The 42,091-nt window shown below is 47.9% G+C and carries 33 protein-coding genes, 2 tRNA genes and 3 pseudogenes (1 of these 38 running past the window's edge); 22 read left to right on the top strand and 16 right to left on the bottom strand.

Features of this window, described 5'->3' with window-relative positions:
- Positions 1–517: 517 nt before the first annotated feature.
- The 6 genes and pseudogenes from Q0Z70_RS01060 to Q0Z70_RS01035 all read left to right on the top strand — a co-directional run.
- Positions 518–610, top strand: a pseudogene (locus tag Q0Z70_RS01060) (IS982 family transposase); the annotation flags it as partial.
- Positions 611–801: 191 nt separating this feature from the next.
- Positions 802–4,110 (top strand): TonB-dependent receptor, encoded by a 3,309-nt coding sequence (locus Q0Z70_RS01055; RefSeq protein WP_298071806.1) that lies wholly within the window; start codon positions 802–804, stop codon positions 4,108–4,110.
- Positions 4,111–4,126: 16 nt separating this feature from the next.
- Positions 4,127–6,151, top strand: coding sequence for a RagB/SusD family nutrient uptake outer membrane protein (locus tag Q0Z70_RS01050; RefSeq protein WP_298071794.1), 2,025 nt, complete (start codon positions 4,127–4,129; stop codon positions 6,149–6,151).
- A 151-nt stretch (positions 6,152–6,302) separates the two neighbouring features.
- Positions 6,303–7,388 (top strand): glycoside hydrolase family 43 protein, encoded by a 1,086-nt coding sequence (locus tag Q0Z70_RS01045; RefSeq protein ID WP_298071804.1) that lies wholly within the window; start codon positions 6,303–6,305, stop codon positions 7,386–7,388.
- A gap of 63 nt (positions 7,389–7,451) precedes the next feature.
- Complete coding sequence (locus Q0Z70_RS01040) at positions 7,452–9,374, top strand: family 43 glycosylhydrolase (RefSeq protein WP_298071792.1); 1,923 nt, start codon at positions 7,452–7,454, stop codon at positions 9,372–9,374.
- 35 nt (positions 9,375–9,409) lie between these two features.
- A complete protein-coding gene (locus tag Q0Z70_RS01035) occupies positions 9,410–11,746 on the top strand; it encodes a beta-galactosidase (RefSeq protein ID WP_298071790.1) in 2,337 nt (778 codons plus the stop codon).
- Positions 11,747–11,873: 127 nt separating this feature from the next.
- On the opposite strand, the gene Q0Z70_RS01030 is transcribed toward Q0Z70_RS01035, so the two are convergent.
- The 6 genes from Q0Z70_RS01030 to Q0Z70_RS01005 form a co-directional block, all read right to left on the bottom strand.
- On the bottom strand, positions 11,874–12,533 hold the full coding sequence (locus Q0Z70_RS01030; RefSeq protein ID WP_298071788.1) for a phosphatase PAP2 family protein: 660 nt from the start codon (positions 12,531–12,533) through the stop codon (positions 11,874–11,876).
- An 84-nt stretch (positions 12,534–12,617) separates the two neighbouring features.
- Positions 12,618–14,090, bottom strand: a complete 1,473-nt coding sequence (locus Q0Z70_RS01025) for an ATP-binding cassette domain-containing protein (protein ID WP_298071786.1) — start codon at positions 14,088–14,090, stop codon at positions 12,618–12,620.
- 317 nt (positions 14,091–14,407) lie between these two features.
- A complete protein-coding gene (locus tag Q0Z70_RS01020) occupies positions 14,408–15,667 on the bottom strand; it encodes a peptidoglycan DD-metalloendopeptidase family protein (RefSeq protein ID WP_298071785.1) in 1,260 nt (419 codons plus the stop codon).
- 36 nt (positions 15,668–15,703) lie between these two features.
- Positions 15,704–17,701 carry a type I pullulanase gene (gene pulA / locus Q0Z70_RS01015; RefSeq protein ID WP_298071802.1) on the bottom strand — a complete coding sequence of 666 codons (1,998 nt, stop codon included), beginning with the start codon at positions 17,699–17,701 and terminating at the stop codon, positions 15,704–15,706.
- A gap of 28 nt (positions 17,702–17,729) precedes the next feature.
- Entirely contained in the window at positions 17,730–18,302 is a 573-nt protein-coding gene (gene ruvC, locus Q0Z70_RS01010) for a crossover junction endodeoxyribonuclease RuvC (RefSeq protein ID WP_298071783.1), read from the bottom strand.
- Positions 18,299–18,604: a DUF4286 family protein gene (locus Q0Z70_RS01005; RefSeq protein WP_298071780.1), complete on the bottom strand. Its 306-nt coding sequence runs from the start codon at positions 18,602–18,604 to the stop codon at positions 18,299–18,301. The genes ruvC and Q0Z70_RS01005 overlap by 4 nt, the downstream gene beginning before the upstream one ends.
- A gap of 104 nt (positions 18,605–18,708) precedes the next feature.
- On the opposite strand from Q0Z70_RS01005, the gene Q0Z70_RS01000 reads away from it, so the two are divergent.
- The 11 genes from Q0Z70_RS01000 (at position 18,709) to Q0Z70_RS00950 (ending at position 30,246) form a co-directional block, all read left to right on the top strand.
- Positions 18,709–18,782, top strand: a tRNA-Ala gene (locus Q0Z70_RS01000).
- Positions 18,783–18,918: 136 nt separating this feature from the next.
- Positions 18,919–19,953, top strand: a complete 1,035-nt coding sequence (gene pheS / locus Q0Z70_RS00995; protein ID WP_298071778.1) for a phenylalanine--tRNA ligase subunit alpha — start codon at positions 18,919–18,921, stop codon at positions 19,951–19,953.
- Between the two features lie 15 nt (positions 19,954–19,968).
- Positions 19,969–21,165 carry an MFS transporter gene (locus tag Q0Z70_RS00990; protein ID WP_298071776.1) on the top strand — a complete coding sequence of 399 codons (1,197 nt, stop codon included), beginning with the start codon at positions 19,969–19,971 and terminating at the stop codon, positions 21,163–21,165.
- On the top strand, positions 21,162–21,824 hold the full coding sequence (gene nth / locus Q0Z70_RS00985; protein ID WP_298071774.1) for an endonuclease III: 663 nt from the start codon (positions 21,162–21,164) through the stop codon (positions 21,822–21,824). The genes Q0Z70_RS00990 and nth overlap by 4 nt, the downstream gene beginning before the upstream one ends.
- 140 nt (positions 21,825–21,964) lie before the next feature.
- Entirely contained in the window at positions 21,965–23,224 is a 1,260-nt protein-coding gene (locus Q0Z70_RS00980) for a phosphoglycerate kinase (RefSeq protein ID WP_298071800.1), read from the top strand.
- Positions 23,225–23,289: 65 nt separating this feature from the next.
- Entirely contained in the window at positions 23,290–24,348 is a 1,059-nt protein-coding gene (locus tag Q0Z70_RS00975) for a porin (protein WP_298071772.1), read from the top strand.
- 27 nt (positions 24,349–24,375) lie between these two features.
- A complete protein-coding gene (locus Q0Z70_RS00970; RefSeq protein WP_298071771.1) occupies positions 24,376–25,290 on the top strand; it encodes a glutaminase in 915 nt (304 codons plus the stop codon).
- A gap of 106 nt (positions 25,291–25,396) precedes the next feature.
- Positions 25,397–27,127, top strand: a complete 1,731-nt coding sequence (gene lysS / locus Q0Z70_RS00965) for a lysine--tRNA ligase (protein WP_298071768.1) — start codon at positions 25,397–25,399, stop codon at positions 27,125–27,127.
- Positions 27,128–27,137: 10 nt separating this feature from the next.
- Positions 27,138–28,133 (top strand): NAD(P)H-dependent glycerol-3-phosphate dehydrogenase, encoded by a 996-nt coding sequence (locus Q0Z70_RS00960; protein WP_298071766.1) that lies wholly within the window; start codon positions 27,138–27,140, stop codon positions 28,131–28,133.
- A 20-nt stretch (positions 28,134–28,153) separates the two neighbouring features.
- On the top strand, positions 28,154–29,494 hold the full coding sequence (locus Q0Z70_RS00955; RefSeq protein ID WP_298071764.1) for a glucose-6-phosphate isomerase: 1,341 nt from the start codon (positions 28,154–28,156) through the stop codon (positions 29,492–29,494).
- 5 nt (positions 29,495–29,499) lie between these two features.
- Entirely contained in the window at positions 29,500–30,246 is a 747-nt protein-coding gene (locus Q0Z70_RS00950) for an HAD-IA family hydrolase (RefSeq protein ID WP_298071763.1), read from the top strand.
- Between the two features lie 54 nt (positions 30,247–30,300).
- Here the strand turns inward: Q0Z70_RS00950 and Q0Z70_RS00945 are convergent, their stop codons facing one another.
- Positions 30,301–30,474 (bottom strand): histone H1, encoded by a 174-nt coding sequence (locus Q0Z70_RS00945; RefSeq protein WP_298071760.1) that lies wholly within the window; start codon positions 30,472–30,474, stop codon positions 30,301–30,303.
- A gap of 149 nt (positions 30,475–30,623) precedes the next feature.
- On the opposite strand from Q0Z70_RS00945, the gene Q0Z70_RS00940 reads away from it, so the two are divergent.
- From Q0Z70_RS00940 to Q0Z70_RS00920, 5 genes are all read left to right on the top strand, one after another.
- Entirely contained in the window at positions 30,624–31,268 is a 645-nt protein-coding gene (locus tag Q0Z70_RS00940) for an ATP-binding protein (RefSeq protein ID WP_298071758.1), read from the top strand.
- A gap of 200 nt (positions 31,269–31,468) precedes the next feature.
- The gene (locus Q0Z70_RS00935; RefSeq protein WP_298071757.1) at positions 31,469–32,101 is read left to right on the top strand and encodes a hypothetical protein; all 633 of its coding nucleotides are present in this window, start codon (positions 31,469–31,471) and stop codon (positions 32,099–32,101) included.
- 14 nt (positions 32,102–32,115) lie between these two features.
- A complete protein-coding gene (locus Q0Z70_RS00930; protein ID WP_298071755.1) occupies positions 32,116–32,691 on the top strand; it encodes a uracil-DNA glycosylase family protein in 576 nt (191 codons plus the stop codon).
- A gap of 87 nt (positions 32,692–32,778) precedes the next feature.
- Positions 32,779–32,851: transfer RNA gene (locus tag Q0Z70_RS00925), tRNA-Trp, on the top strand.
- 61 nt (positions 32,852–32,912) lie between these two features.
- Positions 32,913–35,378 (top strand): glycosyl hydrolase, encoded by a 2,466-nt coding sequence (locus Q0Z70_RS00920; protein WP_298071753.1) that lies wholly within the window; start codon positions 32,913–32,915, stop codon positions 35,376–35,378.
- Positions 35,379–35,474: 96 nt separating this feature from the next.
- Here Q0Z70_RS00920 and Q0Z70_RS00915 read toward each other — a convergent pair whose 3' ends face one another.
- The 9 genes and pseudogenes from Q0Z70_RS00915 to fucI all read right to left on the bottom strand — a co-directional run.
- Positions 35,475–36,020: a radical SAM protein gene (locus tag Q0Z70_RS00915; RefSeq protein WP_298071751.1), complete on the bottom strand. Its 546-nt coding sequence runs from the start codon at positions 36,018–36,020 to the stop codon at positions 35,475–35,477.
- The gene (queD, locus tag Q0Z70_RS00910) at positions 36,007–36,339 is read right to left on the bottom strand and encodes a 6-carboxytetrahydropterin synthase QueD (protein ID WP_298071749.1); all 333 of its coding nucleotides are present in this window, start codon (positions 36,337–36,339) and stop codon (positions 36,007–36,009) included. Before queD ends, Q0Z70_RS00915 begins: the two co-directional genes overlap by 14 nt.
- Positions 36,340–37,068: 729 nt before the next feature.
- Positions 37,069–37,716: a porin family protein gene (locus Q0Z70_RS00905; RefSeq protein ID WP_298071747.1), complete on the bottom strand. Its 648-nt coding sequence runs from the start codon at positions 37,714–37,716 to the stop codon at positions 37,069–37,071.
- A 21-nt stretch (positions 37,717–37,737) separates the two neighbouring features.
- Positions 37,738–38,760 carry a hypothetical protein gene (locus Q0Z70_RS00900; RefSeq protein WP_298071746.1) on the bottom strand — a complete coding sequence of 341 codons (1,023 nt, stop codon included), beginning with the start codon at positions 38,758–38,760 and terminating at the stop codon, positions 37,738–37,740.
- A gap of 560 nt (positions 38,761–39,320) precedes the next feature.
- Positions 39,321–39,425, bottom strand: a pseudogene (locus Q0Z70_RS13515) (IS982 family transposase); the annotation flags it as partial.
- Positions 39,426–39,838: 413 nt separating this feature from the next.
- Positions 39,839–39,997 (bottom strand): annotated as a pseudogene (locus Q0Z70_RS00895) (IS66 family transposase); the annotation flags it as partial.
- A 132-nt stretch (positions 39,998–40,129) separates the two neighbouring features.
- Positions 40,130–41,440 (bottom strand): L-fucose:H+ symporter permease, encoded by a 1,311-nt coding sequence (gene fucP, locus Q0Z70_RS00890; protein ID WP_298071744.1) that lies wholly within the window; start codon positions 41,438–41,440, stop codon positions 40,130–40,132.
- A 21-nt stretch (positions 41,441–41,461) separates the two neighbouring features.
- Complete coding sequence (locus tag Q0Z70_RS00885) at positions 41,462–41,851, bottom strand: L-rhamnose mutarotase (RefSeq protein WP_298071741.1); 390 nt, start codon at positions 41,849–41,851, stop codon at positions 41,462–41,464.
- Positions 41,852–41,990: 139 nt separating this feature from the next.
- Positions 41,991–42,091, bottom strand: the 3' portion of a protein-coding gene (fucI, locus tag Q0Z70_RS00880; RefSeq protein ID WP_298071739.1) for an L-fucose isomerase. It continues 1,675 nt past the right edge of the window; the window shows 101 of its 1,776 coding nt (coding positions 1,676–1,776); the start codon falls outside the window, past its right edge; it ends in the stop codon at positions 41,991–41,993.

The raw sequence follows: 42,091 nt of genomic DNA, 5'->3' as shown, positions 1-42,091 counted from the left end.
ACCTTGCTGAACTGTAATAAATAATTTATTTTTGTCCAATAACTGTAACGGTTATTCAGGACTAGTCAATCTTGTCTATGAAAGCTCCCAAATCACTTTGGAAATAAATCGGAGGGGCCCAAAATAGTCCTGTCACATCAAGTGGCAGATTATCAATAAATTAGTGCGACACCTTAGTACCCTTGGTAAACATTTTCGCGAAAAATAAAAAATACCTTGCCTTTAAAGGCAGCCTATTTTTTATTATATTTCAATAAAGTTTGTACAGCTCCTGTCACTGTCGCAGCAACCGGCTGTATATCAGCAAATTGGTGCGACAGGACTGTTTTATTCGTGAAAAAAAACGTTTTTCTTCCTCTTTTTTTCACGGGGCAGATCTTTTCGTCCCGATGCCGTGCTTGCTGACCCTCTGACGAAGTGCTTCGTCTCCTCCCCAGAAAGCACTGCATGACACCCTCACAAAGTACTGCGTCGGGACTTCAGGAAGTGCTGCGTGGCAGCGGAAGGGAATAGACATTTCATTACCGATTCATTGCCGGCTATCGCAGCCGGTTGCCGCATTGAAAAGAAACCCGCCATTGAAGTGAACTTTATCACGGACGGGCAACTGATGGCTTTGATTTTATGTCGGACTTGTACTAAAAATAAATCACACATGATAGAAAAAAACGTCATTTGACATCTATGAATAATTTTTCTACCATTTTTGATTAATTTGTATAATACCTTCTTCTTTTTTATCGTCTACATTTGGCCACGATTTAATACTCATATTATTAATTTAAAAAAATAAAATGAATGATGAAATCTAATTCCTGCAAAAACAATCGACGAGCCATGATGGCTCTGCTTCTTTGCACAGGATTCATTGCCATGCATCCTTTGGCAATGTCAGCTAAAGAAGATGTTTCATCACTGAACGTGGTGCAACAGCAGAAATCCGTGACCGGTGTAATCAAAGATGCAACAGGTGAACCCGTAATCGGAGCCAATGTACGTGAACAGAGCAACCCGACAAACGGAACCATCACCGACTTGGATGGTAAGTTCAGTTTGTCCGTTGCCAAAGCAACCAAACTGGAAATCTCCTTCATCGGCTACAAGACGGTGGTGGTAGATGCCGTACCGGGAAAGCCGGTCGATGTAGTACTGGAAGACGACACCGAAATGCTTCAGGAAGTGGTGGTAGTCGGTTACGGTACAATGCGTAAAAAAGACCTGACCGGTTCGGTTGTACAGATTAATGCTACCAAAGTGGCCGACCAGAACCCGACTTCCGTTCAGGACGTATTGCGCGGAACACCGGGTTTGCAGATCGGTTACGACGCATCCGCGAAAGGAAGCGATGCTTCCATCCAGCTGCGTGGTCAGAACTCTTTGGGAACCAATGCCAGCCCGATGATTGTATTGGACGGTATGGCTTTCTACGGTGAGCTTTCCGAAATCAACCCCGATGACATCGCCCAGATCGACGTATTGAAGGACGCCTCCTCCGCCGCCATCTACGGAGCCAAGGCTGCTGCCGGTGTCATCATCATTACGACCAAGAAGGGTAAAGAAGGCAAGCCTATCATTAATGTAAGCGCCAACCTTTCGGTGGCCAGCAAGTCGGACTACCGCGACTTCTACGATGCTGCCGGATACCTGAAGTTCCATCAGGACTGGCGTAAGATGTTCTATACTTACGCACAGGGCGACGACGGTCTGTACGGGTACTACCGGGCAAAAGACAAGTATGGCAACCTGATGTATCCCGAAGGCTACTACGACGACCCCCGCACTATGTCGGCAGACGACCAGAACGCCTGGATGACCAACGTGGGTTCCAACGGTATCGGCCCCAGCGAAGGAGAAACGGCTCTGCATTTGTTCGCACGCCGCTTGGAATTTAGCAATTCTCCGATGATGATGGAAAACTTCCTGAACGGACGTATGGTAGACTGGAACGACTATACCTTCCGCACCGGTTTCAATCAGGACTACAATGCCAGCATTTCGGGAGCTACCGAGCGTGTGAACTACTACTTCTCATTGGGCTACATCAACAACGAAGGCGCCGTGCAGGGAAATGAATACAACGCCTTCCGTTCCAACATGAAACTCAACGCCAAGATTACCGATTGGTTGGAAGTAGGCGCCAATGTCAACTTCCAGGATCGTTCGGACGGCGATATTCAGGTGGATTTGAGTGGCAACTATTGGAACAACAACATGCTCCGCAACTCGCCCTATGCCTCCATATATGACGAAGAAGGCAAATATGAACAATACCCCATGACCGGTCTGCCTACCAACAGTGGTTACAACTACTACAATGACCGTCAGTACTACGATTTGGAGAAAGGTTACACGGTATTGAACACCATCTTCAATGCCAAGGTTACCCTGCCCGCAGGCTTTACCTACCAGTTCAACATCGCTCCCCGCTACCAGTGGTTCTACGACCGCTACTGGATGTCGGCCGATCTGCCCAATGCTTCCGCCTCCAGCCGAGGCGTAAACCGCGGATGGAGCAAAAACTTCGACTGGAACTTGAATAACACAATCACATGGGATAAAATATTCGGTGAGCATCATTTCACCGCTACGTTGGTACAGGAAGCGGAAGAACACCGTTATTGGAGTGACAACATCAACGCACGCAACATCACGCCGAGCGATGCCCTGGGCTTCCACTACACACAAGGTGCCGACAAGACACAGAGCAGCTTCAGCACCGACGACAGCCACTATACAGCCGCTTCCTACTTAGGCCGTCTGTTCTACAGCTTCAAAGACCGCTACATGCTCACCGGTACGTTCCGCCGCGACGGTTACTCCGGTTTCGGCGCCAACAATCCTTGGGGTAACTTCGGTTCAATCGGCGTCAGCTGGGTATTCTCGGAAGAAGGCTTTATGGCCGGCACCCATGACTGGTTGGATATGGGTAAATTACGTCTGTCCTGGGGTACCAACGGTAACCGTGAATTTGGAAACGTCTACTCCACCCTCGCCAACCTGGCACTGGCAGGCGGTAACATGGTTTACTACCAGAACGGGAACTCCAACGTGGTCAACCCGCTTTACATGAACCGTCTGGCTGCGCCCAACCTCGAATGGGAAAAAACGAAGGCATGGAACGTCGGTCTGGATCTCTCGTTCTTAGAAGGACGACTGACCGCCAACATGGACTACTACTTCAAAAAGACAACAGACATGATTATGAGCAAGCGTCTGCCTAATTTCTCAGGCTTCGGTTCCATCATGGCTAACTTGGGTGAGGTACAGAACCAGGGATTTGAAATTGCCCTGAACTCCACCAACATCCAGAACAAGGACTTCACGTGGAATACCTCTGCCGGCTTCTCCATCAACAAGAACAAGATCAACCACATCTATTATGACTACGACGAAGACGGCGTAGAAAGAGACGACACTTCCAACGGGTGGTTCATCGGCCAGCCTATCGGTACCATCTGGTACTACGAGACAGACGGTGTCTGGCAGAACACGCCCGAAGACATCAAGGCTGCTGCGCTGGTAGGCCAAGAGCCGGGCGATCCGAAAGTAGTGAACCGCTATACCGAAGACGACCAAATACAAGCCGATGGTACCCGCATCCCTGTCTACAACGACAACGATAAGGTTTATCAGGGTACGACCGCTCCTCCCATCTACTGGAACCTGCGCAACGACTTCACGCTGTGGAAAGACCTGACGCTCTCCATCTCGTTCTACTCGTACATGGGCCACAAGAGCAGAGCCGGCTACTGGCTGAATCAGGAAAACGGCGGTTCGGTGGTGAGCAACGGCTTCAATGTAGCTGCCCGCGAATACTGGACTCCCGACAATCCGACCAATGACTACTGCCGTCTCGAGTCCGTAGGTCCCAATACAGGTCTGGCCGGTGGCGTGGACAAAGTGTACAACCGCAGCTTCGTTCGTTTAGACGACATCACCATCGGTTACAACCTGCCCCAGAAGTGGACCAAGAAATTTATGATAGACCGTATCCGCCTCACAGCAAGCTGCAAGAACGTTTGTACTTTCGACAGTTGGGAATATGGTGACCCCGAAACCGGCGGATTAGCCACACGCACCTTTAACTTTGGTATCAACGTAACACTCTAAATACTGAAAAAACATTATGAAAACAAGAAATACACTATTTGCAAAAGGATGTATGGTGCTGGCTTCGGCTGCCCTGCTGACCACCGGCTGCTCGGACGACTTCCTGAAGCAAGACCCGCTGTCGTTCTACAACCCACTAAACACCTATACCACCGAATCGGGTCTGAAATCGGCCTTGGCCATGTGCGACTACGGACTGAAGGAAATGCTGATGGACGGGAACAGCAATTGTCTCCCGATGGCTTCCCTCTACTTTATGACCGATATCGGCCTGTATGCCAAGACCGATGCCAACCCTATACAGGCAGACTTTGCCAACCTCATCACTCCGACTTCCGGTATGGCGGATGGCGGTGATTGGAACGCCATGAAGCGCTTCTGGAACCGTACATGGAACAGCGTCACCTTTGCCAACACCATCATCTCCAACGTAGATAAGGTGGAAGGCTTGGAGCAGACCCTGCACGACGAATACTTGGGCCGTGCCTACTTCCACCGCGCATACGCCTACTATCACGGCGTACTGCTGTTCGGCGACATCCCTTTGATTTCCAAACTGACTGAGGTGCCCAAGCAGAACTATAAATCGACCAGCAAGGAAGCCATCTTCCAGATGCTGGTACACGACCTGGAATTTGCGGTAGAACATGTTCCGCCCCAAAGTCAAATCGGCTACATCGGTACGGTCAACCAGGAAGCCTGCATGCAGCTGCTCATCAAATGCTACCTTGTAACAGGCGAATACAAGAAAGCCGAAGATATGGCAACCGACCTGATTAACAATCACGGTTTGCAATTGATGCAGAATCCTTTCGGAACCAACGTACCTTCAGGCAATCCCGAAACCTGGCCGGTAGAACGCAACGTGATGTGGGATTTGCATCGGGGCGTAAACGTCACCGACGCTTCCAATACAGAAATGATTATGCCCATCTTGAATTACTATTCGGAAGGCTTCATTCAGTATCCGCAGATGCGAGCCATGTGCGTACATTGGAGCAACGGCGACATCGTAGATCCGCATAACATCGGTTCTCCGACCTACAACTATGCCCGCAATGATGGCAAGTACAATCCAAAGTTAGACTGGGTACGTGCCTTGGGTCGCGGTATCGGTTGCTTCCGTACTTCCTACCACTACAACCAGACCATCTGGAATTACGACGGTGAGACAGACTGGCAAGACCTGCGCCACAGCCGTGAAAAAGGGAACTGGGTAGAAATGACTGACCTGGTATATAACAACCCTGCTTCAGACTTTTATGGCCAGCACATGATGCTCTATGCACCGGAAGACTATGGATGGGATGAAACAAAAAATGAGCCTCTCATCAAAAAAGGAGGATTGCTTTGTAAAGATACCATCCGCAGCTGGTACCCAATTCCTTTATACAAGGTTTACATCCTCGACCAAAGTGCAGAAGAAAGCATGGGTGCCAACCAATTTAACGGTGCCACTAAAGGTAATGCCGTATCCAACGGCAACCTGTATCTGTTCCGTCTGGCTGAGACCTACCTGCTCCGTGCCGAAGCCAAATTCTATCAAGGCAATGCAACCGGTGCAGCCGAGGACGTCAATGTAATCCGTCGTCGTGCCAATGCCAAAAAGATGTTCACGACCGTCACTATCGGTGATATTGCCGACGAACGTGCCCGCGAACTGTACTTGGAAGAATGGCGTCAGCCTGAGTTAGCCCGTATTTCCTGGTGTCTGGCCAAGAGCGGCAAGCCTGATGAATGGGGCGAGACCTATGACCTGAACACGTGGGACAAACAAAGCGGCACAGACTTGAACGGCGGCAGCTACTGGTACAAACGCTGCACACGCTACAGCTTGTTCAATCACGGGCCTATCTCATCCAAAGAGACCATCAACTATCAAGTTGACAAACGCAACTTGTTCTGGCCGATTCCCAACGATGCCATTACGGCGAACATCGGTGCCCAGCTTCGCCAGAACTATGGATACGACGGTTATGATGCCAACGTATTCATGTTCGATAATTGGGAAGAAGCTGCTGCTGACGAGGAAGCAAACTAATAAAGAGAATTATTTTTAGAATTGATTGTAGCACGAAAAAGGGGGTGAGGCAATAAGTACTTCACTCCCTTTTCTTCTAAAGCCATTCATCATGAAACGATGCCATGAATTACTAAGTCTATGCCTGCTTCTGCTCTGCGCCGTTTCCTGCATGCAGAAAGAGACGGTCAAGCCTATCCGCTCCGGTGAAATCTGGCCCGACAATCAAGGGGTGCATATCAATGCACATGGAGGAGGAATGCTCTACTACAAAGGAACCTATTACTGGTATGGAGAAAACAAATCGGACTCGACCAGCAAGGCGATGGTAGGCATCATGTGCTATTCCTCCCAGAACCTCACCGACTGGAAAAACGAAGGTACCGTATTGCCTGTGGAACTGAATGACACGACCAGCGACATCATACAGGGCTGCGTCATGGAGCGCCCGAAAGTCCTCTACAACGCAAAGACAAGGAAATTCGTCATGTGGTTTCATCTGGAGCTGAAAGGCAAAGGATATGCAGCCGCCCGTTCGGCGGTGGCTGTAAGCGACTCACCGACCGGGCCGTTCCAATATCTTCGTTCGGGCCGCATCAATCCGGGAATACTGCCCTTCGACATGACAGCCGGCCAACGCAGCATCCTTGACACGCTTCAGCCGGAACACTTCAGGGAATGGTGGACACCGGACTGGTACAAAGCCGTAACCGAAGGCCTTTTCCTGAAACGCGACTTACAGGGAGGACAGATGGCACGCGACATGCAGCTCTTCGTGGACGACGACGGGAAAGCATATCACATCTATTCTTCGGAAGACAACCTGACCCTGCAAATAGCCGAACTCAGCGAAGACTACCTGAGCCATACAGGCAAGTATGCGCGCATGGCACCCGCCGGACACAACGAAGCTCCCGCCATCTTTAAGAAAGACGGCATCTACTGGATGATTACTTCGGGATGCACAGGCTGGGCTCCCAACGAGGCGCGCATGTTCTCGGCACCCGGCATCTGGGGGCCTTGGACTCAACATCCCAATCCCTGTATCGGGCCGAATGCCGAACTGACCTTCGGCGGACAAAGCACATTTGTACTGAAGGTTCCCGGCAAGGACAATGCCTATCTGTTCATGGCCGACATCTGGAGACCGAAAAAGCCGAGCGACGCACGCTACATCTGGCTGCCCATACAGTTCAAAAACGGAATACCTTACATTGAGTGGATGGACAGCTGGACACTCGATTCTTTTTTTGAATGACTGCTGACCTTACATCGCTGTTTATTTGTAAATTTGCGCAAACTAAAAAAGACAGACAGAATCATGAAAAACAGAATTATTGCATTCATCCTACTGTTATCTGCTTTTACTCCTTCCTTTGCAGAAAAAACAGAAGAAAAAGATTTAACGGCCTATCTCTTCGTCTACTTCACCGGCAATCATATCAGCCAGGAAGCCGTATGTTATGCGGTCAGCATGGACGGATATACTTATTGGGCTCTTCATAACAACCAACCGGTCATCGACTCGAAAGTCATCAGCTCTACCGGGGGTGTACGCGACCCGCACATTCTGCGTTGTGAAGACGGAAAGACATTCTATATGGTGGTGACGGATATGGTATCGGGCAACGGATGGGATTCCAACCGTGCTATGGTGCTGCTGAAATCGACCGACCTGATACACTGGTCACACTCGGTCGTCAACATGCAGAAGCGTTATGAAGGCCAGGAAAAGCTGAAACGGGTATGGGCTCCGCAAACTATTTATGACCCTGAAGCGCGGAAATACATGGTCTACTGGTCTATGAAATACGGCGACGGCCCCGACGTCATCTATTACGCCTACGCCAATCCCGACTTCACCGACCTTGAAGGCGAACCCAAGCCGCTGTTCGTTCCCGCCGACAAAAAATCGTGCATCGACGGTGACATTGTTTATAAAGACGGTACCTATTACCTCTTCTATAAAACAGAAGGAAACGGGAACGGCATCCGTGTAGCGACGACATCCGGCTCTCTGACTTCCGGCTTGTGGAAGGAAAACAGGGAATACAAGCAACAGACGAAAGAGGCTGTGGAAGGGGCAGGCACTTTCAAACTCATCGGACAGGATAAATACATCCTGATGTATGACGTCTATATGAAAGGGGCGTATCAGTTTACGGAAACGCCCGATCTGGAGCACTTCAAAGCCATCGACGAGGAGGTAAACATGGACTTCCATCCCCGTCACGGTACCATCATCCCCATTACCCGAAGCGAACTGAAACGCATTACCGACAAATGGGGCAAACCGGCCCGGCTGGGTGAGCTTCCGAATAATCCCGTTCTCCCCGGCTTCCATGCCGACCCTGAGATTGTCTATTCCAATCTGACCGGGAAATACTACATTTACTCGACAACCGACGGACATCCCGGATGGGGAGGATGGTATTATACCGCCTATTCTTCCAGTGACTTGAAGGACTGGGTCGATGAAGGCATTGTGCTCGACCTGAAATCCGATCAGGTACTCTGGGCCGACGGTAACGCATGGGCGCCTGCCATTGAAGAGAAAAAGACTCCAAACGGTTACCGCTACTACCTGTACTTCAGCGGCAACCCTAAAAACGGAGGAGGCAAGCAAATCGGTGTCGCCACAGCGGACTCTCCTACCGGCCCTTTCACCGACTCAGGACATCCGATGATTGCCGAATCACCGACAGGAAGAGGCCAGCAGATCGACGTGGATGTATTTACCGATCCCGTTTCGGGCAAGTCCTACCTCTACTGGGGCAACGGATACATGGCCGGTGCCGAGCTGAACAAGGATATGGTTTCCATTAAGAAAAAGACATTGAAGGTGCTGACTCCTCAAGGAGGCACGTTACAGGACTATGCCTACCGCGAAGCTCCCTACGTATTTTATAGAAAGGGCTTATATTACTTCATGTGGTCAGTAGACGATACCGGCTCACCCAACTACCACGTGGCATACGGAACTTCCCAATCTCCATTAGGACCTATCCGGGTAGCAGACGACCCCATTGTGACCATTCAAAATCCTGAAAAGGAGATTTACGGTCCGGCACATAACTCCGTCATCTGTAAACCGGGTACGGACGAATGGTATATTGTCTATCATCGCATCAACAAAAACTACCTTGACAAAAGCCTTTCACCCGGCACACACAGAGAAGTGTGCATTGACCGTCTGGAATTCAATGAGGACGGTACCATCAAACGGGTAGAATTGACAAAATAAGTCTTAATTATCAATTTCAATTAAGTAAAAATACCATGAGAAAAGCAGTAAGCATCGCTCTCTTCCTACTTCTGGCTATCGGTGTGGCAGACGGCCTTTCGTCTTGTTCGCAGGCAACAGGCACGTTTGAAGCAGGAAAAGGCACATTTCTCCTGAATGGAGAGCCTATGGTGGTGAAAGCCGCCGAAATCCACTATCCGCGCATTCCCGAACCGTACTGGGAGCAGCGCATCGAATCGTGCAAGGCATTAGGCATGAATACCATCTGCCTCTACGTATTCTGGAACCTGCACGAACAAAAAGAAGGCATGTTCGACTTCACGGGCAACAAGAATATTGCCAAGTTCTGCCGCTTAGCGCAAAAGCACGGTATGTATGTCATTGTACGTCCCGGCCCCTACGTATGCGCCGAATGGGAGATGGGCGGCCTGCCCTGGTGGCTCCTGAAGAAACAGGATGTACAACTCCGCTCGCTCGATCCCTACTACATGGAGCGCGTAGGCATCTTTATGAAAGAAGTGGGCAAACAACTGGCCGACTTGCAGATTACCCGAGGCGGAAACATCATCATGGTGCAGGTGGAGAATGAATTCGGTTCCTACGGCACCGACAAGCCATACGTATCGGCCATCCGCGACTTGGTACGCGAAGCCGGCTTTACGGACGTACCTCTCTTCCAATGCGACTGGAGCTCGAACTTCACCAACAACGCTTTGGATGACCTGCTTTGGACGGTAAACTTCGGTACCGGTGCCAACATCGAACAACAATTCAAGAAGCTGAAGAAACTTCGCCCTGAAACACCGCTCATGTGCAGTGAGTTCTGGAGCGGATGGTTCGATCACTGGGGACGCAAGCACGAGACGCGCGACGCCGCCACTATGGTGAGCGGTATCAAGGACATGCTCGACCGCAACATCTCCTTCAGCCTCTACATGACTCACGGAGGCACGACTTACGGCTGGTGGGGCGGCGCCAACAATCCGGCCTACTCGGCCATGTGCAGCTCCTACGACTATGACGCACCCATCAGCGAAGCCGGCTGGCTTACGCCGAAGTACTACCAGCTGCGCGACCTGTTGCAACAATACCTGCCGGCCGGACAGACCCTGCCCGAACCGCCCGAAGCCTTCCCCGTCATCGAGATACCGGCCATCACCGAATGGGAAATAGCTCCCCTGTTCGACAACCTGCCCGAACCCAAACAGACGGAGAGCGTCAAACCGATGGAACAATTCGACCAGGGCTGGGGAAGCATCCTCTACCGCACGATGCTGAAGGAAGACATCGCAGGCACACTCCACTTGGACGAGATGCACGACTGGGCACAAGTCTTTGCCGACGGACAGCTGCTGGGACGCCTCGACCGTCGTCAGGGTGAGTTTACCCTTCCGCTGAAGTCGCCTCTGAAGAAGGGCACCCGGCTGGACATCCTCGTAGAAGCTATGGGCCGTGTGAACTTCGACAAGTCTATCCACGACCGCAAGGGCATCACCAAGAAGGTGGAAGTCATTGCCGACGGACAGGCTACCGAACTGAAAGACTGGTCGGTCTACAACCTGCCTCCTTTCTACGAATTTGTCAGCGACAAGAACTATCAGCAGGGACAAGCCGTAGACGAACCCGCCTACTATCGTGCCACTTTCCGCTTGGACAAGACGGGCGATACCTTCCTCGACATGCAGACATGGGGCAAGGGCATGGTTTGGGTCAACGGACACGCTATGGGACGTTTCTGGGAAATCGGACCCCAGCAGACGCTCTACATGCCCGGATGCTGGCTTAAGGAAGGTGAGAACGAAATCATCGTCCTCGACCTGAAAGGCCCTGCCGAGACAAAGGTGACCGGCCTCGAAAATCCCATCCTCGACATGCTCCGCACAAAGGCTCCCGAAACACACCGCAAGGACGGACAGACCCTGAAGCTCCACGCCGAAAAGCCCGTCCACAAGGGTGCCTTCAAGCCGGGCAACGGCTGGCAGGAAGTGAAGTTTGCCGCTCCCGCCCAGGGACGCTACTTCTGCCTGAACGCCACGTCCAACTACGACGGAAACAACATCGCCTCCATCGCCGAGTTCGACGTACTAGATGCCAACGGCAGGCCCGTGCCGCGCGAAAACTGGAAGATTGTCTATGCCGACAGCGAAGAAACGCGCAGCGGCAACCGCACGGCCGACAAGATATTCGACCTGCAAGAGAGCACCTTTTGGCAGACGGTGGACAACACTGCCTTCCCCCATCAGGTAGTCATCGACTTGGGCAAGGAGTACGACATAGGCGGCTTCCGCATGCTGCCCCGTGCGGAGAAAGGTGCGCCGGGCCTCATCAAGGACTATACAGCATACATAAAGACCGGTGATTTCAAATACTAATTAAATTAACTATCGCTATCAACCGGAAGACAAGAGGATGTGCCGCGTGATGCGTGCTGCATCCTCTTTTTTATTCCCGCAGACCCTGACATCTACGTCCTTCCGACCGACGCTTCGCTGAAGAAATCTATACGAAAGCATATACCAGCATTCCCCCAATCGTGAGACCACCCACGACCACCGGCACCCACAGATGAAGCGCCGATTCAGGACGCTTGTACTTACCAATCTGCCGGAAGAGCCAATAACTAAAGCTGGCACTCGCAAAGCCAAGTAAAGCCCCCACCAACAAATCGCCCGGATAGTGAACACCCAAGTAGGCCCGCGAGTAGCACGTCACCACTGCCCATCCGAAAATAAACACCAGAAGCAGCCGATAACGGAAAAGATAAGAGATAAAAAAAACCAGACCAAAGGTGTTGGCAGCATGACATGAAGGAAACCCATACCGTCCGCCGCGATAGCCATCGACGATATGTACCATTCCCGAAATTGGATTGTCCAGATTGGACGGACGCAGTCGTCCCACCCAAGGACGGATAAGCGAGTCCCCTATCTGGTCAGCCAAAACAATGGTAAGCGCAACGGCTACGGCACAGCCCAAAGCCACCTGCCAGCGCAGATTGCGTACAATCACGTAAAGCAGCGAAGCATAAAGCGGCACCCACACGACTTTGCCACTGAAGGCATACATAAACGTGTCCGCCCAGGGGGCGTGCCATCCGTTGATGGCGAGAAGGCAGGCATTGTCTTCCTCAATCAACTGCGTTAAAAAGTCTGTCAACATCGTTTCATTCTATTTGCAAGGAACCCCCTTCGTGACGGTTCGATATAAAAAATTGCAATCTTCGCTCCTTCTCCTGAAAACGGGTCAGTTACGCTTCAGGTATAAATAATCGGTAATCGTGGCAGGCAGTTCGCCCGCATAGTGAGTCACCATAATCAAAGTTTTGTCATTGCGGCGGCAAAAGGCTTCGATGACAACCTTCACCCGACGACGGTTATACGTATCGAGTCCATGCAGAGGCTCATCCAATATCAACAGCTCAGGATCCTTGACAAAAGCACGTGCCAACAACGCCAGACGCTGCTCGCCACTGCTCAGTTGCAGGAAAGGCTTGTCGAGCAGGGAGCCGATGCCAAAAATATCCATCCACCATTCACAAACGGCCATCTCCTCTTCATGGGGACGCTTGTAAAGGCCGATACTGTCGTGCAGGCCGCTGGCGACAATCTCCACTGCCGGCAGGTTCTTCAAATAGGCCCGGTGCATCTCAGGACTGACGTAGCCGATGTGTTTCTTTATCTCCCAGATACTCTCACCGGTACCTCGCTTACGCCCAAAGAGACTGATATCGCAGGCGTAGGACTGCGGATTGTCTGCACAAATAAGACTCAACAACGTGGACTTGCCCGACCCGTTTTCTCCGCTCAAAGCCCACTTCTCGCCACGCTTCACCGTCCAGTCGAGATCCTTCAGGATAGTGCGATCACCGTAACGGATACTGACCCGATTGAGCCGTACCACCTCGGAGGAAGTGAAGTTTGTATGGGTATAGGGAAGGGAGAGAATGCGCTGCTGCAAAGTTTCCAGACGTTGGCACTCATCAGCAGCCTGTGCTTCGTCGAACTTACGATAGGCTTCCAGATAGTCGGCACGGCTCATCTTCCCGCCAACCCGCATGTCCTTTACAGGTATCACGTGGGTTATAAAAGAAGGAATGTCATCGAGCATCGAAAGCACCGGAACCAACTGAAGCGAGTGCATGCCGGCAAGGCGTGTCAGAAGGTCGTTCAGTAAATCGCGCGTACCTGCATCGAGGCCGATAAAGGGATTGTCCATCACCAAGATGCGGGGAGAAGTCAATAAGGCTTTAGCCAGCTGAAACTTACGCAACTCACCGCTACTAAGCAGAATGATTTTCTTGTCAAGCAAAGGTTCGATGCCAAACAACTCGAACAACCGGCGACGGTATTCTTCATTCTTTACCTCGCCTAACTGTTGGCGCACGGTAGGAGCCTCGTCCTGGTCGTGGGCATTCCAACGTTGCTGATAATAGTAATTGGCATCGGCACTGCCATAGGTATCTCGGAAAGCTATATAGCGGATATTTTCGTAGGCTGAAAGTGAAGAAGATGGGCGAAAGTCATAGGTCAGGGCACCTTCACGCAACGGATATTTCCCGGTCAGCATGTCTACCAGCAGACTTTTACCCGCTCCGTTGGGGCCAACAATGGCAACGTGCTCCCCCACTCCGAAAGCTACATCGACAGGCGCCGCAAGCCTTACCAGCGGGTTGCGTGCCACGCCCTTTTCTATACAGATTGTTTGTTGTTCACTCATTTCTGTGTCACGTTGTTTGTATTCAACGGCGAAGATACAACATTTTTCATATACACTCATCAAATCCGCATGAGTTTGAATACGGATATACGCTCACTACTTCATCCCATTTTTATTTATTTAAACAGAAACTGTCTATGGCATCTCCACAAAGTGCTTTCTCACCCTTTCAGGAAGTGCTTCCTTACCGGCTCAGAAAGTGCTTCGTTATAACCTCACAAAGCACTGTGTCAGACCGCCAGAAAGCACTGTGTCAGGATGCCTGCCAACAGAAGATGACAATTCCACGCCTTACCTGCACAGACTTCTTCAGCGTATTACAGGCTTTTCAACTTCAGCACCAGCGAGTCACATACCTGGCTGAAAGCAGCCCGGTTGGCCTCACTGACAGGCTTCTTGGGCTGGGACTTAATGGTAAGCGGATTGACGGGACGTCCGTTTTCATAGACACGGAAATCGAGATGAGGGCCGGTGGAAAGTCCCGTAGAACCGACGTAACCGATGACCTCCTTCTGTTTCACCGTAGAACCCACCTTCAAACCCTGGGCAAAACGGGACAAGTGCATGTAGGTCGTAGTATATGTACCATTGTGCTTGATTTTCACATAGTTTCCACCGCTGTTCGCTTCATAGCCCTTGGCGGTGACCCTACCGCTCCCGATGGCATAGACGGGCGTACCCACAGGGGCGGCATAGTCCACACCGTGATGGGCACGGTAACGCTTCAGCACCGGATGATAGCGGCTGTTGGTGAAACGAGAAGAGATGCGGTAGAAGTCGAGCGGAGCCTTCAAGAAAGCCCCTTCGAGGCTGTTGCCACGCTCGTTGTAATAGAGTTCTTCCCCATCCTGAATGAAAGGAATGGCGTAATACGTGCTGTCCGATGCCCGGAAAGAAGCAGCCAGAATGTGGAAGTTATCAAGCGCTTTACCGTCCACAAATTCCTGTTCGTAGATGACGCGGAACTCATCCTGCTTTTGCAGGCCAAAGAAATCAATGGTCCATCCAAAAATATGCGACAGGACGATGGCCAACTGGGGTGACGCGCCGTAACACTGCATAGCCACCCATAGCGACGACTCCACTTGTCCCTTGACCGTCTGTGTGCGCCACTCGGCGGGATTTTGCCCGCGACTGACAGCCAAGTCACCACGCAGATCGAATACGATATACGATTTGGGGTCTTCTTCATAAACGAAAAAATGCGGAGGAGCCAGACTGTCCTGCTTGCTAAAGAACAAAGCATAGGTTTGCCCACTGCGGATGCGGCGGACATCGAACACCCCACGAGCCTTCTCGCCCAAGTGGTGCACCGTAACCGCAGGCACGCCGTGCCCGCTCAAGATGGAACCGAGGTTCTGGCGTGGCTGCACAATGTCATACTGCACCTGGTAGCAGTCGGCCGGAATGCCATATTTGCAGACTACTTCCTGCACTTCGACCGAGTCGGCGACAGCCACTTCGTCAAGGTTTTCTTCTTCCTCGTGACAGGTAGGAAGGAAAAACAGAGCCGCCGCCACCGCCGCAAGCACGAGCAGGGCGACCAGCCAGAATCTTTTGTTGCTGAACTTAAACACTTCTTTTTTTAATTGAAAAGAGTGGATAATCGAAATTTATTTCCAGGCAATGAGAGCCGATTGGGCAGGCACCGTCAGTTCTGCACCCGACACTTTGGCCAAACCGTCCTCATTGATACATCCGTCCTTGCACACAACGGTATAACTACCCTGAGGCACGGCTACACGTGCCGGCTCGCGACGTGAATTGAGCACAACGACAATATCTTCCCACATATCGCCACCGGCATGTTCTTTCAGGCGCCATGCCACTACATTCGTACCTTCAACAGGCAAGAACTCCAAATGACAGCGTACAAGATCGGCATCTCCCAAACGGAAGGCCGGATGGTTCTTGCGCAACTGTATCAGACCCTTGTAGTAGGCAAAGACATCGGCATGCAGGGCCTTGCGGCTCCAGTCGATGGCGTTGATGGAATCGGGACTCTGGTAACTGTTGTGCACTCCCTTCTTGTCGCGCATCACTTCCTCGCCGGCATAGATGAAAGGAATACCCTGCGAAGTGAAAACCGCTGTCTGAGCCAACTTGTCGAGGCGGGCCAGTTCGTCGTCCTTCATGTCGGGAATACTGGCACGCAGTCGGTCGACAAGACACATATCGTCGTGACAAGATACGTAACTGATCATCTGCGTAGGCTCGGCTGCCCAAGATGCCCGGCTATAATTAACGGAATCGTTGCACACCTGTGGATGCTGTACGGCACCCGCAATGCCGAACTTAATACTCTCCTCGCCACCCGGCAAACCTGCCAGAAAGGCACCCTGTCTGTTGTCGTTGAAGGGGCCGCGAAGGGCGTCGCGCATCTCGTCGCTGAAGGCGGCGATACCCGGCATACGATACGTATTAGCCTTCATAGCCAACGAGTCTTGAGGAAGTTGAGGAGCCTGGGCGGCCCATCCCTCGCCGTAGACAACGATGGAAGGGTCAACGGCTGTCAGTGCAGCCCGTATTTCGTTCATGGTCTTTATGTCGTGAATACCCATCAGATCAAACCGGAAGCCGTCAATGTGATATTCGTTCACCCAGTATAGTACAGATTCAATCATATACTTCCGCATCATGGGACGATCACTGGCCGTTTCGTTACCGCAAGCTGAAGCATCGGCATACGTACCGTCGGGCTTCTGGCGATAGAAGTAACCGGGAGCCGTGCGTTCAAAGTTACTGCCGGCGATATTGAAAGTATGGTTATACACAACATCGAGAATGACACGGATGCCGGCTTTATGGAATGCCTGCACCATCTGTTTGAACTCACGAATACGTGCAGCGGGGTCATAAGGATCCGTTGAGTAAGAGCCATCAGGAACGTTATAATTCTGAGGGTCATATCCCCAGTTGTATTGGTTCTCGCTCAGTTTCGTTTCGTCCACGGAAGCATAGTCATAGGAAGGAAGCAAATGAACATGAGTAACTCCCAATTCCTTCAAGTGGTCGATACCCGTAGCCAGCCCTTCGGGAGAACGGGTTCCTTCTTCAGTCAGAGCCAAAAACTTTCCCTTATGCTCAATACCCGATGTCGGCGAAACGGAAAAATCGCGGTGATGCATCTCATAAATCACAATATCGGCAAAAGACCGGAGTGGCGGACGGCGGTCGTCAATCCATCCTTCAGGGTCGGTAGTCCTCATATCAATGATGGCAGCACGCTTGCCATTCACACCAACTGCCTTAGCATTGATACCCGGCGTATCTCCCAACCACCGATCATCCATTTTTATATTAAAGGTATAGAACTTACCCAACAGATTCTCTTTCACCGTAGCGTGCCAAACACCTTCTTCACCTGCCTCCATACTGACCGTCGCGTAGGCATGGCCGCCTTCACCTGCTTCATAGAGCATAAGACGTACTTCGTCTGCGGTAGGCGCCCATACGGAAAAATGGGCAGCTTCAGAAGTACACTCCATCTCTGTCAAGCTGCCCGAACGCACGGGATAAAGCTCATAGGAGGCATATTCGTTCTTCACGGATGTACAACCGGCAGTCGTTGCCACCGCCACCCCTACAATGATTAAATCGTTCATTTTCATGGCTTCCATCTTCTATATTATGTATAATTTATCCTCCCTTCACCTTATCGGGATTTTTGGCAATAAAGTCTTTCCACCCATGATAGGCCTTCTCCGCCATAGGACGCCCCATCTGCAAATAATGGCAGTAGGCAGCCGCCATCGCGTCTGTAGCATCCATAAAAGCAGGCATCTGGCTTTTGTCGAAACGAAGCATGCGCTGCAACATATCGGCCACTTGTTCTTTCGAAGCCTGCCCATTACCGGTAATAGCCATTTTAATCTTAAGAGGAGCATATTCGGTGATAGGAATGTCACGACTTAGGGCAGCAGCCATAGCAACTCCCTGGGCACGCCCCAATTTAAGCATGGACTGGACATTTTTACCGAAAAAGGGCGCTTCAATAGCCAACTCATCGGGCAGATAGCTCTCAATTATTCCCAGTACCCGCTGGTGGATATGCCTCAGTTTAAGGTAAGTATCTCCTGCACGTCGCAAATCAATGACTCCCATAGCCACCATTTCGGGGTTGGTGCCCGTCACACGCAACACTCCGTAGCCCATGATATTAGTACCCGGATCGATACCCAAAATAACCTTTTCCTTGACTGATACTATCACTCTACCTCCTCCATCAACGTCGGAAATCCTACCACCTTGTCTTTAAATAGTCGAAGCAGCTCTTCATTGAGCTTCACGCCTTGTTCGCGATGCCAACGATGAAGCAAGGCCGAGCTCTCCACCTCGAACTGAACAGAATAACAGGAACTTCCTTCTTCACGATGACTCAGAATACGCAGGATACGCGGTAAACGCAGCATGCCTCCCTTTTCCACTTCGGGCAGGTAGAATTCTCTCATCCAAATAAGGAAATATTTCTCCTGTTCATCCTCCACATGATACGTTGTATTATATACCAACATAATTCTATCGCTATTTTTTTCTGCAAACATAGCAATTATTTCAGAAATATACATTATCTTTGCACCATCAAAACGAAAGCAAACGCTGCAAACGTTTACATTTTGGGGTATTAGCTCATCTGGCTAGAGCGCGACACTGGCAGTGTCGAGGTGAGCGGTTCGAGTCCGCTATGCTCCACGCAAAGTCCTTGAAAACGGAAGTTTCAAGGACTTTTTTCCTATCTTTCCCACACATAGCGGAACGATGTGACAAGAAAGTTGTATCTTTGCAACGTTTTCAAACCAAGACGGGAATTCAAAAAGACAACAACGATATGATAGCTAAAATCAACGAGCTTCTGCAGGAAGTGGAAGCACTGACGGCCTCCAACATCGGAGAACTGGAGGCGCTCCGCATCAAGTACCTCAGCAAGAAGGGAGCCATCAACGAACTGATGGCAGACTTCCGTAATGTGCCCGCTGAACAGAAAAAGGAAGTGGGCATGAAGCTAAACGAACTCAAGAACAAGGCACAGGAGAAAATCAACGCCTTAAAGGAGCAGTTCGAAAGTAAGGACACGGGGTGTGAAGACCTTGACCTGACACGCACCGCCTACCCCATCGGGCTGGGCACACGCCATCCCCTGTCCATCGTCAAGAACGAAATCATCGACATCTTTGCACGTATGGGCTTCAGCATCGCCGACGGACCCGAAGTGGAGGACGACCTGCACGTATATACCAAACTGAACTTCGCTGCCGACCATCCGGCACGCGACATGCAGGACACTTTCTTCGTGAACGTGAATCCCGGCGACGTAACCAAGAACATCATCCTGCGCTCGCACACCAGCTCCGTACAGGTACGTACTATGGAGCATGCCGAGCCGCCCATCCGCATCATCTGTCCGGGACGCGTGTACCGCAACGAGGCCATCAGCTACCGTGCACACTGCTTCTTCCACCAGGTAGAAGCTCTCTACATCGACAAAAACGTATCTTTCACCGACCTGAAGCAGGTATTGCTGCTCTTTGCTCAAGAGATGTTCGGCAACGAGACAAAAATACGTCTACGTCCGTCGTACTTCCCCTTCACGGAGCCAAGTGCCGAGATGGACATCAGCTGCAACATCTGCGGCGGCAAGGGATGTCCCTTCTGCAAAGGCACAGGCTGGGTGGAAATCCTGGGATGCGGCATGGTAGACCCCAATGTACTCGAAGTCTGCGGCATCGACAGCAAGGTCTACTCCGGCTATGCCTTGGGTATGGGTATTGAGCGCATCGCCAACCTAAAGTATCAGGTGAAAGACCTGCGCATGTTCTCTGAAAACGACACCCGCTTCTTGAAGGAATTCGAAGCGGCCCGATAAGGAGGAAAGAAAAGGGTGAAAGACAAGCTCATCACTCCGAGTTACTGCTTCATCATAGCAGCCAACTTTCTGCTCTACTTCGGCTTCTGGCTGATGATGCCCGTGCTTCCCTTTTACCTGACGGAAGTATTCGGAGCAGACAAGTTCACGATGGGGCTCGTTCTGTCGTGCTATACCATCGCGGCCCTGTGCATCCGTCCTTTCTCAGGCTACCTGCTCGACACGTTCGCCCGAAAGCCCCTCTATCTGTTGGCCTATTTCATCTTTACGTCCATCTTCGGCGGCTATTTGCTGGCCGGCACCCTGACCCTCTTCATCGCCCTGCGCATCGTTCATGGCGTGTCGTTCGGTATGGTGACGGTGGGCGGCAACACGGTGGTCATCGACATCATGCCCTCGTCGCGTCGTGGCGAAGGATTGGGCTATTATGGGCTGGCTAACAACATAGCCATGTCCATCGGGCCCATGATGGGCCTCTTCCTGCATGATGCGGGCATCGGCTACACATGGATTTTCTGCGCTTCGTTAGGATCGTGTTTGGTCGGTTTCTGTTGTGCCTTGCTGGTTAAGACGCCCTACAAGACGCCCGTAAAGCATGACCCCATCTCGCTCGACCGCTTCATCCTGCTTAAGGGACTTCCTGCCGGAGCCGGCCTTCTGCTTCTGTCCATCCCCTACGGTATGACAACCAACTACGTGGCCATGTATGCCCGCCAAATCGAGATAGACGCCTCCACAGGCTTCTTCTTCACCTTCATGGCACTGGGCATGGCTGTGTCGCGCCTCTTCTCCGGGCGACTGGTGGATCGGGGCAAGATTACGCAAGTCATATCCGCAGGACTGGTGTTGGTGGTATTCAGCTTCTTCCTGCTGGCCGCATGCGTGTACATTACCCGTTGGGACAGACAGGCCTGTACGGTGGTGTTCTTTACCATCGCCCTGCTGCTGGGCATCGGCTTCGGCACTATGTTTCCTGCCTACAATACCCTGTTCGTCAATCTGGCGCCCAACAGCCAGCGCGGCACCGCCACATCGACTTACCTCACGTCGTGGGACGTGGGCATCGGCATCGGCATGCTGGCCGGCGGATATATTGCCGAAATCAGTACCTTCGACAAGGCTTACCTTTTCGGCGCCTGCCTGACGGTGGTATCCATGCTGTACTTTAACCTGAAAGTGGCACCCCACTATCATCGAAACAAACTGAGATGAGAAAGAAAGAACGATACGAAAAGATACTGGCCTGGTTCAGAGAAAGCCAGCCCGTAGCCGAAACAGAGTTGCACTATAGCAATCCTTTCGAGTTGTTGATAGCCGTCATTTTGTCGGCACAATGTACGGACAAGCGGGTAAACATGATTACGCCACCGCTTTTCCACGACTTCCCCACCCCCGAAGCGCTGGCCGCCACCACGCCCGAAGTGGTGTTCGAATACATCCGAAGTGTGTCCTACCCCAACAACAAGGCCCGCCACTTAGTGGGCATGGCACAGATGCTCGTCAAGGACTTCGGAAGTCAGGTGCCCGACACGCTGGAGGAACTCATCAAGCTGCCCGGCGTAGGACGCAAGACAGCCAACGTCATCCAATCGGTCGTGTTCAACAAGGCTGCCATGGCGGTGGATACACACGTTTTCCGCGTAAGCCACCGGCTGGGACTGGCAGGCCCAAATTGTACCACCCCGCTGAGCGTGGAAAAGGAGCTGACAAAGCATATCCCAGAGGCTGATATTCCCATCGCCCACCACTGGCTCATCCTGCACGGACGCTACGTGTGCCAAGCACGAACACCCAGATGCGACGCCTGTGGCCTGAAGACGTTTTGCAAGGATTACGAAAGAAGAACGGGATTAAAAGAAGTAAAAAGTTAATTTACAAGGGAATATCCAACATATTTTTAACTTTCAAGACTTAAAAAAAACGCCCGCTGCGAACATATTATAGAAAATAATGCTAACTTTGCGGGCAAGTAAAGCGAGAATATTCGTAACACTTTTAAATAAAATAGCGCATTATGACAATTAATCAATTCAACTTTGCCGGTAAGAAGGCATTTGTCCGTGTGGACTTCAATGTGCCCTTGGACGAGAATTTCAACATCACAGATGACACCCGTATGCGTGCTGCTCTTCCTACACTGAAGAAGATTCTGACCGAAGGCGGTAGTTTGATAATCGGCTCTCACTTAGGCCGTCCGAAAGGCGTAGCCGAAAAATTCTCCCTGAAACACATCCTGAACCACCTGAACGAGCTGCTGGGCATTGAAGTCCAGTTCGCCAACGACTGCATGGGTGAAGAAGCTGCCGTAAAGGCTGCTGCTCTGCAACCGGGTGAAGCTCTCCTGCTGGAAAACCTGCGTTTCTATGCCGAAGAAGAAGGCAAACCCCGCGGTCTTGCTGAAGACGCTACCGACGAAGAGAAGAAAGCTGCCAAAGCTAAAGTAAAGGAAAGCCAGAAGGCATTCACCAAGAAGTTGGCTTCGTATGCCGACTGCTACGTGAACGATGCTTTCGGCACTGCTCACCGCGCACACGCTTCTACGGCACTCATCGCACAATATTTCGACAAAGACCACAAGATGTTCGGTTATCTGATGGAAAAGGAAGTAAAGGCTGTAGACAAAGTGCTGAACGACATCCACCGTCCATTCACCGCCATCATGGGTGGTTCGAAGGTTTCTTCCAAGATTGAAATCATCGAAAACCTGCTGAACAAGGTAGACAACCTCATTATCGCCGGCGGTATGACTTATACTTTCACCAAGGCTATGGGTGGCAAGATCGGTATCTCCATCTGCGAGGATGACAAACTTGATTTGGCCCTCGACTTGATGAAAGAAGCCAAGGAAAAAGGCGTAAATTTGGTGTTGGCTACCGATGCCAAGATTGCAGACTCTTTCTCTAACGATGCCAATACGAAGTTCTGCAAGGTAAACGAAATTCTTGAAGGATGGGAAGGTCTCGATATAGGTCCTGAGAGTGAAAAACTCTTCGCCGATGTTATCAAGAATTCCAAGACTATCTTGTGGAACGGCCCGACAGGCGTATTCGAATTTGACAACTTCACACACGGTTCTCGTGCCGTAGGCGAAGCTATCGTAGAAGCTACGAAGAACGGTGCCTTCTCACTGGTAGGTGGCGGCGACTCTGTAGCTTGCGTCAACAAGTTCGGCCTGGCCAGCGGCGTATCTTACGTATCGACGGGTGGCGGTGCATTGCTCGAAGCTATCGAAGGGAAGGTTCTTCCGGGTATTGCTGCTATCAACGAATAAAACTAATCACCAACCGAAAGAGGGCGTGTCCGCTTCGATACGCCCTCTTTCTTTTTTAATGCCTCATGAGAAAATTGCTGATACTATGGTTTGCCTGTATTTTCATGGTTACTGCCTCCGCACAAGACAAACAGGAAGATGAGAAAAAATCACAAGCCATGACACTGACCCACATCGTGAACACACTGAAAGAGCGTATCACGCTGGAAGGATACATCCAAATGGGATATACCTATAACGACCAACCCACAAGCAAAACCAACACATTTGATATCAAGCGTGCCATCCTCATGGCTCGCGGACGCATCACCGATCGTTGGTCGTGCTACTTCATGTACAGCCTGGCCAACTCACCCAAATTACTGGAAATGTACACCGAATATCATTTTCTACCGGAAATCGGCGTGCGCATCGGACAATTCAAGACGATGTATTCCATCGAAAATCCTATGTCGCCCAGTGCCCTCGAACTGATTAACGTCAACTCACAGGCTGCCAATTACCTCGCCGGATACAACGGAAGCGACCCGCTCTACGGATCGACTACCGGCCGCGACATAGGGCTGATGATTTACGGCGATTTACTTAAAAGCCTGTTGAGTTACAAAGTGGCCGTCATGAACGGACAGGGCATCAATCTGAAGGACGGTAACAACCAGAAAGATATTGTGGGTAATCTGATGATCAATCCATTGAAATGGTTATCCGTAAACGGTTCTTTCGTCAAGGGAAAAGGTTGCGCTGTAGCCACTTCCGACGTTAACCCGGACATTCAGGTGGGCGATAGCTATACACGTAACCGCTGGTCGACAGGCTTCAAAATTAAGCTCAAACAACTTGATCTGCGCAGTGAATATCTGGCCGGCAAAGACGGTAGCGTGAAGAGCCAGGGTTATTATGCCACGACTAACATTCACCTTGTTAGTAACAAGGTGGATCTCATAGCCTCTTACGACCACCTCAACAAGAACAAGGCCAAGGAGAACAAACAAACCAACTACATAGCCGGCCTACAATGGTGGTTTTACCCCAAATGCCGCCTGCAGGTGCAATATACCTATTGCGACCCACATCTGGGCGAAAGCTCCAATCTGCTGCAAACCCAAGTGCAAGTACGATTTTAATTCCTTGGACATTCAAACTTTACTGCCATGAACTACGACCAGATTCTTCAAGAAATTTATCATGAGATACAACCGTATGCCCAACAGGGAGAACCAGCCTCCTATATTCCCGATTTACTGAAGGTAAACCCCGATCGCTACGGCATTTGTCTGCATACCCTTGACGGACAAAGCCATGCTATGGGCGATTGCAATGAACGGTTTGCCATTCAGAGTATTTCGAAAGTTTTTGCGCTGGCCATGGGCTTTGCCCGATTAAACGACCGCTTGTGGCAACGCATCGGTGTGGAGCCTTCGGGCAACGCCTTCAACTCCATTTTTCAGTTGGAGTTGGAGCATGGCATCCCCCGAAATCCTCTCATCAATGCGGGAGCACTGGTTATGACCGACATTCTTCTCTCAACTCTGGAATACCCCGAACGTGAATATCTGGCTTTTGTACGCAGCCTCTGCGAATGTGACTCCATCCAGTACGACGAGAGTATGGCTGCCTCAGAGCGAGACAGCGGCTACTTGAATGCGGCTATCGTGAACATGCTAAAGTATTATGGTAACATCGAAAACGACGTGGAGTGTGTGCTCCGCTTCTATTTCCGCCAGTGTTCAGTCAAGATGAACTGCCGCGAGCTGTCGCGTGCTTTCCTGCCCTTTGCCGACCACACGCGCGCCTTCAATTTCGACGGAACCGAACTCACCACCTCACAGGTGAAGCGCATCAACGCCATCATGCAGACCTGCGGCTTCTACGACGAGGCCGGCGAATTTTCCTACTTGGTAGGATTGCCGGGCAAGAGTGGCGTGGGAGGAGGTATTGCCGCCATCTGTCCGCGACAATACTCAGTAGCCGTCTGGAGTCCCCGGCTCAATAAAAAAGGCAATTCGATCATGGGACTGAAAGCACTTGAACTGCTTACGACGAAAACTGCCGTCAGTATTTTCTGATTTTTTAAATACAGAACTTCCACACATCTTGCATTTTAACGAAAAAGCATGCGAATGTGAAAAATGTTTCGTATTTTTGTACCCAAATTGAGTGAAAACTAACGATATGAACGTTTTAGAACTAAGTGAACAGGAAATCATTCGCCGCAACAGCATGAATGAACTCCGCACGATGGGTATCGACCCCTATCCAGCAGCAGAGTATGCAACCAACGTTTTCTCTACAGACATAAAAGCTGAATTCAAAGACGAAGACGAGCCGCGCCAAGTATCCATCGCCGGACGTATGATGAGCCGCCGCGTCATGGGAAAAGCTTCCTTCATCGAACTTCAGGACTCTAAAGGACGTATTCAAGTGTACATCACCCGCGACGATATCTGTCCTGACGAGAACAAAGACATGTACAACACCGTATTCAAACGTTTGCTCGACCTGGGCGACTTCATCGGCATCGAAGGCTTTGTTTTCCGTACCCAGACGGGCGAAATCAGCGTACATGCCAAAAAGCTGACCGTACTCGCCAAAAGCCTCAAACCGCTCCCCATCGTAAAATATAAAGACGGCGTGGCATACGACTCTTTCGAAGATCCAGAACTGCGCTATCGTCAACGATATATCGACCTCATCGTGAACGATGGTGTGAAAGAAACCTTTCTGAAGCGATCCAAAGTGATTTCGACCATGCGTGCCGTACTGGACGAAGCCGGCTATACAGAAGTGGAGACTCCTATCCTTCAGTCCATCCCCGGCGGTGCAAGCGCCCGTCCGTTCATCACCCATCACAACTCGCTGGACATCAACCTCTATCTGCGTATCGCTACGGAGCTTTACCTGAAAAGACTTATCGTAGGTGGATTTGAAGGCGTTTACGAAATCGGCAAGAATTTCCGCAACGAAGGTATGGACAAGAACCATAACCCCGAATTCACCTGCATGGAGCTCTATGTACAGTACAAAGATTACAACTGGATGATGAGTTTCACTGAAAAGTTGCTCGAACGCATCTGTATCGCCGTAAATGGCTGTACAGAAACCGAAATAGACGGCAAGACCATCAGTTTTAAAGCGCCTTACCGCCGCCTGCCGATCCTCGATGCCATCAAGGAAAAGACGGGCTATGACCTCAACGGCAAGAGCGAAGACGAAATCCGCCAGATCTGCAAAGAGCTGAAAATGGATATTGACGATACCATGGGTAAAGGTAAGCTGATTGACGAAATCTTCGGAGAATTCTGTGAAGGGACTTTCGTCCAGCCGACTTTCATCATTGACTATCCCGTAGAAATGAGTCCGCTGACTAAGATGCACCGTAGCAAACCGGGGCTTACCGAACGCTTCGAACTGATGGTAAACGGCAAGGAACTGGCCAATGCCTATAGCGAGCTGAACGACCCCATCGACCAGGAAGAACGCTTCAAAGAACAGTTGCGCCTGAGCGAGAAGGGGGATGATGAAGCCATGTTCATTGACCAGGACTTCCTGAAAGCCCTGCAATATGGTATGCCTCCCACATCGGGTATCGGCATCGGCATTGACCGTCTGACTATGCTGATGACAGGCAAGGCTTTCATCCAGGAAGTATTGTTCTTCCCGCAGATGCGTCCCGAAAAGGTAACACCGAAAGACGCACCAGCCAAGTTCATGGAGCTGGGCATTCCTGAAGAATGGGTACCCGTTATTCAAAAAGCCGGATACAATCAAGTTGCCGACATGGCAGAAGTCAACCCTCAAAAACTACACATGGACATTTGCGGCATCAACAAGAAATACAAGTTGGATTTGACTAATCCGAGTGTAAACGACGTGACCGGTTGGATAGAAAGATTGAAGAACTAACAAAATAGAGATGAAAGTTCCTGGAAAGATAGCCATCATGGGCGGAGGAAGTTGGGCAACAGCCATTGCTAAAATGGTGCTCAATCAGGCAGAGTCGATTAATTGGTACATGCGGCGCGACGACCGCATTGCCGACTTCAAACGATTAGGCCATAACCCCGCCTATCTGACGGGCGTCAAATTCGACACCAAGCGGATCAATTTCAGTTCGAACATCAACGATGTGGTAAAGATATCCGATACATTGATATTTGTTACGCCTTCGCCTTACCTCAAATCTCATTTAAAGAAACTGAAAACGAAGATCAAAGACAAATTTATCATTACAGCCATCAAGGGTATCGTCCCCGATGACAACATGATTGTATCCGAATATTTCACAAAAGAATATGGTGTACCGGCTGAAAACATAGCTGTAGTAGCAGGTCCCTGTCATGCCGAAGAAGTGGCATTGGAGCGTCTTTCCTATCTCACCATTGCTTGTCCCGACATTGAAAAAGCTTCTATTTTTGCCCGCCACCTCAGCAGTTCCTATATTAAAACCTCAGTCAGTAATGACGTGGCAGGCATCGAATACGGTTCAGTACTGAAAAACGTTTACGCCATCGCTGCCGGCATTTGCAATGGTTTGAAATATGGCGACAATTTTCAGGCCGTACTTATATCCAATGCCATACAGGAGATAAATCGTTTCTTACAAACAGTCCATCCACTTGATCGTAACGTCAATGATTCGGCCTATTTAGGAGATCTGCTCGTAACATGCTACTCCAACTTCAGCCGTAACCGCACGTTTGGCACCATGATAGGAAAAGGATATTCTGTAAAAAGTGCTCAGATAGAAATGGAAATGATTGCTGAAGGCTATTACGGAACAAAATGTATCAAAGAGATCAACAAACACTATCATGTGAATATGCCTATAGCGGATGCTGTTTATAATATACTATATGAACGAATATCCCCTATGATTGAAATCAAACTACTGACTGATTCTTTCAGATAAACTTTTTAAATTAAGATAATATGATTAGTTTAAACATTGAAAAGACATTTGGATTTATCTCCAAAGAAAATGTTGCCGCTTATGAAGCAAAAGTAAAAGAAGCACAAGATGCTTTAGAAAACGGTACCTGCAAAGGTAACGACTTCTTGGGTTGGCTGCACCTGCCGTCATCCATCACAAAAGAACACTTGGAAGACCTAAAAGCTACAGCCCAGATATTACGTGAGAATTGTGAAATTGTAATTGTAGCAGGTATTGGCGGAAGCTACTTAGGTGCACGTGCGGTCATCGAAACACTTTCAAATAGCTTTGCTTGGTTGCAGGAAAAAAAGAAGAATGCACCAACTATCCTTTTTGCCGGTCACAATATTGGTGAAGACTATTTATACGAACTCACTGAATATCTGAAAGACAAGAAATTCGGTGTTATCAATATCTCCAAGTCAGGTACAACCACTGAAACAGCCCTTGCTTTCCGTCTGCTGAAAAAGCAATGTGAAGACCAACGCGGTAAAGAAATGGCCCAAAAAGTCATTGTAGCTGTTACAGATGCCAAGAAGGGTGCCGCGCGCATTACAGCCGATAAGGAAGATTACAAGTCGTTCATCATCCCCGACAACGTGGGTGGTCGTTTCTCCGTACTGACTCCAGTAGGTTTGCTTCCTATCGCCGTAGCCGGCTTCGACATCGACAAACTGGTAGCCGGTGCCGTTGAAATGGAGAAAGCCTGCGGTGTAGACGTTCCTTTTGAACAAAATCCCGCCGCACTGTATGCCGCAACCCGCAACGAATTGTATAAGAACGGCAAGAAGATTGAAATCCTTGTCAACTTCAATCCGAAACTTCACTACGTCAACGAATGGTGGAAACAATTGTACGGTGAATCCGAAGGCAAGGAAGGCAAGGGTATTTTCCCTGCTGCCGTAGACTTCTCAACCGATCTTCATTCCATGGGTCAATGGATTCAAGAAGGTGAACGTACCATCTACGAAACCGTAATATCGGTTGAACAACCGACCCATAAACTGGAAGTACCCAATGACGCAGAAAACCTAGACGGCCTGAATTTTCTGGTAGGCAAGCGCGTAGACGAAGTCAACAAAATGGCCGAATTGGGCACACAACTGGCTCACGTAGATGGCGGTGTACCCAACATGCGTATCTCTGTACCGACCTTGAACGAAGAATGCATCGGCGGCTTGCTCTACTTCTTCGAAAAGGCTTGCGGTATCAGCGGCTATCTGCTGGGAGTCAATGCTTTCAACCAACCGGGTGTAGAAGCCTACAAAAAGAACATGTTTGCCCTGCTCAACAAGCCGGGCTATGAAGAAGAATCCAAGGCTATCCGCGCAAGACTGTAAGCTATATGAATTCCATTCAACAATCCATAGCCCGCTATCTTCAAGATAGCGGGCATTCTTGTATCCATCTTAAAGCTGTACTGTTCGATATGGACGGAGTGTTGTTCGATTCCATGCCCTATCATGCCGATGCCTGGCATACAGTGATGGAACGTCGCGGCCTCCATTTAAGCCGCGAAGAAGCATTCTTACATGAAGGGCGTACAGGAGCATCGACAATCAACATCGTATATCAAAGGCAGTTCGGTAAAGATGCCACCCCCGAAATGATTGAAGAAATCTATGCAGAGAAGAGCCGCGAGTTCAACAAGCATCCAGAACCTGAACGCATGAAAGGAGCTTGGGAACTGATGCAAAAAGTGAAAGCCAACAACCTTATCCCTGTATTGGTCACTGGATCGGGACAGACATCTCTACTCGACAAACTGAATCATAACTATCCCGACACGTTCGATCGGAATCACATGGTTACAGCCTTCGATGTCAAATACGGCAAGCCTCATCCAGAACCCTACCTGATGGGATTGGAAAAAGCACACGCAGCCCCCAATGAAGCAATCGTCGTCGAGAATGCCCCCATTGGAGTACAAGCAGGCATTGCAGCAGGCATCTTCACCATAGCCGTCAATACTGGGCCATTAGACGAACAGGTTCTACGTAACGCGGGGGCCAATTTACTATTTCCTTCCATGCAGGCTTTCAATGATTCATGGGAAAAAGTACACCAAGCCATGCAAGAAACATCTATATAAAACGAAAGGGTGCACCCATAGATACACCCTTTCATTTTTTTAACTATGCAATGCTTATCTGGCAGCGTCCAAAGATGCTTTGCGGAAAGCTTTCATAGCTTTCTCGATTTCCAATGAAACTTTACGTGCACGAGTACCGGCAGCTTTGTTTCCATTCTCTACCTGTGCCTTTGCATCTTTTTCAAATGCTGCATATAATTCAGCAATCTTTCCTACTAATTCTTTCATAATCCCTTTAAATATTTACTTGTTAATAATGTACGGCAAAGATACACCCTTTTGCGAAATAAACACATAAAAAGAATATTTTTTTTTACCGCAGCAGCATTTTTAGGCTAAAAAAGAATAATCGGCGTTTTTTCCCTACTTTTGCAACCATGAAACGTCTTACAGATATCGACTATATATACGCCCTGATTGCCGAAAGCGAGCATCAGAAACAAGACTTTAAGTTTGAAATATCTGATGCGTGTAAAATTGCTAAGACTCTTTCCGCCTTTGCAAATACAGAAGGGGGACGCCTGCTGATTGGTGTAAAAGATAATGGCCGAATTGCAGGAATACGTTCAGAAGAGGAGAAATACATGATTGATGCGGCAGCTGAACTTTATTGTAGCCCAACAATCAACTATAGCATGCAACCTTATCAGATTGAAGGACGTACCATCCTGATTGTACAAATTGAAGAAAGTAAGCAAAAGCCAATCTATGCAAAAGATGAATCGGGTAAATATTTAGCCTATTTGCGCATCAAGGATGAAAACATTTTGGCAACGCCCATCCATTTACATGTGTGGAAACAGAGCGGAAGTCCGCTTGGCGAATTGATAGAATATACTGAACGTGAACGTTTATTACTGGCTCTGCTCAAACAGAACGGCCGATTATCCTTAAACCGATATTGCCGCTTAGCACATATTCCACGCCGGGCAGCAGAACATTTATTGGCCAAGTTTATCCGCTATGATATTGTAGAGACAGTATTTGAAGACCATAAATTTCATTTCCGCCTGAAAGAATAAAAGTACCCTACCCCACAACCATACAATACATAGGAATAACCAATTTCATCAATGACATACTTCGGACATAACTCACCCGACATGCAGATGATTTAGATTGCCTGCAAAAAGAAAGTGAAGAAATAAGCTCCAAACAATATTGGTGTAAATCAACTTATTTCGTAATTTTGCACCACAACTAAAAAATCATTCATAAAAACATGGGAATATTTGCCAACCTATTTAAAAAGCATACAGAAAAAGTCCCTTCAAAGAACGTAGAAGACTTTGTTTTGCTGACACGTGTTTATTTCCAGTCAGTCATAGCTGCTAACCTGGGTATCACCAACATCCGTTTTGTGCCCGATGTAGCTACCTTCAAACGGCTGTTCAAGATACCCACACAAGGCGGAAGGCTGGGACAAGCAGAAAAAACAGCCTCCAAGAAAATGTTGATGCAAGACTATGCTTTAAGTGAGAACTTTTTTAAAGAAATTGATGCTTCCATCAAAAAACATTGCCGTACTCCCAATGATGTACAAGCCTACCTTTTCATGTATCAAGGTTTCACTAACGACTTGATGATGTTGATGGGTAACTTAATGCAATGGAAATTCCGCATGCCATCAATCTTTAAAGGAGCCCTTAGAGCGATGACAGAAAAAACGGTTCATGAAGTCTGCACCAAAATCGTATGGAAAAAAGACGATGTACACAAGACGGCTGCCGCTGTACGCCAATACAAAGAACGTCTGGGCTACTCTGAACAATGGATGACAGAATATGTCTACAACGTAGTGGTATTAGCAAAGAAAGAAGCCAAGCATAAAAAGAGCAAAGACAAGCAACAATAGGCTCAACCCATCCTATGGAAATAGAACGGCATCCACTGGATCCTTTCCTGCCGGCTAACGCCAAACTGCTGATGTTGGGCAGCTTTCCTCCGCAACGAAAGCGGTGGAGTATGGAGTTCTATTACCCTAACTGGAACAACGATATGTGGCGCATTGTGGGCCTCATCTTCTTCGATGACAAAGAACACTTTGTTGTCAAAGGGAAAAGGGCCTTTTCCAAAGAAGAACTCATTGCTTTCTTGCAGGAAAAAGGCATCGCCCTCTACGACACGGCTACGGCCATCCGACGCCTGCAGGACAATGCGTCCGACAAGTATCTGGAAGTAGTGCACCCTACTGATGTCTGCGGCCTACTCGAAAGGCTTCCCCAATGCCGCGCCATCGTTACCACCGGCGAAAAGGCTACGGATACATTGTGCCACACGTTCTCCCTTACAGCTCCCAAAGTAGGCAACTTTACCGAATTTCTTTTCAAAGGACGTCCCCTGCGCCTCTATCGTATGCCCTCTTCCTCGCGGGCCTATCCGCTGGCTATAGACCGGAAAGCGGCCGCCTATCGGGTCATGTATCAGGATTTGCAAATGTTATAAAAGGCTGCATAACCGGTTCAACAAGAAAAATAAAGCGGCAGAAGTCTTGCAAAATCAAAACTTTCCACTACCTTCGTAACTGCATACACGGGAATAGCTCAGTTGGTAGAGCATCGGTCTCCAAAACCGAGTGTCGGGAGTTCGAGCCTCTCTTCCCGTGCGATAAAAAATCTCCGTAATTTTGATCTTGATGATTTTATCCTGAATACACGTAAAAAACAATGAACATTGACAAAATTCTTAAAGTTTTGTTCCTGCTGGCTTTACCGCTGACAGGAGTTAAAAGCCAGTCGTTAGAAGAAGCTTTCAGACTTCCATCTGATGAAGCCAAGCCCTTGATGATATGGCAATGGATGGACGGTCTGGTAACAGAAAACGGCATTACGGCTGATTTGGAGGCTTATAAAGAGGCCGGTATTGGTGGAGTACAGCAATTTTTAGTGGGCGGACCCCGCCAAACATTGGTGAGCGATTCGACGAATGCCATTGGTACCGCTTCTTGGGAACGATTGATGCAACATGCTATCAGTGAGTGCGAAAGGCTTGGATTGTCGTTTGGTACGCATAATTGTCCCGGATGGTCATCGAGTGCATTTCCTGCTGTACTTCCCGAATACTCTATGCAGAAGCTGGTATGGAGTATGACTGCGATTGATAGCAAGACAAAACGTGGCAGAAAAATTGTGCTTGAACGGCCGAAGATAAACAGACAGTATGATTATTATAGGGACATAGCCGTGGTGGCTATGCCTGATGCAGATAGTGTAGACATAGAATCAATATTCGTCATATCAGATAAAATGGGGAATGACGGTGTGCTCAACTGGCGGGTCCCCAAAGGGGAATGGAGGATTTATCGTTTCGGACATACTGCGAATGGCAAAACAAATGAAAGTACAGCCCCGACCGGCGGAGTAGGATTGGAATGCGATAAAATGAGTCGGGAGGCCGTTGAGCGTTATTGGTCAAGCTATCCTTCCATGTTATTGAAATTAGCTGCCGGAAATGTTGGAAAAACATTCCAACGGATAGAGATAGACAGTTATGAGGCAGGCGGGCAGGAATGGACAATATTGATGCCCGAAGAATTTAAGAAAAGACGTGGGTATGATATATTGCCGTGGTTGCCAGCCATAGCCGGAGTAACTATACAAAACCGTGAAGCCACCCAACGTTTTAAGAATGACTGGCAAGCAATGGTAACTGATCTTTTTGCCGAGAACTATTACGGATATATGAGTCAGTTGGTACATCGGCATCAAGGACTTCGATTACTTGTGCAACCGTATGGTACAGGGGCTTCAAAACCTTTCAATCCGATTCATACGGGAAAAGTAGTGAGTCAGCTGGCTATTGATGATCCTATATGTGCCGAGTTTTGGACGAAACCAGAAACATGGGGTTGGCCGGATGTTCCGAGGGTGGTATCGGCTGCTCGTAAAGCTGGACATGAGATAGTTTATGCCGAAGGCTTTACTTGCTGGCCTTTACATGCCTGGAAAGACGCCCCGAATGATTTGAAAGCGGTGGCCGACCGAGCCTTCTGCTTAGGAATCAATGCCCTGATGTTACATGCCGGAGCACAGAACCCGTGGCCGGACGTAAAACCGGGCATGACTTTCGGTATTTGGGGAACACAGTGGACATCTGGGCAGACATGGTGGCAAAGTGGCGGGGCGAAAGAGCTCTTCTCTTACTTTACACATTGTCAAGCCTTATTACAGCGAGGGAAGTATGTAGATGATTATCGAAGTGAACAACAATCGTTGCAGGTCGATTCCGAATGCATACAATGGATTCACAGACAAGAAGAAGATACGGATATCTTTTTTATTGCCAATTCGGCCGATTCGGCTGTTATGGCGACCATTACGATTGATTTGAGTGGAAAAGTGCCAGAAATATGGAATCCTGAAAAGGTCAGTATAAAAGACGCAAAAGCCTGGAAATCTGATGGGACGAAAACTCGGATTGCATTGAATCTTACCGAAAGGGAGGCTTTGTTTGTCGTGTTCAGACGGGCTTCTGATACAATGGAACCGGGATTGATGATGTTGCACGAGCCTGAAGTTATGGAAACTACCCGTGTTATGAGTTCCTGGGCGGTCTGCTTCCCCGAAGGTTGGGGCGCTCTTTCACAGACAAACTTCGATGAACTTATACCATGGAATGAATCGAAATGCAAAGGTATTAAGTATTTTTCAGGAACGGCTCGCTATTCCAACAAGGTCTATTTGGAGAGAATAGACACGGCAAGCAGGTATATTTTGGATTTGGGAGAAGTGAAAAACTTAGCAGTAGTGCGGGTGAATGGACAGTTGTGCGGCCATTTATGGCGACCGCCGTTCAGAGTTGATATAACCGCCGCATTATGTAAAGGAGACAATCTGTTGGAAATTGATGTAACAAACCTTTGGGTGAATCGTTTTATCGGAGATGAACAAGAAGATGATGATATAGAATGGTCTGAACCTTTCAGATACGGATATGCACCTGATACTCCTGCGGTTGGTCGATATATGAAGAGAGTTCCCAAGTGGCTCAGCAAAGGTTTGCCCCGTCCGTCAAAAGGACGTAAAGCTGTGGGGTCATTTAAGTTTTTTGAGAAAGATGACGAACTATTGCCATCGGGATTGTTGGGACCTGTTCTTATAGAACGTCAGTCTGTACATGTTCAGTCAAAATAGATGTAAAACAAAAGAAGAAGAAAATATCCGTCCAAACATGAAACAAACCTACGTTCATGAGTTCATCAAATTGATTGAATAATATGGTTAGTTTTCTTATTGTATGTCTATCAACTTATGGGTCTGCAAGCTAAGCCGCCAGCGCGGATGTGCCAGCACGCAAGCCACTGTTTCGACTATATTCTGGCACGAACAGGGCTGCAAGAAAAAGTGCATAGCAGGCAACAGCTCGTAAGGTGTCAGATCTTGCCCTTCATACACCACCTTCACTTCGTCCATGTGAGCCAACTTCAACGCGCCTCCCTGCTTGGGCGAGCAGGTCACCCAATCAATGTTTTCCGGTAGGAGACGGGTTCCATTCGTTTCAATACAGACATACTTCCCAGCCCGATGCAGCAGTTCCACAAACGCTCCGTCAATCCAAAGCGAAGGCTCGCCACCGGTTAGAATCACCATACGGGCCGGATATTTCTGCACTTCTGTCAGGATGGCCTCGTCGGTCATTCGTGTGCCTTCCTCGTGATGCGTGTCACAAAAGGGACATTTCAGGTTACACCCCGAGAAACGCACGAAAACGGCGGGAGTGCCTGTATGGTATCCTTCGCCCTGCAAGCTGTAGAATATTTCGTTAATCTTCCTCATAGACAGCCATATTCCCTTCGGACTCCTGCACCTCCACCTTGAAGCAGATGGGTATCTGATCGCATACCCAACGGGCTATGTTCTCGGCCGTAGGATTGCAGGGAATGACTTCATTCAGGTTCTTGTGATCGAGCCGGTCCATTATCATCTGCTTGATATGGGTAAAGTCTACAACCATGCCGTCCTCGTTCAATTCGCGCGAACGGCACCAAACGGTTATAATCCAGTTGTGACCATGCAGATTCTCACATTTGCTGGGATAAGAAAGGCGTAGGCTATGGGCAGCCGACACCTCCATACGCTTGACTACTGTGTACATAGGTTTAATAACGATTACTTATATAAATTCTGCATCTAATGTCACCTCAATGCAGTGGCAAAAATACGAATTTCTTCGTTATCCTTTCTACATTTTCGCCATGAAAGTAATCTGTATCATTTTAGGAAACTTGTGCCGAACCTGGACGTCGCAGGCATATTCTTTCATACAAGACTTTGAGATAGGTAAAATCTCCTACCCAACACGGCTGTTTGACAAGTCTGGAATATAGAGGTAACCATCTATCACTATGATGTCTGCCAGACCAACTAATGCTTGGAACAGATTTGGTATTCAGATGGATTTTATCATAGAATACGTGGAGTGCAGGATATACTATTACCTATACCGACAATCTGAATGGATTTATAAATTAAAAGAAATAGCTACAACCCATTCATAACCGAGGCTTGACTATGAACCAATATATGCTTATTTTTGAAAATAGAATCCAAATATAAGAAGAAACTTACAGCTAATTCCTGTTCCCATTTATACAAAATTTTGAACGGTGTCTATAGTCCGCACCTCAATATCGCAAGTTGTACCTTATCGCCAAATAAGAGATGTCGCAGATAAGAGATAAAAAACATATAAATATCAACCATGAACCTTATAAACACAAAAGCGTGCAGCCCAATGAGCTGCACGCTTTTGCCTATTTATTCTATTCTTTATCGGAATCATTTGACTTCCTTAAAACCTACAACGTGTGATTTTCACAAGTGATTAGAAATTATAACCGACATTGATAGACAGACATTTGTTCTTTAGTGTCCCCTCGCTATCTTTTAATATATTTGTTAATCCCAAATCATAATTTATGCCAACAAAGATGTGACCAAAAATCATACCGGCCCCGATTGCAAGCCCTGCATCAAATTTTTTTATATCATCGTTAAAATAATCTTCATCATCGTCTCCATCGTCCCATTTATATTTTCCGGCAATTCCATAAGCCAAATATGGACCAAAGTTTACCTGCAATTGTGTATACTCACTAAAATTGTAACGGTAAGAAGCTAAAATAGGTAATTCAAGATAAGAAGGAGTTGCTTTCTCTGTATATCCATCTTCTTCCAACTTATACCCCTTTACGGTATAGTATAAACCTGATTGAAGATATAAGCTTTCCATCATCGGTATGTCCACGCTGACACCGAAATTAAATCCAACGTTATTCTTTGGAGAAAAACTATATCCGTCAGAAGACGCTGTTTGTTTTGCAAAATTAACACCACCACGAATACCAAAAGTTACAGGCTCATCTGACCTCTGAACAGAAAAAAAAGAACTCGATGCATCCGATGCATATTGCGCTGATGCAATTGATGTGCATACAATAGCACAAACTAAAACTAATAAAAATTTCTTCATGATCTTTAATTAAATATTGTATTACAAATTAAAATCCATACGCCATACATTATAATTACCTTCTTTTGTTCCACGTTGAGAAAGGAAATAAATACTTTTACTATCTGGAGCCCATATAGCCGATAAGTCATTTCCCGGATGATAGGTTAATTGGGTAAATCCCGTTCCGTCCGTGCGTATCACAAATATATCAGTATTCATTGTTTTATCCTTTTCTGAAACACTGCTACCTGTGCACAATATCCAACGTCCGTCAGGTGATAAACGGGGAGTCGTAAAACTTCTACCAGGTTGTGTTAAAATCACCTCTTCTACTCCAGTCTTGAAGTTAATCCTCCAAATTTCAGCTTCATGTTTGTCTGTAAAACGACAACAGTACACTGTATTAGGATCTCCAGGAATCAGACAAGGGGTCATTCCACGCGAATAGTTAGAAAACAAATTAGTCTTACGATTAAAGCTCCACAAACTAAAAGCCCCAAAACCTTCTCCACGATGAAAATATATATCATCTCCTGAAGATGACAATACTCCACCATAATCATTTTCTGTTCCTGTGGAAATTTGTTGAACAACAGAGCCTTGGTCTGCATTCACTAAATAAATTCCAGAATGCCCACCCCTCATTTCCGTAAAACAAAGTGTTTTACCATCACTACTCCACGTAAAGTCCATTACTGCTGTTCTAAATGTACGCTGTACACTTGCTCCACCAGTGGAAGCACTTTTAATCATGATATTTTTTGTACTATTTTTATCATTTACATAACCAATCTTAGAACCGTCAGGCGATAAAGCTATCAAAGGGTTAACCCACCAAGTTACAGCAGATATATTTTGTTTTCCAAAACTGAAATTCAATATTGATTTAGAGTTCCCTGTAGCAAAAGGGATAGCAACTGCATCGGCATCATCTGTTATCTTCTCAAATTTAATGCCACCTTCTTCAGGAACAGCTATAATACCGTAATTTACACGCACTCTTTTTGCATTTACATTTAAGGTCAATGCTAAAAGAACTAAAAATATAAAATATTTATTCATCTTAAATTGCAATATGATATTAGGTTATTCAAAAATTTTGAGATATTCAGTAAACTCTTAATCTTCATAGGACGTTCTATCATCCGTGTACTTATCAATAATTTGGGAGACTTGTCAATTCTTTTACAATGACTGTTTCAGAATAACTTTCACCTTAATGTATATTTCTAATCATTATTTTTCCATTTTAACTCCATATACCAGTGTCATCCCTATTTCATTTGCGTAAAAAATATCTTTCACATACTGACTAAATCGGATGCAGAGCCAATCTCTCGTTATCATCATAACAAGATGTAAAACTAATCGGCATAAGCATTAAAATGCCCATTAGCCACAAAAAATTAATTTTCTTCATAATTATTTCTTTTTATAGTTTTTAGTACGATCGCTACTCCCCTTATTAGAAGTATGGACGGTGCAAATTTACAAATAATATTAATAAAAACAAAAGCAAGCAAAAAAATAATGATAATGCTAAAAATATAGCACTTGATTGTTAATTAAGGCACTAAGCAGTGCCCTAAGCCAAGTTATATTAACGTGAGTTCGAAATAAAATCAAAGCCATGTAGGCTGCCCGTCATTGATAAACTTCACATCAATGGCGAGTCCCTTTTCAAAGCAACGACAGGCTGCGATAACTGACAATGAATTGGCAATGAAATGTCTATTCCCTTCCGCTGCCACGCAGCACTTCCTGAAGTCCCGACGCAGTGCTTCGTGAGGGTGTCACGCAGTGCTTTATGAGGAGGGGAGGAAGCACTTCGTCAGAGGGTCAGTAAGCATGGCGTCAGGCCGTAAGGACTTGCCCGTGAAGAAAAAAGGAAGAAACACGGTGCTTTGGCACGAGTAAAATAGTCCTGTCACACCAATTTATTGATATACAGTCAGTTGATGCGATACGTAACAAGGCTGCGCAAACTCTCTATATGATTAAAATTTGCCAAGTTCACGTTATATTATAATCAGCTTTGAATTTAACATTAACTTGTAGCCAAAGTGATTTTACCGGGCACCATATCACAGTCCCATCATCCGTTAAAGATCTTTTTGAAAAATGTTTCCTTATGGTCGCACTTGAGTACAAGAACCCACTCATCCAGATATTTCTTTCCCTTCTTCAACCGATTATGCAGTGTATTAGCGGATATAGCCATCTCCATATTCGTAAGCCACTGGTACTGAAGAGCTAAAGAGACGTTCTTTACATAAATCCCATAGGTCAAGACCTGAAGAATGCATCCATCTGTTCCTCAAAATATTCTTGTTTAGCCATGAAAACGGTAGCAATTGAAGTGCCCAAAAAGTTGGACAGGCTAAATATATTACTCCCTAATCAAATCTACCATGTTAGTTTCCCAATAGACTTACCATCTGTTGCGGACTGTACGATAGCCATACCACGATATGACCACAAAACAAACAAAAGGGAGAAGGAAAGACAAATTAGTTGCCGGAAAGCCACCAACAGTCTTCATATCAATTATAAGTGCCTGCAATGGAGGCAATACCGAACCTCCTAATATAGCCATGATCAGGCCAGCCGCACCAAACTTGGCATCTTCACCCAACCCTTTCAAGGCAATACCATATATGGTAGGGAACATCAAAGACATGCAGGCAGAAACAGCTACCAATGAATACAGACCATATATATTTCGCAGACAGACAACGCCCAATGTAAAGATACCACCCAACACTGCCAAAATCGTCAGCAATCGGCCTGCATTCAGATAACGAAGAATAAAGGTGCAAACAAAACGACTAACACAGAAGATGACCATTGCCACAATATTATATTTCTGCGAAAGGACTTCTGCAGTCTTTTCTTCCATACCTTGCGACATGAAAAGATGCGTACCATACTGGATAATGAACGTCCAGCACATAATCTGTGCACCCACATAAAAGAACTGGGCAATAACTCCTTCCCGATAGCGGGATTGGGCAAAGATACGTTTCAACGTAGGAATAAAATTAATATCGTGGTTCTCCTCTCCATTTTTAGGCATCTTGACCAAACGGATCAGTATCAGCATCAGCAAGATAATCAGACCAATGGCCAGATAAGGAGCAATCAGCACACTGAGATCGCTATTTTTGATTGTCTCAAACTGCTGTTCACTCAAAAGGGCACGGTCGGCCGTATCGAGCGGATGAAGGCGTGCCTGAATGAAATTCATGGCTACATACATTCCAATGAGCGAACCCATGGGATTGAAAGATTGAGCCAGATTGAGACGCCTCGTGGCGGTTTCCTCCGTCCCCATGGAAAGGATATAAGGATTACAACTGGTTTCCAAAAAAGATAGGCCGCAGGTCAGAATAAAATACGCAATCAAAAAAGGATAATATGCTCCTGTCATCTTGGCCGGGAAGAAGAGAAAAGCCCCGAAAGCATACATGCCAAGCCCCAACAGGACTCCGGCCTTGTACGAATATTTACGGATGAACATGGCAGCAGGAAAGGCCATGGCAAAATATCCGCCATAAAACGCCACCTGTACCAATGCACCATCGGTAGCACTCATACGGAAAATTTTGGAGAAAGCCTTCACCATCGGATTAGTAATGTCGTTGGCAAATCCCCATAAGGCAAAACAAGAGGTGATCAACACAAAAGGAATCAAGTAGCTTACGCCGTCTTTTGACAGAATAGAAGCTTTATCGGTTTTCATGGTTTCTTATCGGATTTATTATTACTCATACAAATGGAACATCCGTTCCATCAATTTCCACTTTCCAGCAGAGCTGGCTTGAGGATCAGCCTGCTGAAAAACTGACATGTAGGCTTCCCATTCGCGTTGCTTAGGCAGCGTATCCAGCCGGGCCATCGCCGTATCCCAATCAAAATCGAGCGGTGTTTCCACAATCATAAAAAGGCGTGTGCCTACTATATATATTTCCATTTCCAGAATACCCACTTCACGAATACCCGCCAATATCTCTGGCCATACTTCCATACGACCATGACGCTTCCGATATTCGGCTATCAATTCAGGATTGTCACGCAAATCAAGTGTCTGGCAATATCTTTTTACAGGTACATGATAGGTCTGTACACGATAACCCTCTTGAGGAGTGTCCATGATGTTCTCGTTTTTAAATTCGATTCATTATTATGGTATGATAGAAACAAAGTATTGCTTTCGTACAGACAAAGCATCGTTCTCTACTCAAGAAAGCAATGGCTTCATCTGTACGAAAGCATGGTTTCACCCTAACGGGTTATTTATACAACGGTCCATACACATTGCATGCGCGATAGTCGGCCCCTTCCTTATCCATTCCGAAGGCATTCCATGCGGCTGGACGGAAGATTTTATCGT

The organism is uncultured Bacteroides sp., from assembly GCF_947632445.1.
Classification (GTDB): domain Bacteria; phylum Bacteroidota; class Bacteroidia; order Bacteroidales; family Bacteroidaceae; genus Bacteroides.
The sequence above is the reverse complement of the archived record's forward strand: the minus strand, read 5'-3'. Positions and strand labels throughout refer to the sequence as shown.

Coding starts and splice junctions, on each gene's coding strand:
- Q0Z70_RS01055 (WP_298071806.1), top strand. CDS start 802: ATGAAATCTAATTCCTGCAAAAACAATCGACGAGCCATGATGGCTCTG.
- Q0Z70_RS01050 (WP_298071794.1), top strand. CDS start 4,127: ATGAAAACAAGAAATACACTATTTGCAAAAGGATGTATGGTGCTGGCT.
- Q0Z70_RS01045 (WP_298071804.1), top strand. CDS start 6,303: ATGCAGAAAGAGACGGTCAAGCCTATCCGCTCCGGTGAAATCTGGCCC.
- Q0Z70_RS01040 (WP_298071792.1), top strand. CDS start 7,452: ATGAAAAACAGAATTATTGCATTCATCCTACTGTTATCTGCTTTTACT.
- Q0Z70_RS01035 (WP_298071790.1), top strand. CDS start 9,410: ATGAGAAAAGCAGTAAGCATCGCTCTCTTCCTACTTCTGGCTATCGGT.
- Q0Z70_RS01030 (WP_298071788.1), bottom strand. CDS start 12,533: ATGTTGACAGACTTTTTAACGCAGTTGATTGAGGAAGACAATGCCTGC.
- Q0Z70_RS01025 (WP_298071786.1), bottom strand. CDS start 14,090: ATGAGTGAACAACAAACAATCTGTATAGAAAAGGGCGTGGCACGCAAC.
- pulA (WP_298071802.1), bottom strand. CDS start 17,701: ATGAAAATGAACGATTTAATCATTGTAGGGGTGGCGGTGGCAACGACT.
- Q0Z70_RS01005 (WP_298071780.1), bottom strand. CDS start 18,604: ATGTTGGTATATAATACAACGTATCATGTGGAGGATGAACAGGAGAAA.
- pheS (WP_298071778.1), top strand. CDS start 18,919: ATGATAGCTAAAATCAACGAGCTTCTGCAGGAAGTGGAAGCACTGACG.
- nth (WP_298071774.1), top strand. CDS start 21,162: ATGAGAAAGAAAGAACGATACGAAAAGATACTGGCCTGGTTCAGAGAA.
- Q0Z70_RS00975 (WP_298071772.1), top strand. CDS start 23,290: ATGAGAAAATTGCTGATACTATGGTTTGCCTGTATTTTCATGGTTACT.
- Q0Z70_RS00970 (WP_298071771.1), top strand. CDS start 24,376: ATGAACTACGACCAGATTCTTCAAGAAATTTATCATGAGATACAACCG.
- lysS (WP_298071768.1), top strand. CDS start 25,397: ATGAACGTTTTAGAACTAAGTGAACAGGAAATCATTCGCCGCAACAGC.
- Q0Z70_RS00960 (WP_298071766.1), top strand. CDS start 27,138: ATGAAAGTTCCTGGAAAGATAGCCATCATGGGCGGAGGAAGTTGGGCA.
- Q0Z70_RS00955 (WP_298071764.1), top strand. CDS start 28,154: ATGATTAGTTTAAACATTGAAAAGACATTTGGATTTATCTCCAAAGAA.
- Q0Z70_RS00950 (WP_298071763.1), top strand. CDS start 29,500: ATGAATTCCATTCAACAATCCATAGCCCGCTATCTTCAAGATAGCGGG.
- Q0Z70_RS00945 (WP_298071760.1), bottom strand. CDS start 30,474: ATGAAAGAATTAGTAGGAAAGATTGCTGAATTATATGCAGCATTTGAA.
- Q0Z70_RS00940 (WP_298071758.1), top strand. CDS start 30,624: ATGAAACGTCTTACAGATATCGACTATATATACGCCCTGATTGCCGAA.
- Q0Z70_RS00935 (WP_298071757.1), top strand. CDS start 31,469: ATGGGAATATTTGCCAACCTATTTAAAAAGCATACAGAAAAAGTCCCT.
- Q0Z70_RS00930 (WP_298071755.1), top strand. CDS start 32,116: ATGGAAATAGAACGGCATCCACTGGATCCTTTCCTGCCGGCTAACGCC.
- Q0Z70_RS00920 (WP_298071753.1), top strand. CDS start 32,913: ATGAACATTGACAAAATTCTTAAAGTTTTGTTCCTGCTGGCTTTACCG.
- Q0Z70_RS00915 (WP_298071751.1), bottom strand. CDS start 36,020: ATGAGGAAGATTAACGAAATATTCTACAGCTTGCAGGGCGAAGGATAC.
- queD (WP_298071749.1), bottom strand. CDS start 36,339: ATGTACACAGTAGTCAAGCGTATGGAGGTGTCGGCTGCCCATAGCCTA.
- Q0Z70_RS00905 (WP_298071747.1), bottom strand. CDS start 37,716: ATGAAGAAATTTTTATTAGTTTTAGTTTGTGCTATTGTATGCACATCA.
- Q0Z70_RS00900 (WP_298071746.1), bottom strand. CDS start 38,760: ATGAATAAATATTTTATATTTTTAGTTCTTTTAGCATTGACCTTAAAT.
- fucP (WP_298071744.1), bottom strand. CDS start 41,440: ATGAAAACCGATAAAGCTTCTATTCTGTCAAAAGACGGCGTAAGCTAC.
- Q0Z70_RS00885 (WP_298071741.1), bottom strand. CDS start 41,851: ATGGACACTCCTCAAGAGGGTTATCGTGTACAGACCTATCATGTACCT.